Source organism: Bacillus sp. EB106-02-03-XG38 (assembly GCF_058792175.1).
In genome coordinates this window covers 411,486-469,156 of sequence record NZ_JBYTED010000001.1, presented here as the reverse complement: position 1 = coordinate 469,156, position 57,671 = coordinate 411,486, and the positions used below count along the sequence as shown (strand labels likewise).

General features: G+C 34.2%; 59 protein-coding genes (2 of these 59 cut by a window edge). 10 read left to right on the top strand and 49 right to left on the bottom strand.

What is annotated here, in order from left to right; genetic code table 11:
* The 5 genes from AC3WTI_RS02340 to AC3WTI_RS02320 form a co-directional block, all read right to left on the bottom strand.
* Window positions 1-226, bottom strand: partial view of a phosphatase PAP2 family protein gene (locus tag AC3WTI_RS02340; RefSeq protein WP_000833365.1) — the 5' end (the start) only. The gene continues 410 nt to the left of window position 1, outside the view; only the first 226 of its 636 coding nucleotides appear in the window; it begins with the start codon at window positions 224-226; the stop codon falls past the left edge of the window.
* Between the two features lie 77 nt (window positions 227-303).
* On the bottom strand, window positions 304-1,059 hold the full coding sequence (locus AC3WTI_RS02335; RefSeq protein ID WP_097841458.1) for a sporulation protein: 756 nt from the start codon (window positions 1,057-1,059) through the stop codon (window positions 304-306).
* Window positions 1,041-1,862, bottom strand: coding sequence for a serine/threonine protein kinase (locus AC3WTI_RS02330; RefSeq protein WP_097841457.1), 822 nt, complete (start codon window positions 1,860-1,862; stop codon window positions 1,041-1,043). The genes AC3WTI_RS02335 and AC3WTI_RS02330 overlap by 19 nt, the downstream gene beginning before the upstream one ends.
* On the bottom strand, window positions 1,862-2,044 hold the full coding sequence (locus AC3WTI_RS02325; RefSeq protein WP_000473370.1) for a hypothetical protein: 183 nt from the start codon (window positions 2,042-2,044) through the stop codon (window positions 1,862-1,864). The genes AC3WTI_RS02330 and AC3WTI_RS02325 overlap by 1 nt, the downstream gene beginning before the upstream one ends.
* Window positions 2,045-2,155: 111 nt before the next feature.
* Window positions 2,156-2,335 (bottom strand): YozD family protein, encoded by a 180-nt coding sequence (locus AC3WTI_RS02320; RefSeq protein WP_000658451.1) that lies wholly within the window; start codon window positions 2,333-2,335, stop codon window positions 2,156-2,158.
* Between the two features lie 150 nt (window positions 2,336-2,485).
* On the opposite strand from AC3WTI_RS02320, the gene AC3WTI_RS02315 reads away from it, so the two are divergent.
* Complete coding sequence (locus AC3WTI_RS02315; protein ID WP_087956367.1) at window positions 2,486-2,653, top strand: DUF3930 family protein; 168 nt, start codon at window positions 2,486-2,488, stop codon at window positions 2,651-2,653.
* 4 nt (window positions 2,654-2,657) lie between these two features.
* Here AC3WTI_RS02315 and yodN read toward each other — a convergent pair whose 3' ends face one another.
* From yodN to AC3WTI_RS02265, 10 genes are all read right to left on the bottom strand, one after another.
* Window positions 2,658-3,320 (bottom strand): germination protein YodN, encoded by a 663-nt coding sequence (gene yodN / locus AC3WTI_RS02310; protein WP_000101496.1) that lies wholly within the window; start codon window positions 3,318-3,320, stop codon window positions 2,658-2,660.
* A 191-nt stretch (window positions 3,321-3,511) separates the two neighbouring features.
* Entirely contained in the window at window positions 3,512-3,727 is a 216-nt protein-coding gene (locus AC3WTI_RS02305) for a YozE family protein (protein ID WP_000750725.1), read from the bottom strand.
* Window positions 3,728-3,799: 72 nt separating this feature from the next.
* Window positions 3,800-4,072: a YokU family protein gene (locus AC3WTI_RS02300; protein WP_000995761.1), complete on the bottom strand. Its 273-nt coding sequence runs from the start codon at window positions 4,070-4,072 to the stop codon at window positions 3,800-3,802.
* Window positions 4,069-5,490, bottom strand: a complete 1,422-nt coding sequence (gene kamA, locus AC3WTI_RS02295; protein ID WP_087956366.1) for a lysine 2,3-aminomutase — start codon at window positions 5,488-5,490, stop codon at window positions 4,069-4,071. Before kamA ends, AC3WTI_RS02300 begins: the two co-directional genes overlap by 4 nt.
* A gap of 210 nt (window positions 5,491-5,700) precedes the next feature.
* Window positions 5,701-7,086: an arginine utilization transcriptional regulator RocR gene (rocR, locus tag AC3WTI_RS02290; protein WP_097841456.1), complete on the bottom strand. Its 1,386-nt coding sequence runs from the start codon at window positions 7,084-7,086 to the stop codon at window positions 5,701-5,703.
* Between the two features lie 97 nt (window positions 7,087-7,183).
* The gene (ablB, locus tag AC3WTI_RS02285) at window positions 7,184-8,029 is read right to left on the bottom strand and encodes a putative beta-lysine N-acetyltransferase (protein ID WP_087956364.1); all 846 of its coding nucleotides are present in this window, start codon (window positions 8,027-8,029) and stop codon (window positions 7,184-7,186) included.
* Window positions 8,026-9,294 (bottom strand): peptidase, encoded by a 1,269-nt coding sequence (locus AC3WTI_RS02280; protein ID WP_087956363.1) that lies wholly within the window; start codon window positions 9,292-9,294, stop codon window positions 8,026-8,028. The genes ablB and AC3WTI_RS02280 overlap by 4 nt, the downstream gene beginning before the upstream one ends.
* Window positions 9,295-9,309: 15 nt before the next feature.
* Window positions 9,310-9,972, bottom strand: a complete 663-nt coding sequence (locus AC3WTI_RS02275) for a CoA transferase subunit B (RefSeq protein ID WP_087956362.1) — start codon at window positions 9,970-9,972, stop codon at window positions 9,310-9,312.
* On the bottom strand, window positions 9,957-10,655 hold the full coding sequence (gene atoD / locus AC3WTI_RS02270) for an acetate CoA-transferase subunit alpha (RefSeq protein WP_087956361.1): 699 nt from the start codon (window positions 10,653-10,655) through the stop codon (window positions 9,957-9,959). Before atoD ends, AC3WTI_RS02275 begins: the two co-directional genes overlap by 16 nt.
* Window positions 10,652-11,962 (bottom strand): aspartate aminotransferase family protein, encoded by a 1,311-nt coding sequence (locus tag AC3WTI_RS02265; RefSeq protein ID WP_253621552.1) that lies wholly within the window; start codon window positions 11,960-11,962, stop codon window positions 10,652-10,654. The genes atoD and AC3WTI_RS02265 overlap by 4 nt, the downstream gene beginning before the upstream one ends.
* A gap of 980 nt (window positions 11,963-12,942) precedes the next feature.
* Here AC3WTI_RS02265 and AC3WTI_RS02260 point away from each other — a divergent pair.
* A complete protein-coding gene (locus tag AC3WTI_RS02260; protein ID WP_087956359.1) occupies window positions 12,943-13,692 on the top strand; it encodes a DUF4397 domain-containing protein in 750 nt (249 codons plus the stop codon).
* A 33-nt stretch (window positions 13,693-13,725) separates the two neighbouring features.
* Here the strand turns inward: AC3WTI_RS02260 and AC3WTI_RS02255 are convergent, their stop codons facing one another.
* Window positions 13,726-14,859 (bottom strand): BA2291 family sporulation histidine kinase, encoded by a 1,134-nt coding sequence (locus AC3WTI_RS02255; protein ID WP_087956358.1) that lies wholly within the window; start codon window positions 14,857-14,859, stop codon window positions 13,726-13,728.
* Window positions 14,860-15,092: 233 nt separating this feature from the next.
* On the opposite strand from AC3WTI_RS02255, the gene AC3WTI_RS02250 reads away from it, so the two are divergent.
* A complete protein-coding gene (locus AC3WTI_RS02250) occupies window positions 15,093-15,485 on the top strand; it encodes a YueI family protein (protein ID WP_000247570.1) in 393 nt (130 codons plus the stop codon).
* A gap of 121 nt (window positions 15,486-15,606) precedes the next feature.
* Here the strand turns inward: AC3WTI_RS02250 and AC3WTI_RS02245 are convergent, their stop codons facing one another.
* Complete coding sequence (locus AC3WTI_RS02245) at window positions 15,607-17,031, bottom strand: aldehyde dehydrogenase family protein (protein ID WP_087956357.1); 1,425 nt, start codon at window positions 17,029-17,031, stop codon at window positions 15,607-15,609.
* 132 nt (window positions 17,032-17,163) lie between these two features.
* Entirely contained in the window at window positions 17,164-18,519 is a 1,356-nt protein-coding gene (locus AC3WTI_RS02240) for a hemolysin family protein (protein WP_087956356.1), read from the bottom strand.
* 354 nt (window positions 18,520-18,873) lie between these two features.
* Between AC3WTI_RS02240 and racA the strand changes: the two genes are divergently transcribed.
* Entirely contained in the window at window positions 18,874-19,416 is a 543-nt protein-coding gene (racA, locus tag AC3WTI_RS02235; protein WP_087956355.1) for a chromosome-anchoring protein RacA, read from the top strand.
* 97 nt (window positions 19,417-19,513) lie between these two features.
* Here the strand turns inward: racA and AC3WTI_RS02230 are convergent, their stop codons facing one another.
* From AC3WTI_RS02230 to AC3WTI_RS02175, 12 genes are all read right to left on the bottom strand, one after another.
* The gene (locus AC3WTI_RS02230) at window positions 19,514-20,110 is read right to left on the bottom strand and encodes a hypothetical protein (protein WP_087956354.1); all 597 of its coding nucleotides are present in this window, start codon (window positions 20,108-20,110) and stop codon (window positions 19,514-19,516) included.
* 275 nt (window positions 20,111-20,385) lie between these two features.
* Entirely contained in the window at window positions 20,386-22,236 is a 1,851-nt protein-coding gene (locus AC3WTI_RS02225; RefSeq protein WP_097841455.1) for a hypothetical protein, read from the bottom strand.
* The gene (locus AC3WTI_RS02220) at window positions 22,226-24,046 is read right to left on the bottom strand and encodes a DUF8727 domain-containing protein (protein ID WP_142286515.1); all 1,821 of its coding nucleotides are present in this window, start codon (window positions 24,044-24,046) and stop codon (window positions 22,226-22,228) included. Before AC3WTI_RS02220 ends, AC3WTI_RS02225 begins: the two co-directional genes overlap by 11 nt.
* Before the next feature lie 105 nt (window positions 24,047-24,151).
* A complete protein-coding gene (locus tag AC3WTI_RS02215; protein WP_048528867.1) occupies window positions 24,152-24,412 on the bottom strand; it encodes a hypothetical protein in 261 nt (86 codons plus the stop codon).
* Window positions 24,413-24,487: 75 nt separating this feature from the next.
* Window positions 24,488-25,915 (bottom strand): arginine-ornithine antiporter, encoded by a 1,428-nt coding sequence (gene arcD, locus AC3WTI_RS02210; RefSeq protein WP_097841454.1) that lies wholly within the window; start codon window positions 25,913-25,915, stop codon window positions 24,488-24,490.
* 213 nt (window positions 25,916-26,128) lie between these two features.
* Window positions 26,129-27,640: an ABC transporter permease/substrate-binding protein gene (locus tag AC3WTI_RS02205; protein WP_087956350.1), complete on the bottom strand. Its 1,512-nt coding sequence runs from the start codon at window positions 27,638-27,640 to the stop codon at window positions 26,129-26,131.
* 3 nt (window positions 27,641-27,643) lie between these two features.
* Window positions 27,644-28,591, bottom strand: coding sequence for an ABC transporter ATP-binding protein (locus tag AC3WTI_RS02200; protein WP_087956349.1), 948 nt, complete (start codon window positions 28,589-28,591; stop codon window positions 27,644-27,646).
* 102 nt (window positions 28,592-28,693) lie between these two features.
* The gene (locus AC3WTI_RS02195) at window positions 28,694-29,248 is read right to left on the bottom strand and encodes a YdcF family protein (RefSeq protein ID WP_097841453.1); all 555 of its coding nucleotides are present in this window, start codon (window positions 29,246-29,248) and stop codon (window positions 28,694-28,696) included.
* A gap of 117 nt (window positions 29,249-29,365) precedes the next feature.
* A complete protein-coding gene (locus tag AC3WTI_RS02190; RefSeq protein ID WP_253621551.1) occupies window positions 29,366-30,595 on the bottom strand; it encodes an MFS transporter in 1,230 nt (409 codons plus the stop codon).
* Between the two features lies 1 nt (window position 30,596).
* Window positions 30,597-31,133, bottom strand: coding sequence for an NADPH-dependent FMN reductase (locus AC3WTI_RS02185; RefSeq protein ID WP_087956346.1), 537 nt, complete (start codon window positions 31,131-31,133; stop codon window positions 30,597-30,599).
* A 146-nt stretch (window positions 31,134-31,279) separates the two neighbouring features.
* Window positions 31,280-32,434: a CgeB family protein gene (locus AC3WTI_RS02180; RefSeq protein ID WP_097841452.1), complete on the bottom strand. Its 1,155-nt coding sequence runs from the start codon at window positions 32,432-32,434 to the stop codon at window positions 31,280-31,282.
* A 34-nt stretch (window positions 32,435-32,468) separates the two neighbouring features.
* A complete protein-coding gene (locus AC3WTI_RS02175) occupies window positions 32,469-33,689 on the bottom strand; it encodes a tetratricopeptide repeat-containing glycosyltransferase (RefSeq protein ID WP_097841451.1) in 1,221 nt (406 codons plus the stop codon).
* Window positions 33,690-33,928: 239 nt separating this feature from the next.
* Here AC3WTI_RS02175 and AC3WTI_RS02170 point away from each other — a divergent pair, with 239 nt between their 5' ends.
* Complete coding sequence (locus AC3WTI_RS02170) at window positions 33,929-34,603, top strand: DUF2711 family protein (protein WP_253621715.1); 675 nt, start codon at window positions 33,929-33,931, stop codon at window positions 34,601-34,603.
* Window positions 34,604-34,674: 71 nt separating this feature from the next.
* Here the strand turns inward: AC3WTI_RS02170 and gnd are convergent, their stop codons facing one another.
* Genes gnd through gntK form a run of 3 tightly spaced genes read right to left on the bottom strand, consistent with a single transcriptional unit; the run spans window position 34,675 to window position 38,492 of the window.
* A complete protein-coding gene (gene gnd, locus AC3WTI_RS02165) occupies window positions 34,675-35,571 on the bottom strand; it encodes a phosphogluconate dehydrogenase (NAD(+)-dependent, decarboxylating) (protein WP_253621550.1) in 897 nt (298 codons plus the stop codon).
* Between the two features lie 18 nt (window positions 35,572-35,589).
* Entirely contained in the window at window positions 35,590-36,939 is a 1,350-nt protein-coding gene (locus AC3WTI_RS02160) for a GntP family permease (protein ID WP_087956342.1), read from the bottom strand.
* A gap of 14 nt (window positions 36,940-36,953) precedes the next feature.
* A complete protein-coding gene (gene gntK / locus AC3WTI_RS02155; protein ID WP_087956341.1) occupies window positions 36,954-38,492 on the bottom strand; it encodes a gluconokinase in 1,539 nt (512 codons plus the stop codon).
* A gap of 514 nt (window positions 38,493-39,006) precedes the next feature.
* On the opposite strand from gntK, the gene AC3WTI_RS02150 reads away from it, so the two are divergent.
* Both AC3WTI_RS02150 and AC3WTI_RS02145 read left to right on the top strand, forming a co-directional pair.
* Window positions 39,007-39,909: an ABC transporter permease subunit gene (locus AC3WTI_RS02150; RefSeq protein WP_087956340.1), complete on the top strand. Its 903-nt coding sequence runs from the start codon at window positions 39,007-39,009 to the stop codon at window positions 39,907-39,909.
* On the top strand, window positions 39,906-40,925 hold the full coding sequence (locus AC3WTI_RS02145) for an ABC transporter permease (RefSeq protein WP_142286516.1): 1,020 nt from the start codon (window positions 39,906-39,908) through the stop codon (window positions 40,923-40,925). Before AC3WTI_RS02150 ends, AC3WTI_RS02145 begins: the two co-directional genes overlap by 4 nt.
* A 127-nt stretch (window positions 40,926-41,052) precedes the next feature.
* On the opposite strand, the gene adhP is transcribed toward AC3WTI_RS02145, so the two are convergent.
* From adhP to AC3WTI_RS02120, 5 genes are all read right to left on the bottom strand, one after another.
* Window positions 41,053-42,090 carry an alcohol dehydrogenase AdhP gene (adhP, locus tag AC3WTI_RS02140; RefSeq protein WP_097841448.1) on the bottom strand — a complete coding sequence of 346 codons (1,038 nt, stop codon included), beginning with the start codon at window positions 42,088-42,090 and terminating at the stop codon, window positions 41,053-41,055.
* Between the two features lie 356 nt (window positions 42,091-42,446).
* Window positions 42,447-43,301, bottom strand: coding sequence for a MurR/RpiR family transcriptional regulator (locus tag AC3WTI_RS02135; RefSeq protein ID WP_087956337.1), 855 nt, complete (start codon window positions 43,299-43,301; stop codon window positions 42,447-42,449).
* A 191-nt stretch (window positions 43,302-43,492) separates the two neighbouring features.
* Entirely contained in the window at window positions 43,493-44,140 is a 648-nt protein-coding gene (locus tag AC3WTI_RS02130; protein WP_097841447.1) for a response regulator, read from the bottom strand.
* 14 nt (window positions 44,141-44,154) lie between these two features.
* Window positions 44,155-45,273: a two-component system sensor histidine kinase CasK gene (gene casK, locus AC3WTI_RS02125; RefSeq protein WP_087956335.1), complete on the bottom strand. Its 1,119-nt coding sequence runs from the start codon at window positions 45,271-45,273 to the stop codon at window positions 44,155-44,157.
* 129 nt (window positions 45,274-45,402) lie between these two features.
* Window positions 45,403-46,296: a mechanosensitive ion channel family protein gene (locus AC3WTI_RS02120; RefSeq protein ID WP_087956334.1), complete on the bottom strand. Its 894-nt coding sequence runs from the start codon at window positions 46,294-46,296 to the stop codon at window positions 45,403-45,405.
* A 250-nt stretch (window positions 46,297-46,546) separates the two neighbouring features.
* Between AC3WTI_RS02120 and AC3WTI_RS02115 the strand changes: the two genes are divergently transcribed.
* On the top strand, window positions 46,547-46,996 hold the full coding sequence (locus AC3WTI_RS02115; protein WP_087956333.1) for an NUDIX hydrolase: 450 nt from the start codon (window positions 46,547-46,549) through the stop codon (window positions 46,994-46,996).
* 36 nt (window positions 46,997-47,032) lie between these two features.
* Here AC3WTI_RS02115 and AC3WTI_RS02110 read toward each other — a convergent pair whose 3' ends face one another.
* The 10 genes from AC3WTI_RS02110 to asnB all read right to left on the bottom strand — a co-directional run bounded on the left by AC3WTI_RS02110 (window position 47,033) and on the right by asnB (window position 55,437).
* Window positions 47,033-47,581 carry a cysteine hydrolase family protein gene (locus AC3WTI_RS02110; RefSeq protein WP_087956332.1) on the bottom strand — a complete coding sequence of 183 codons (549 nt, stop codon included), beginning with the start codon at window positions 47,579-47,581 and terminating at the stop codon, window positions 47,033-47,035.
* Between the two features lie 114 nt (window positions 47,582-47,695).
* Entirely contained in the window at window positions 47,696-47,950 is a 255-nt protein-coding gene (locus tag AC3WTI_RS02105) for a hypothetical protein (RefSeq protein ID WP_253621549.1), read from the bottom strand.
* Between the two features lie 66 nt (window positions 47,951-48,016).
* On the bottom strand, window positions 48,017-48,505 hold the full coding sequence (locus tag AC3WTI_RS02100; protein WP_097841446.1) for a putative periplasmic lipoprotein: 489 nt from the start codon (window positions 48,503-48,505) through the stop codon (window positions 48,017-48,019).
* Window positions 48,506-48,764: 259 nt separating this feature from the next.
* Entirely contained in the window at window positions 48,765-49,412 is a 648-nt protein-coding gene (locus AC3WTI_RS02095) for a nitroreductase family protein (protein ID WP_097841445.1), read from the bottom strand.
* A gap of 98 nt (window positions 49,413-49,510) precedes the next feature.
* Window positions 49,511-50,386, bottom strand: coding sequence for a D-amino-acid transaminase (gene dat / locus AC3WTI_RS02090; RefSeq protein WP_087956328.1), 876 nt, complete (start codon window positions 50,384-50,386; stop codon window positions 49,511-49,513).
* 131 nt (window positions 50,387-50,517) lie between these two features.
* A complete protein-coding gene (locus tag AC3WTI_RS02085; RefSeq protein ID WP_087956327.1) occupies window positions 50,518-51,483 on the bottom strand; it encodes an ABC transporter substrate-binding protein in 966 nt (321 codons plus the stop codon).
* 133 nt (window positions 51,484-51,616) lie between these two features.
* Window positions 51,617-52,471 carry a phosphatase PAP2 family protein gene (locus AC3WTI_RS02080; protein WP_097841444.1) on the bottom strand — a complete coding sequence of 285 codons (855 nt, stop codon included), beginning with the start codon at window positions 52,469-52,471 and terminating at the stop codon, window positions 51,617-51,619.
* A 233-nt stretch (window positions 52,472-52,704) separates the two neighbouring features.
* Window positions 52,705-53,034: a hypothetical protein gene (locus AC3WTI_RS02075; RefSeq protein WP_087956325.1), complete on the bottom strand. Its 330-nt coding sequence runs from the start codon at window positions 53,032-53,034 to the stop codon at window positions 52,705-52,707.
* Between the two features lie 48 nt (window positions 53,035-53,082).
* Window positions 53,083-53,442 carry a GNAT family N-acetyltransferase gene (locus tag AC3WTI_RS02070; protein ID WP_087956324.1) on the bottom strand — a complete coding sequence of 120 codons (360 nt, stop codon included), beginning with the start codon at window positions 53,440-53,442 and terminating at the stop codon, window positions 53,083-53,085.
* 93 nt (window positions 53,443-53,535) lie between these two features.
* On the bottom strand, window positions 53,536-55,437 hold the full coding sequence (gene asnB, locus AC3WTI_RS02065) for an asparagine synthase (glutamine-hydrolyzing) (protein WP_087956323.1): 1,902 nt from the start codon (window positions 55,435-55,437) through the stop codon (window positions 53,536-53,538).
* A 218-nt stretch (window positions 55,438-55,655) separates the two neighbouring features.
* On the opposite strand from asnB, the gene AC3WTI_RS02060 reads away from it, so the two are divergent.
* On the top strand, window positions 55,656-56,120 hold the full coding sequence (locus AC3WTI_RS02060) for an Hsp20/alpha crystallin family protein (RefSeq protein ID WP_087956322.1): 465 nt from the start codon (window positions 55,656-55,658) through the stop codon (window positions 56,118-56,120).
* Window positions 56,121-56,159: 39 nt separating this feature from the next.
* On the opposite strand, the gene AC3WTI_RS02055 is transcribed toward AC3WTI_RS02060, so the two are convergent.
* A complete protein-coding gene (locus AC3WTI_RS02055) occupies window positions 56,160-56,747 on the bottom strand; it encodes an SCO family protein (RefSeq protein WP_087956321.1) in 588 nt (195 codons plus the stop codon).
* 334 nt (window positions 56,748-57,081) lie between these two features.
* Here AC3WTI_RS02055 and AC3WTI_RS02050 point away from each other — a divergent pair, with 334 nt between their 5' ends.
* On the top strand, window positions 57,082-57,671 hold the 5' portion of the coding sequence (locus AC3WTI_RS02050; protein WP_087956320.1) for an MBL fold metallo-hydrolase. The gene runs 385 nt beyond the window's last position; the window shows 590 of its 975 coding nt (coding positions 1-590); it begins with the start codon at window positions 57,082-57,084; its stop codon lies beyond the right edge, outside the window.

Genomic DNA, 57,671 nt, shown 5'->3' with positions numbered 1-57,671 from the left:
AATACATTACAAGAATGATGAGTAACGGAAAATATATTCTTTTGGAACCGATAAAAGACACCCAAGTAAAATAAGCTGTCAAATAATCGTTTCGAAAACTTTGAATAAAATGTGCGACTATATTGTCAAATTTCTCAATACAAGCGGTATGATACGAAAGTGATAATACGACAAAACAAATGAGTAGCGTAAAACTTAACAAGTATAAATGTCGATATCGTTTCACATACATAACCTCACTATGCAAAAAAATGGAGCGGTTGTTTTAGTTTTCCTCTCCATTTCTTTTTTATGCATAGTTTATTAAAAAATATAATTGTTAATTTTTTCTTTCATCGCTGGAATATCTTCATTCGTTACTGTAAAGCGAATCACTTTCTCATCAAGATCAAGCGCTTCTGCAAATAAACCTGCTAATCCGCGAGATTTTCTATCTACTTCCATAATAATCTCTAGGCGATCGTAAGCGCTTGGTAAGATTAATAATTCTAGTTCATCTAATTTCCCATAATACTCTCCAGAAACCGGAACAAACTCAAATTCTTGTGCGAATGGAACTTGCTTACGTAATCGATACGGTAACTCTTCACATTCTATATGACGCGCTTTAAAACCTAATTGATTTACACTCTCTAATACACTATTTAATAGTGCATTTGGCAACACTTGAATGTAATCACGATCACTCGGATCTATACTGCGTTTAATATCAAGGCCCGTATGCACCCAAACTGTTTTCATTCCAAGAGTAAGCGGCGTTTCAAACGGCATTTTAAATAAAAATGGAATTTCTCTTTTTTCATTCGGCTCAACAGAAAAAGGTTCTGTCAAACGAACTCGCTCTAAATCATATGTTGCTGTTACTTTTTTATCATCCACTTCACGTACATACGATGTTGATAACGTTAAGTAAATGCTTTCAATTTGTTGGCTAACTGAACCACCAGTTATATGAACCTTCCCGTGTATCTCTTCTCCAACAATATACTCATCTTTTTCAAGAACTGTATCTACTTTTGCATTGCCAATACCAACGCTTGCTAAAAACTTTTGAAACATGGATCCTCCATCCTTTCTAAAGCAAAAGCTACATCTTTTTTTAAATCTTGTACATTCTCATAGTACGGCGTTTTTATTTGTAACATGCGCATAAGCATTTCACGGTTACAATTTTCCAAAGTTAATTCGTCATACCATGGCTTTTCATGTTTTTCATTAGATTCATAGCCTGCATATAATAAAAATAATGAAAAATGACCGAGCGCATAAAAATCGCTACGAAAGTGAACTTCTCGCATCAAAGCTTGTTCACCTTCATAAGTTGTAGCTCGTTCATCATCCTCACCTTTCAATTTAGCCAATCCAAAATCAATAATACTAATTTCATTTTCTTTCATTAATACATTTGGAATGCGTAAATCTCGGTGAATAATACCTTCACTATGAAACACCGATACAATTTCTAATATTTCATATAAAATTTTAAACACTTCACGTTCTGTATATACATGCCCATCTAAGAAAATATAATCTTCGAAATTTTTACCAGGCATATATTCCATCACAAAAAAGCTTTTTTTCTCCCATATGAAATGATCATATAAACTAGGAATTGCACGGTGATTTAATGTTTGTAAAATCATTTTCTCTTGTTCAAATGATTTTCTCCCAGACTCATATCTTTGTTTACTTTGTCTTAATTGTTTTAAGACTTTATATCTATTTATTTGTAAGTCATTAACGACATATGTAACCCCATAACTGCCCATTCCAATTACTGATTCAATTTTATAACGTTCTGCAACGATTGTATTTTTTCGTAGTGGTCTATCAAATAAAGCGAGTATACGACGCCATTTCATCAGCTACTTGAAAAGAAGCTACGGCTTTTACGCTTTCTTTTATAATGATGATGCCCATAACCAGATGAACGTCGTTTATAATCGCTACTTGAATAAGAGCGACCTCTATGGCGATAATCACTACTAGAATACGAACGATATTTTTTCTTTCCTAATAAAGAATCAATAATTTTTTTGAACATCCCTTCACCTCTTGAGTAAAATTTTCTTTTAATTATACCAATAATTTCCGACTTCATTTGTGACAAGTTTGTAAAGAGTAAAAAAACGACGAGTTAAGCCCGTCGTTACTTTCACTCATCCTCTTCATCAAACACTTCATCAATCATACATTTCTCTAATAAATACTCGAATGTAATGTCTGCGAGATCTTCAATTTCTTCTCGTTTTGGGACGTATCCTCTTTCAATTAGTTGCTCATAAAAAAACTCCGCAATCTCTTCCGTATCAATTACGACTTCAATTTCCTTCATGAGCATCACTCCTTTATTTCTGTTTTATGAAAAAATCTCAAAAATATGTATATGAGATTAGAAAAATAGTTTTTCTTTTTTTATAGGTCATATCCTTGGGACGAGATACATACGATGGTAGTACAAGCTATCAAAAAGGGGGATTTTATTATGGAATACCAATATGAGGAAAAGCAAGAAGTAGGGCAAACAAAAGAAGAGTTCATGCATGAAGATCAATGGGCAGACTCTCTTATTAAATGGCTTTTTATTTTTTTAATAATTGTAGGCATACCTTATACTGCATATGTTGTTGTTCAATTCATTCTCTCTTTCTAGTTATCTATTTTTTCTCTGTCAATTTAACTAAATAATTATGAACAACATCCATAACAATTTTGTACTCTTCATCTTTAAATGTATCGAATAACAATTGATAATCGTTATAAATATCAAGTAATCCATCAATGATTTCTTGACGATTTGTCTTAACACTCACTTTTTTTGAGTTGTTAATTGACTTTAATTTTCCTAAATCTAATTTATTCATACCAGCTTTATCTTGTTTCATTTTCTTCAAAATAGCATTTGCCGTTTGAGCATTGGCAAGTAACGTTAAATCTGACTCATCCGCTTCTAACCATTCACCATCCGTAATTCGTGACAATTCATATATTGTATCTTCCCATGCGTCATTTTTATATCTCCATACTTCTGTACGAAAACCAACAATTCGAAACACATCTTTATCATAACCTGTTACTTGCACGAGATCACCAAAAGTGAAATTATAATTCAATTCAATCCACTCAGTTTCACCTTTTTTCATATCTTGCTCTGAAACGTGCTGCAACGTTTGCTCTACGTAAAAGCCATCGTGATTATTGACTTCGTATACATAAACTCCATCTAAAACCTTCATATTTGTGATTTTACCAACGGTTCCATATAGTGTAATCACGACTATGTCCCCTACGTTATATTTAGGTTGCTTTTTCCTTGCCATCTATATCTCTCCTTTTTTTGACGTCGTGATTTTGATAACAGTATATGCAACCTACATAAAAACGCTTATCACAGAAGCGTATATTCATAAATTTTTTCAATAAAAAATATCAACATATGAAAATTTATTTACAACGTAAAAAAAGCTAGCAAATAGACTAGCTTCTCATCAAAAATACCATCATATAGTTTTTATCTCTCTTGTATGTATAAATCCCAAGCTTCATCAAATATAGACATACTTTCTAGCATTCCGCTTAATTCTAAGTATGAACTAATTTCATCATAGTCTTCAGATTGCTTCGGAAAGCTTAAATCATCATACATTGCCTCTGCTAAATTCGAAATTTCATTACTAAATAAAGCTGCTCGATGCTTCATCATATAGTGGTAAAATGTCTTTTTCAAAAATATTCCCTACCTTTCTAACTTGGGTACATTATACAAGGCAAAAAAGAAAAAAACCAGCTTAAAAGCTGGTTAAAAGTCGAAATAATTTCTTTTTAATAGTCGTGGCCTTCCCATTAATTCTTCATATGTTAGTTGTTTTGGTAAATCTTTCGTATAAATTAGAAACAATTGGTCTTCTATTTCTTTCACTGTTTGATCTGCTTGATAGTCCATACCACATGAGGAACAAGAAATACATGGTGTTTCTTGGATTTCAATGGCTTTCGTACCATCTGGTAATTCCCAATATACAGTATTCAAGCTTTCTTTCGCTTCTGTACTGTCACACCACATACAATTCATACTGCATCACCCTCAGTTTTTTTGTCGTTTTCTTCTAATTTAGCCATTTGTGCTTGATATTTTTTATCTTTTAATTGGTCGCGTTTATCACGTTTATCTTTTAATGATGCATGCGTTTCATTATCTTCGTAGTCTTTACGACGGCTCATACGCTGTAAGTCGTCTGGAACGAGGTTAAATTTCTTATCACTCATAAGGCCTGCGATACCAACATCTGAACGTTTTTCTTCGTAGTTCGGATAGATTTCTTTAAAGTACCCTTCTGCTCTTCCAGGAATGTAGCTTTCTGGCTCTGGATACGTTGTAATAACACCTTCAAAGTTACGAAGTACAACTTTATCCGCACTTTGTGAGATTAAATAGTTTGGCTGAAGCGCAATCTTACCGCCTCCTCCTGGTGCATCAACAACGAATGTTGGTACTGCATAACCAGACGTATGGCCGCGTAAACCTTCAATAATTTCAAGACCTTTAGATACTGGTGCACGGAAGTGACCAATACCTTCAGATAAGTCACATTGATAAATGTAGTATGGACGCACACGGATTTTTACTAAGTCATGCATTAGTTTTTTCATAATTGGCACGCTGTCGTTAATACCAGCTAAAATTACTGCTTGGTTTCCGACTGGAACACCAGCATTCGCTAACATTTCACAAGCCTTTTTCGACTCTTCAGTAATTTCAATAGAAGTATTGAAATGTGTATTTAACCATACTGGATGGTACTTTTTAATAATGTTACATAAGTTTTCTGTAATACGCTGCGGGAACACTACTGGTGCTCTCGTTCCGATACGAATAATCTCAACGTGCGGAATCTCTCGTAAATTTTTTAATACATATTCTAAAATTTTATCGTTAATAAGAAGACCGTCACCACCAGAAATCAATACATCTCGTACTTGTGGTGTATCACGAATGTAAGCAATTGCATCATCTAATTGTTTCTTCGGTACACCCATTCCAATTTGTCCACTAAAACGACGGCGTGTACAGTAACGACAATACATAGAACATTGATTCGTTACTAGGAATAAGACGCGGTCAGGATAACGATGTGTTAGCCCTGGAACTGGTGAATCTTCATCTTCATGAAGCGGATCTTCTAAATCGTATTTTGTTTTATACAACTCTTCCGAAATCGGTACAGATTGCATCCGAATCGGACAGCGTGGATCATCAGGATTCATTAGCCAAGCATAGTACGGTGTAATATTTAACGGGATCGTTTTCGTTGAAATTTTAACGCCTTCTTCTTCTTCAGGTGTTAAATTAATCACTTTCTTTAAGTCATCCAAAGTTTTGATCGTATTCGTTAATTGCCAAACCCAATCATTCCATTGTTCTTCAGTAACATCCTTCCACAACTCGATATCCTTCCAGTGACGATTTGGTTTGTATACATCATGTAACATTGCTATTCCCCCTTTTTATACGCTCATCCTTTATATAAGCAATAGTTATGCCAACTTTACTTTTTTGATAAGTAAATGTACGGAGAACCCTATTACATAAGCGAAAAAATATTTTTGAGCACTGTATGAAATCCATACATACTATCATATTCATTACTTTTTATATATGTAAACGCTCTTTTATTGGTGCAAACACACAAAAACCGCCAATTATTCGGCGGTTTTGTCGTACTTACTCAGTTTATATTGCAGCGTCTGACGAGGAATGCCTAACATTTTTGCAGCTTGTAGTATATTTCCTTCCGTTTCAATTAACGCTTGATCTATTAATTCTTTTTCCGTTTGATGAAGTGCTTCTCTAAGAGGCAATATATCCCTCTTCTTCGGAAGATTCTCTTTCCGAAATGTACGTGGTAAACAATTAGCTGTTAACGTATTCCCTTCCGCAATTATGACAGCATGTTCAATCGTATGTTTTAGTTCCCGAACATTTCCAGGCCATTGGTAAGCTTGTAATCTTTCTTCCGCTTCCTTATCCATTTGAAGTACACCTTTTTTATAACTTTTATTATATTCTTTCAAAAAATAAGATGCTAATAATAATACATCCTCAGTTCTTTCACGGAGCGGCGGAATGTATAATGAAAAGACATTTAATCGATAGTATAAATCAGTGCGAATTTTATTCTCTCTTAAGCATATTTCTGGCGGCTGATTCATTGCGGTAATAACGCGAACATCTACTTTTCTCGTCTTATTATCACCAATACGACGAATAACACCATCTTCTAATACACGTAGCATTTTCGCTTGTAAATCGAGTGGCATTGAATTCAGTTCATCTAAAAACAATGTCCCTCCATCTACAAGTTCAAATAATCCCGCTCGTTCAATTGCCCCAGTATAGCTACCTTTCGTCGTTCCAAACAATAAACTTTCTAACAGAGACTCTGGCAAAGCTGCACAGTTTTGTGCAATAAACGGTTTGTTCTTCCGTTTAGATGCTTCATGAATCGCTTGTACAAATAACTCTTTCCCTGTTCCTGTTTCCCCATATATTAAAACATTCGCATCAGTTGGGGCTACCTTTTGTGCTAATTCTTTCGTCTGTTTAAACCTTGCATCATTCGTCACGATCGTCTCAAATGCAACATGCTTTTTGGTCGATTTTTTTCTAGATGACCGCTTTATTTTCGACTGCAAATCAACGATTGTATCCGTAAGCTTTTGTACTGTGGAATAATCTTTTGCAATTTCAACAGCTCCAGCAATATTTCCATCTATAAAAATAGGTAACGTCGTATTTACTGTACAAATGTCTTCTCCATTTAAATTTTGATAATGCTGTACTTGATGAACAATTGGTTTTTTTGTATCTAATACTTTCATCAATGTACTTGTTTCCCTAGATAAAGAAGGGAACGCTTCTAACAAATGTTTCCCTAACACTTTTTCAATTTTTGATCCATCGTGTTTTGCAGCTACAGTATTATAGAAAATTGTAATTCCATTTTCATCTACTGCATGTATAGCCTCATCAATACTGCCCAAAATCGCTTCAATGACTTCTTGTGTCGAAACTGCTAGCAATGTCATCCCCCCTCTTGCCGAAAATTCAGCAAATATCATGCCGAATTTTCGGCATACCTATGTGCGATTATAAGCATGACGATTCCGTTCTATTTTCACCGTTCTATTTAGACAAATCTTTCACCCATATATTCATATCTTCCAACTTATCAAAAATGTAGCAATTGTTCGCCATTCGCCCTGAATACGTATAACCTAACTGATGAAAAGCCGCATTCATTCCGAAAGAAAGCGATCGAGCAATTGTATAAGAGCAGAAAATCGATCTTTCTTGTAGTTCTTCTTCTAATTTAATTAATAAGCTTTTCATAAACCCATGTTTACGATATTCGGGTAAAGTAGCACAATTCGTTAATTCTGCATTTCCTTCTTTTATATTCATTTCTGCAGATGCTGTACTAATTATTTTCCCCTCGAATTCATACACATAGTAAATTGTATCGTCCTCTTTCATCGTTTGTTTTACATAACTCGCTTCGTTTAAAGGAGTCGGATACACTTCAAATACTTTTCCAAATACAGTTGCTAATTCTTCTGCATCCTCTTCTGTCGCTTTTCTTAATAGAAATTTCTCTGGGACTATTTTTTCTTTTACTTCTTTTGCTTTTACACCACTTAAGATGGTATCCTCCTCAGTCCAATGTATACTATTTCGTCTTTCATCATTATTAAATTTCACGAAAAAGTATGCATCGTGACCTTGGAAATAATGTGGTATCGTTGCTTCCAATAAAAAACCGAAAGAGAGCCATGTTGAAACATGCTCTCCCTTTCCTTTAACAATACATTTAGTGAAAGAATGTTTCTCTGCTAATTCATCAATTGTTTGGATAATCCTCTCAATATTTCCTGTGTAGTGGTCTACTCGAATACGTTTATTAAAATAGTCCAAAACGCCTTCTACTATATAGCCGTTCGTCTGCTCTTTAAAAGATTCATAGTATTTCATTTTTTCACCTCACACCAATCTAATAATGTACATGCAATAATTTTTGCGGCAGCTATCATTTTATCAACTTCTATATATTCGTTTGGATAATGTGCGACTTTCGTTTCTCCTGGGCCAAATACTATCGTTGGTACACCTGCGATTTGTGTAAATAAACCTCCATCAGTCCCCCATGGAGATGCTTCAATAATCGGTTTGTTCCCTTCGATTTCAACAAAGTTATGACCGAGTGTTGTTATTAACTCATGATTTTCTTCTAGTTCTCCAGGAACCCATCTCGCACCAAACCATTCTACTTCTACAGGATTTTCAACAAACCAATCGTCCACATCATTTAATTCAGCAATCCAATTCTCAAACTCTTCTTTTGCCGCCTCTATAGTCTCATTCGGCGCAATACCACATCTTCCTTCTAAAATTAACGAATCAGGAACAGAACTTGGCCAGCTCCCGCCTTCAATTTTCCCAATATTAATTGGAATTGGAATCGGGATTCCTTTAAATAACGGATCTGTAATTCGGTCATTTCTCTTCTGTTCTAACTTTCTCAAATGGTCTACAACAAACATACTTTTTTCAATTGCACTTATCCCTTCATAACGTGTTCCACCGTGTGCTGCTTTTCCTTTCACATGTAGACGAAACCACATGGACCCTTGTTGTTTCGGGAAAAACTTCATATTTGTTGGTTCTGGAATAATAACACCATCTGCTTTATATCCTCGTAATATAGTCGCTAATGTTCCGGCCCCGCCGCTTTCTTCTTCTATTACACTTTGAAAATAAATATCTCCTTTTAATTCAATACGAGATTCAATTATCGCTTCCATCGCAAGCATAAGTGCGACATTGCCGCCTTTCATATCCGTTGTTCCACGGCCATATATACGATTTCCTATTTTCTCACCACTATAAGGATGATGGTCCCACTGATTTACATCTCCTTCTGGTACAACATCAATATGCCCATTTAATATCATTGATTTTCCGTCGCCGCTTCCTTTTAAAGTTGCTACAATGTTCGGGCTATCTGAAAAACTTGTACGCGGTGATACAAAATATGGATGGTCTTTCATTTTAGAAAATGACGGTTCCCAAATATCAAGATCTAAACCTAACTCACGTAATTTTTCAATTACAATTGCCTGCGCACCACTTTCATCACCAGATACGCTCTTTTCTTGAATTAATCGTTTTAAAAATTTTACGCTTTCCTCTTCATGACTCTCAATATAATCACAAACTTGTTTTTTTAATTGCTCCATATATTACATCTCCCCTCATTCAATTACTAGTAAGTTAGAGCCAATTTCAAACTCCGCTTCTGTATGTTTTTTTATATCTTCCACTGTGTATGGACTCATTAATTCTTGTAAAATAAGTCCTCTCGGCGTCACTTCCATAACTGCCATATCCGTAATTATTAAATCTACACATTTCTTTGAAGTTAATGGTAACGTACACTCCGAAACAATTTTTGCATTTCCGTATTTATCGACATGATTCATCACAACAACGACCCGCTTTGCTTTTTGTGCCAAATCCATCGCTCCCCCAATACCAGGAACGCGTTTTCCTGGAACGATCCAGTTTGCTAAATCACCATTCTCACTCACTTGTAATGAACCAAGAATCGTAATATCAAGCAAACCTTTTCGAATCATCCCAAACGCTGTGCAGCTATCAAAATAACTCGCTCCAGTAATAAGAGAAGTCGGCAAACCTGCTGCGTTACATAAGTTTTCATCTTCATTTCCTTTGCTTGGCGTAGGTCCCATACCTACAATTCCATTTTCCGCATGAAACATAACATTTATATCGTCAGGCAAATGATTTGGTACGAGCGATGGTATACCAATACCTAAATTTACGATCATACCATTTTGTATTTCTTTCGCCGCACGTCTAGCAATTTTATCTCTCACTTCTACGCCCATACCCATTTCCAATTCACTCCTTCCGACGGTACGATATAATTTACAAATACTCCTGGGACAACAATTTCTTCTGGATCTAGACTTCCAAGTGGAACAATTTCTTCTGCTTCTACAATCGTTATATCCCCGGCCATAGCAACGTGTGGATTCATGTTACGGGCGCTCTTATCAAACACAAGGTTACCGAATGGGTCCGCTTTTTTCGCATATACAATCGCAACCTCAGCAGTTAATGCTGTTTCAACTAAATATGTCTTACCATTCATTTCAACTGTACGTTTTCCTTCTTCTACAATCGTATCAACACCTACATCAACTAATACGCCACCAAGCCCTACACCACCAGCGCGAATACGCTCTGCTAATGTTCCTTGAGGAGAAAACTCAATTTGTAACCTTCCTTCGTTTAGCTGTCTTCCTGCATTTGGATTTGAACCGATATGAGAAGTAATTAATGATTTTACTCTTTCATTCGTAACGAGACGACCGATTCCTACATCAGGAAATCCCGTATCATTCCCTATTAAATTTAAATTTGTAATTCCTTTTTCTAAAATTGCCTGTATTAAAGATGGAGGAGATCCAATCCCCCCAAATCCCCCAAACATTAATGTCATATCATCATGGAACAAAGAAATTACTTCCTCTATTTCTTTAAATTTACCGAATGTATTCGTAATAGTTGTCATGCGATACTATGCCCTCCTTTTTGCATCATTTCTTCTACACTTTTCGCAAAAATTGACAGTAATTCATCTAACTCGGAATATGTAGTTGTCATTGGCGGTGCCACAAGCAGTGCACTATCTTCTTTTCCTGCTTGCCCTGAAACAGCTTGGTATAAAAGGAGACCATTTTTAGCTGCAACTGAAATAAGTTCCGACGCCTTTGTAAACGGTTGCAATTCTACTCCGATTAGCAACCCTTTCCCGCGCACATCAGCTATGATTGTCGATTGTTGTTGAACTTTCTGTAGTCCTTTTATTAAATATTCTCCCTTTTCTGCTGTTTTTTCAGGTAGATTATGTTTCTCCATATATTCAATAACAGCTAAAGCTGTTGCTGCAGATAATGGATTTGCACTTAACGTATGCCCACTCATTACAGATCGCGATCCTCGTAAAATCGGCTCCATAACACGGTCACTTACAATCGTCGCTGCCATCGGTGTATACCCAGCTCCTAAACCTTTACCGAGAGTCATAATATCTGGTTCTACACCCCAATGCTCCATCGCAAACCATGCGCCAGTACGACCAAGTCCAGTCATTACTTCATCGGCAATAAATAAAATATCGTAATGACTACAAATATCTTTAATGACTTTATAATATTCTTTCGGCGGAACAACTGCACCTCCAGCTGCTCCAATTATCGGTTCGGCGATAAAAGCTGCAATATGTTCTGCGCCAATTCTTTCAATTGATCTTTCTAGTTCAGTTGCACAAGCCAGCTGACAAGTTGGATATACTTTTTGCACTGGACATCTAAAACAATATGGAGCTGGAATAGTTGGATAATCTTCCAAAATTGACACGAAACGTTGTCTGCGCAGTGGATGCCCAGACATTGATAAGGCCCCCATCGTAATACCGTGATAACTCATCCATCGTGACAAAATTTTATGCCTCCCTTGAATACCTCGCTCTTGAAAATGTTGAATTGCAATTTTCATAGCTGTTTCATTTGCTTCCGTACCACTATTCACAAAAAAGCTCCAATTCAAATCTCCTACACTTAAATCGCTTAATTTCTTCGCTAATTTTTCAGCAGGTTCACTCGTAAACTGTGATCTATAAACGAATGCAATCTCCTCTGCCTGCTTTTTTATAACGTCCGCAATCTCCTTTACGCCATGCCCAATACCTGCCGTAATTGCCCCTGACGAGCCATCAAAATATTTATTTCCGTTTTGATCATACAAATACACACCTTTTCCATGTGAAATCATTGGATACGGCTGACCAACAAGTGGTTTAATTAAGTAATCGCGCATAGCGCTCCCCCATTTCTCCAATTTGTATATATATATGAAGAAAATTGACGTTTCTTTCATAAAAAAGAACCCTCTGCAAAAGCAGTGAATTTATCAAAAAACTATTATAAAATATACAAATGAGTGCTAAATATTATTTTAAAAACAGAAAATTCAGAACTTAAAACGAAGACCAATCCTTATCTATACGCTCAAATAACCCTCCCTTATATAAAATTAACGCTTCATTAAATATTTTTCTAACATAATGCCAGCTTCCCTCAAATGCCGACATTGTGTAAACTTCGACGAAACTCCCTTTAAACTCCTTCCTATTCTCCTACTTTGTATTGCATATTTTCAAACAAATCTCGACAATTAATCCCACTAAATCCATAGAAATTATTTTTATAGTAATCTATATTTCACATGCATTCTCCATTGTTCAAACAATAAAAAAAGAACCGATTAACCACATTAATCAGTTCGGCACGACGCTCTTTTATCGATTAATACACTGTCACTTACCAACGTAAATAGAAAAAATAATGTTACAAATTCAATATTCATCCTACAGCCTAAAGCACAAAATCGTCCATAACTCCATTCACAAATCCTTGCGGGATATCCCCATCCCAAGATATCATTCCTTTCCTCAATTTCAAACTACCTTTCCTTTACAATTTATGTAGGACAATTATCACTTTGTATGTGTATTCGCCTATAATTTAAAAAATCCCTAGTTTTCTAAGGATTTGAGACATTTTTTTGATATTTCACTTGTTTCACTCTTACGTTTTCATTTCGAAATACAAACTTCATCAGCTCATATGGAGTAAATATTGTTGTTTCCTCAAGAAATTTATAACTCTCGTTCATTTAAACTATACTTATCCGTAAAAATACTCATTTCCAACCTTTCTCCTTTAAAAACAAATTTTTTCGCATAACCTCGTTCTTGCTAAGCATATAGTTTTAATGATGACAAAGGAGGAATGTTCATGTCTCAATCTGAGATCGAAAAATATGGACAAGAAGCTGCACGTTACGAGCAGCTCGCTCGTTACTATCAATTTCATAATCCGAAAAAATATGTAGAACTATATATGAAATACTACGATGCGCTTACGAAACTTGTACAGGCGTATGAAAAAAGAGATTCACAAGAAGCTGCTTTACCGTCACACATCAGGTTTTTTCACTCTGCTTCCAATACACCTGCTGTTGACATTTTAGTAAATGGGCAAAAGGTTATTAAAAATATTTCATTCAAACAATTTAGCCCCTATTTAACATTAGTACAAGGTAAGTACCGCATAGATATTGTTCCAGTCGAAAGTGAAACCCCCATCTTTTCAGCTTTAGTACCGATAATGGGAAATCACTCTTATACTTTTGCTGCAATAAATAGTGATCATCATCTACAATTACAACCTATGCTCGATAATACTCATTTACCAGCTGGCCAGGCAAAAATACGCTTTGCTCATTTTTCTCCAGATACCCCTGTTGTAAATGTAAATTTAAAAGGCGGAGATCATTTATTTGAAAATGTACTCTTTAAACAAATAACAGATTTTTTAGAAGTTAGCCCTGGTACAGCAGATATTGAAGTTTCACTCGCAGATAATCCAAGTGTTTTGCTGACTATACCAAATTTCAAAGTAGAACCGAATATTATTTATACCATTTCACTTTTAGGTTATTCAACGAAAGACCCTAAATTAGAAGCCGTTATACTTACGAATTAAAACAGTCTACACCATTCATTTGGTGTAGACTGTTTATTTTTGAAATGCAATTTGAAATTCTGTCCAATCTTTATCTGAACGACACATGATGGACCCATTATGTTTTTCTACAATTTGTTTACATACAAATAACCCAATACCAGTTCCTAACTTTTTAGTAGTTACAAACGGTTCAAAAATCGTTTCTACATTTTCAGCTGGAATCATTGGTCCGTTATTTTTTATTACAATGCGAATGGATTGATCTTCTTCAAATACATCAATGATAATTTTTCGTTCTTCTTTCATTGATTCAAGAGCATCAATTGAGTTCATTAATATATTTAAAAATACTTGTCTCACTTCACTGCGATAACCAGTAAGAGGAATTGGATATGACAAATTCTTTTCAATCGAAACATTTGCATTGACCAAACTCGGATATAAGAACTGTATAATATCTTGAAACAAGTCATTAAGCCAAAATCGTTCTGATTCAGTCCACATTTCTTTTTTCGATACGAGTAAAAATTGTGAAATACGAAAATTTAATTGGTCTAATTCATGCGAAATAATATCTAAATACGATAAACTAGGATGATCTGCCTTTAATAATTTGACAAACCCCATAATGGACGTAAGTGGATTTCGAAATTCATGTACAAAACTAGCTGACATTTGCCCTAAAATCGTCAGCCTTTCTTTATGTGTTTCATTAATATACTGCTGTTTTTCCTCTAAATTTCTTGAAATAATTTCCGAGTATTTTAAAACAGTGTAATAAATTAATTTATCAAAACAAGTATGTATTTGGGCCATAATTGGTTTCAATTCGCGCGCGCTAACATCTAACTCACACATCGCTTCGAAAAGCTCATTTCTTCCCACATTTGCATTATAAACAAAATCACCTATATTCGCATCTGCTCCTGCACGTTCAATAGCTATTTTCTCGCATAATGGCTGAAGATAATTTATATCTTTTTCTTCCATAGTAAGTTCAATAATAAACTCTAATAAATCCTCTCCATTTTGAACTGCTTCTAGTCTAAATGGATCTTTATCGGAAATTATCATTTTGTTTTTCCAGTTCTCAACGAATTGGTGCCTGTTGTTTTTCAAGTGCGAACAAAATACTTCTTTTATATCCTTATCGATTGGAAAAACCTCCATTCCCTCCATTTCCATGCGACGAACACCCTTTATATTTTGAATATTAACACAAAAATCACGATTCGTTAATAGATTATTGTCACATTTTGTTAATATGTGTTGATAAAATTTTTTATCACTTTATTAATTGTTTAGATTGATACATACCATTTTCCTTCCTTTTATTCAAAGTTTTTTATATTCGATGCGACTTTTTTTGCATCCTGCTTCATTCTTTCGTACAATAGAAAATGAAAGGTGTGAAAAATATGGTAAATAAAAATGTGGAAGATTATCTCCAAGAAGGCATTTACGGCCAAAAGCAGAACAAACCAGAAGAACGTAATATGTATTTAACTACATTACGTGAGCGTGTAGAAATCGCTTTAACTATCGGTCAAGTAATGCAAAGTAATGTATATTCTGAAGTAGCTAGTAGCATGCGCTCTTCTCAATCATTACAAATATTCCTAAATGGTGGCATTGCTTACCCACATTTATCTAAATACATTAAATTAGCAAATGAAAAAAATGTTCCTTTTACAATTGTTCAAAATAAAGGTATAGAAACACCAATTGGTTTAGTATTATCTCATAGCACTGCTGTCGACAAAGAACAAATTTATGTAGAAGATGCTATTTTCAAACAAGAAATGAAGTAAAAGGTACACTTGATTAAATGAAATCATTCTGAAAAACGTAAAACAAACAATAAAAAACGAGTATGGAATCGTAAACATTTTCATACTCGTTTTTTATTTCGATATTTAAGTTTTCTATACTTTATTTTTTAATGCATACTAATTTCATTTCGGTCATTTCTTCTATTGCATATTTAATTCCTTCACGCCCCGTTCCACTTTCTTTCACACCACCATAAGGCATATGATCTACTCTGAACGTTGGAATATCGTTTACCATGACACCGCCAACTTCTAGCTCATCAATTGCACGCATAGCTTTAAACAAATTATTTGTAAATATGCCTGCTTGTAGACCGTAACGTGAATGATTTACTTGCTCTATCGCCTCATCAAATTCTTTAAATGTATTTACTGTCATAAGTGGGCCAAATACTTCTTGACACTGTACAGATACATACTCTGGAACATTTGTTAATACAGTTGGTTCAAAGATTCTTGCATCCTGTTTCTTACCACCGTATAAAACAGTTGCACCTTCCTTAATAGCTTCTTGCACCCACATTTCAATTCTCTCTACATCTTTTTTCGAAATTAAAGCTGATACATCCGTTTCTTCAAGCAGTGGATCACCAACAACAACTGTTCCCATCGCTTTCTTTAGCTTTGTAAGAAATTCATCCATTCTTTTTTCCTGTACAAAAACACGTTGTACCGAAATACAAACTTGTCCATTATTAACAAATGCTCCCCATTTTACACGTTCAATTAATTCATCTGTTAATTCTACATCTTCATCAATAATAACTGCAGCATTTGACCCTAGTTCTAACGTAACTCGCTTTAACCCAGCCTTTGCCTTAATTCCAATTCCAACTCTCGGACTTCCAGTAAAAGTAATGGAAGCAACATCATCATTTGTAACTATCGCCTCTCCTACAGTTGAACCAGGACCAGAAATAATATTTAAAGCTCCTTTTGGCAATCCTGCCTCTTCAAATAGTTCAACTAAAGCGTAAGACGATAACGGTGTTTGATCAGCTGGTTTTAACACAACTGTATTTCCGGCAGCAATTGCAGGGCCGACTTTATGTGCCACTAAATTTAATGGGAAATTAAATGGTGTAATTGCCCCTATAACCCCGATTGGTTTTCGTATAGTGTATGCAATACGCCCATCTGCACCAGGTGCTGCATCAAGTGGCAGTGTCTCGCCGTATATACGCTTTGCTTCTTCCGCTGCAAACTTGTATGTCTGAACGGTACGATCTACCTCTCCTCTCGCAGCACGTATTGGTTTTGCAGCCTCTTTTGCAATAATCTGTGCAAATTCTTCTCTTCTTTCATCCATTTTTTGTGCAACCTTCTCTAAAATAGTCGCACGATCATATGCAGATAATCTATTCATTTCTTTCATTGCAATTTTTGCAGCAGTTACAGCCTCTTGTACATCTTCTTCCGTTCCTTGTGCAATTTCCGCTAATGTTTCTTCAGAATATGGTGCGTACAATGGTTTATACGTGTTTACAGACTTCCAATCTCCATTTATATATAAATGCTTTTTCATAATTCTTCCCCTTCCAAATATATGTATACAACAATACTTCACCTAGTGAAAGGTCTGACTTATGTCATTGTATCATAGCCCTTATTCTGCCAAAAACATTATGCTCAAAAAAACTCTGCCATATAGCAGAGTCTACGAACTAATTTGTTCTTGTAATGAAATTTGCTTTTCATCTTCTAATACAACAATGGATTCTACATTTTTTGTAACTTCTAGTCTCTTTATATAGTGTCCATCTAATTCTTTCACGCAAAACTTATAATTTTCAATTTCAATGAAATCCTCTTCAGCAATTTCTATATTCTTCGTTAAAATCCATCCACCTATTGTATCAACTCCATTATCATCGATCGTTAATCCTAACAACGTATTCACTTCACTTACGAGCACTTTTCCCTCTAATATCGTTTTCGTTTCACTAACTTGTTGAATTTCTGGCTGTTCATCTGTATCAAACTCATCTTGAATATCTCCAACTATTTCTTCTAAAATGTCTTCAACAGTAACAAGTCCAGACGTACCACCATATTCATCTATCAATATAGCAATATGCGTTCTTTCTTTTTGCATTTTTAAAAACAAGTCGTGTATTGGGATAGAGTCGATAACTAAAATAATCGGCCTCATATATTGCTCTACTTTCTTATTACTTACCGCCTTATGCTGCACAAAATCTGTGAAAATATCTTTAAAGTTTACAAAACCTATTACGTGATCTTTGTCGCCATCAACAACTGGGTATCTCGTATATTTTTCCCGAGACATTTTTTGCAAAGCTTCTTCAGCAGGCATTTCTTTACTAATAATATGCATCTCAGTTCGGGGTACCATTATTTCTTTTGCTATACGATCATCAAATTCAAAGATTTTATTTACATATTTATATTCAGATTGATTAATCTCTCCATTTTTGTAACTTTCTGAAACTAACAACCGTAATTCTTCTTCTGAATGAACCTCATCGTGCCCTTTCGGTGGTTTCAGCCCTAGCAACTTCGTAATCATTCGGGCTGATCCATTTAATAGCCAAATAAACGGAAACGCCATACGATAAAAGAAAATTAACGGTTTAGCAACAAATAAACTTACTTGTTCAGCTTTTTGAATCGCAAATGTCTTTGGGGCCAATTCCCCTATTACAACATGTAAAAATGTAATAAACAAAAACACTAAAATTACAGCAAAAATGTCTGCTAGTTGGGAAGAAATGTTCAAATTTACAAAAATCGTGTCAAACATTTGCTTTAACGCAGGTTTACCAAACCACCCAATTCCCAGAGCTGTAACTGTTATACCTAGCTGACAAGCAGATAAATATTCGTCTAAGTTTGTAATGACTGTTTTGACAGATGCTGCGCGATTATTTCCTTCTGCAATTAAATAGTCAATTCGTGAACTTCGCACTTTAACAATTGCAAATTCTGCTGCAACGAAAAATGCCGTTAAGGCAATTAAAACAATCACTATACTTATACTATATATGTCCAAATACTTTTCCTTACTTACATTGTAAGCAAGGAAGCCACCTCCTACTTAATTTTATTCAAGTGAAGTAAGCATTCTAATACTCTAACAAAATTCTACATTAGCAACCACCTTTTTATATATTATATGCATACATAAAAAAGATATTTATCATTATGATAATCTAATTCTTTTCCTTCAGTCAAATAATTCTAAATCTTAAGGCGAAACGTTTTTATATACACGATATATTCTTCGTAGCTTCATTTCGTGAAAAAGCACTTTCTTTGCCGATTCCACACTTCTTTTGTCACACTAGAAGGGAACTTTCTTCATAGATCGAAATCATTCAACAGGATATATATAGGAGGGATTATTTTGGAATATAAAACACCATTTATCGCAAAAAAATTAGGTGTTAGCCCGAAGGCTGTTGTCCGGATTGCACAACAATTAAATCTTACGATAGAAAAAAATAAATATGGTCATTTTATTTTTACACAAGATGATTTAGATCAAATGTTAGAATACCATCTTTCACAAATAGAACAGTGCCAAAACTCTAACCCTACTCAAGAAACAGCATCAAACGATGTTGAAGAATTAAAAACTCAAGTAAATACAATTGTTCAAAACATATCCTCTCATGATTTTGAGCAATTAGCAGCTCAATTAAACACAATTACGAGAAGGCTAGATCGAATGGAAGAACAAATGCAAGATAAGGCGAATGATGTTGTTACGTACCAACTTTTACAACATCGTCGTGAAATGGAGGAAATGTTAGAGCGAATTCAAAAGCTAGAAGCTACCCTCAAGAAAGAAGAACCAATATATATTACTCCCGATACAAAACCAACATATGAACGTGAAAAGAAACCGAAGCGCCGTAAAATGATTTTTAGTATTTTTGGATTATGATTTTTAGACCCTTATTACAATAATAAGGGTCTTTTTTTCATGAAGAAAGATTTCATTTTAAAATAGGATTCTCTTTATTATACATATTCATTTTGATTTATTTGGTTAACATAATATTCTTACTGTATTCTGCGATTAATGCTTGTGCATGAGCATTTCCTTGAATTACATCTCGAAATTCTTTTAAAGAATACAAATGTGTAGCCCCTTTTCGGGCATGAATTCGTACTGGTACACCTTGTAAAGTATCATGAAACTGAAATGGCTTATCTATCGGTTCAATTGGAAAACCGAGTGTTAATAAATACATGTACATTCTTTTTGTAACTGCTGCAATATACCATTCTGCTTTCGTTTCTAATGCATGCATAAATAAAATGGCTGTTAGTCTTTTGAAATGTCCTCTCCCACGAGACGTTTTCGCAATACTTAACTTACCTATTTCATATACATTTTTCAAATCTTTCACTAGATCATTTTTAGAAAACGGATAGAAAAACTCAGAATTCGATTGCTCTGGTACCGTATACTTAATACATTCTACTGTACCGATATGATGTTCATCTTCTATTAATAAAAATCGTGATGGATTTAAATTACGTTCTACGAACATTAAGTTTCTTTCTTCACAAAAATCTCCCCATAGTTGCTCGAACCAAAAATGTTCTTCCTTTGTTTGAACACGCTGGAACATATTTCCCCACCTTTCCCATCGCCGCTCTGTTTTTGATAACGCTTTCACTATCTATCATATAAGAACAAATCTTCGTATGCAACTAAAAATATTTATGACTTATTATATTCTGCAAAATGAATTAAATTCCATCTTAATCTTCTTTTATTACTCATGTAGCGTTCTGCTAACAACTTATTTATATTACTATCAAATTCATATCGTAAAGAGCTGTCTTCCATACTGCATATAATTCTTCTTAACCTAAAAAAATCCTTTATAAAAAAGGATTTCTTTTACTTTTTCATGCTTTTTAACCACTTCTCAAAAATTTGTACCATTCCATGTTTTCCAGCTAATTTCTCTTCCCCTTGTTTCGTTTTGTATGGATATAATTGCAAGAACACACCACATCCAGACTCAATTTTTTTACTATGCATATGACTTCCTGGATATACACAAATGACTTCATAAATAGCCCTTCGATGATAGACTCGCTTTCCCTCTTGTTCTTCTACATATTTTATAGACCAGTACTTATACATTTGCTCAGTCGCTTTCGTATTTCCAACGTGCTGAAAAATATTGTACATTGGGCTATACTTCACTTCAATAATAATAGAAGATTGATATACATATTTCTCTTCTTCCTTTACATAACAGTCTAATCGAATATCTGGCTTCTTCGTGTCCTCTCCATTATAAAAATTACTCCCTTTACTTAATGCAATAAGAGGATGTGTTTCAATTAAATCATTAAATGCGACATGTACTCTCATATCATCTCGGTGTAAAACTACTGTCGTTCCATCTTGCAATCCATCTACATAAAAATGCTCTTGTATTTGTTCACGAATGGAATTTCTAGCCTCAAAACCAATATGTTCTAACATAGAAATAACGATAAAAAAAGCGTAATATTCATACACTAAAAATGTTGGTTTATAAACAAACAATAAAGATGGAGATTGATCTGTGTATTGTGGAAGTAAATCTAAATGCTGTAGTAGTTGTTTATGTGGTATTGGTAAATTATATGAGTTCATCTTACCCGTTTCAGAAACTTCTCTCCAAAATGGAGAATGCATTAAAGTTTGAAAATATTGTACACTTTCATGTACAAAATGCGCTAATATTTTATATTCTTGTATCTTCATGGAACTTTTTCGTAAATCCGCCTCTTTTAGTAAATGTATATTTTTATATTTTTGTTTCTCTCTATCGGTCACTGATCCATTACGCTCAATTGTTTGTATAATCGTTTTTACAGCTTGAAATTCTTCTGATTTCTTCTTCTTTGCTCTTTCTAATATTTCAATTGTTTGACGCAAAAAACTTTCCGCTTCAAGTAAATAAAGATAAAATTGCATCGCTTTAAATTTAAGAAATGCATTTTCCTTACTATTTTTTTGTTCTATAAACTTACGATTATAATATTTTGCATACGGTTTTCTTTCCGCGACTACGGCTCCTTTTCTCGTTGCTTTCCGCTCTTTTTCTTCCCATTTATATTCATGTATAAACTTTGAACTTGATTCTATTTTCTTAAAAATTTGCTTTATCTTTTTCATTTTTTGTGGCAACTTTCTAAGTAACACTAAATAAGAAGAATCTTCAATATCACTTAGCACAGAGAAAGTCTTTTTATAATAACCTCTATCTAAAATCAACTCATTTAAAATTGACTTCACATAATCTTGAATCATTTCAAATTGATCATTAAAAAAATTTTTTGGAACGATTTGAAAAGCACCATAATACGTTCGATCTTCTATGTTTACCTCAAAATGATATAAACCACAACGCCATGGATAAAAGAATTCTGTTTTTCCATGTTCATATATTAATATCTTTTGTTTTTTGTCATTTATTTCATATTTTGTCTCTTTTATATTCTTCTGTCCCTCATATACTTTATTCCATACAAAAGTAATATTCATTGGATTTTCATAATGGTATTGCAATCTGATTGGTTTTAATTCTTGGACTTTATAAATACATTGAACTAATGCTGTAGTAGATGTACAAAGACGATTTAATAAAATATACTCCCCTTTTGCCTCTGTTCCAATGATTAACTTTAATACAAAAGGGAGCGTTTCTTTCGTATCAACGATTTCTGTTTCATATCGCCCTTCATTTTGCATAACCATACAACTCCAGTTCTCTACGCTTTTCTCTTATATATGCTATAGAGTGTTCAAATGTAGATACTCTGTTTGCAAGTGAAGATTGCAAAAGAGGTACTAATGTCGCTCCCCTTTTTACTTCTTCAGAAAGTAACGATCCAACCATCATTTCAGTCCCTCTTATTTTCGTCAATATACGTTGCTTAATTTGTAAATCAAATCCCTCTTCTCTACTGATCATATAAGAATGGTTATTTTGATACGGTATATTTTGCAAATAAGAAGCGATTGCGTTTGCACACCGAAATGAAATTCCCTTTGACGCATCGTGTGATGACAATACAGCATGTAACTTATCTAACAGTTCTAACTCTTCTCCAGAAAACACTTCAATCATCGTTTTATTCCTGATCCAATTTATACGAAATTCTCCTGCAGTTACTTTCAGAGGAGGTTGTAATACAACTTTCTCTTGTTCCATACACATCTCACAAAACGGAATCTTTTGTAACGTTATTAAATTTGTCCGATCTAATAATCGATCTGAGAGCTCTTTCGTTGTTTCATCAAAATTTATAGTACCTACAAATATAATATTTTCTCCAATTTCAATTGATGGTGGAATTGGATTTTCTTTTTCTTGTACACCTTCATATAAATTTAAAATACGATTTTGCTTTTCAAGTTGAAGCACAGATAGAAATGGAGTAAACCAATGCTCAATATGTGACATATTCATTTCATCAAAAACGATTATATACAGCTGATTTTGATTTTCTTTTGCCTTCATTAACGCCCTAACTAATTTTGTTTCACTTTCAATAAAAGTACCATTAGGGTGAAGATAACCAAGTAAATCATGCGGTTCTTGATACGAAGGTGAAATCGGGATCCAAACCAATTCTTCCCCGTATTGTAATCCAAGTGCTTCTGCATAAGCTTGCACAAAACGTGATTTCCCAGCGCCCGGTATACCACCAAGAATCGTCAACATATTGGTTTTTGCACTTATATGAAAATTATAAATGTCCGTTTCATCTAAATATAGCCCTTTATTACGTACAAAACTCTTTACATATTGCAAAAAGACGGCTTCACGCTCATCCCATTCCCATTCATCCTTTTGTACTTTTAGTTCCTCTATTTCTACATGCTTACCTTCTTCATTCATTCGTTTTTTTAATTGCTCATACACTTGATTGCTTACAAAATATAATTGATCTTCTACTGCTATTTCTACATACTTCACCCAGTCATTAACGTCTATATACTTACATTCCCGCTGTTGTTCAAAATATGCGATTGAACTAATTGTTGATGACTTTAAAGATATATTTCCATACAGCCTTCCATCGTGCCATAATAATTCGGGAGGCTCAAAGTCTTTCGGATATTTAGGCATTAGAAATGACAAATAACCGTTATTAAGTTTTCTTTCTAAAGACTCCCCTTTTTTATAATTGGAAACTTTAGGTACTGGAATCATTTTATAACCATTTGCGATTTCTCGCGGTTCTTCTGTACAAATTAATTCCGCGTATATATGCCCTCTTTCATAATAGAGTCGAAACATAACCAATTGTTTTTCTAATTTTCTTTTCTTTAATTCTGAAAAGATCTTTTCATTTTTTTTATTACTACATAACCCTTCAAATACATATGGTTCATCTTTTAATTGCTCTTGTAACGGGAATGGCATTGGCGATAGGCATTGTACAAAGAAATTCTCTCCATTCTTCTCTTTCTCTGCTTTTATAAACTTTCCGATAAACCTCATATAGTACATTCGTTTTATAAAACTTGGCTGAAGAGCTTTATGTAATTTCACCTTCGTCACCTTCTTTTTTCATACTATTCTTAGTGTATGAAAGAAAAGAAAAACTAGAAACAAAAAACCTGACGTTATCCGCCAGGTTCAAAATGAAAACGTATATTAATGAGATGGAAATGCATTTTTCTCTTGTAAAATGGCATTATGAGCAATTTTCATTTTAGCAAGTACATATCGTAAACGATCTTCAGCGTTTTCATCTTTATGTTGCTGTAATTCCGCTAAATTTTCTACAGCACTCGCTAAATTTTCAATCACTCCGCGTAGTTCAGGATGATGATTAAAAAAAGATTCTTGCACTAATACTTTCCTTACTTCACTCGCTAAATCAACAATTCTGGTCAACTGTTCTTTTTCTTCCATTTTCATCCCTCCTGAATATCTTATGTATTAAATATTCTCTAGGCAAAGAAAAAAGCCCTTTATTTAAAAGGACTTTTACATTTTTATATTTCCAGTCAATAACATATAGATTGATGTGATAGCTGCAATAACAATTGCCCACATTACATATCTCTCAATACCTCTAAAACAACGATTTCCTTTTTCTTTTCTTGCATACATGTAAACAATAATCCCGATTCCATATACGATTGAAACGAGTAATAAATTTTTCAAACCTGCTGCATATAGAAGCCATACAGAATAAATAGAAGCAATTAACGCTAACGATCCGTTTTTTACTTTTGCATCTTTTAGTTCGTTTGTAATAACTAATTTGAATTGGAATAACGCTGATAATAAATATGGTACTAAAATTGATGTTGACGCTATGAAATACATAATTTGATATGTTGATTCTGAAAACAGGACAATTATAAATATAACTTGGGCAACGCCATTTGAGATCCATAATGCCATATGCGGCGTTTGTTTTTTATTTGTTTTCGTAAAAACTTTCGGAAACACGCCATCTTTTCCTGCTACGTGAGAAATTTCAGAAACAAGTAAAAACCAGCCTATTAATGTACCTACAAGTGAAGCAACTAACCCGATGTTAATCGCCACTGCACCCCACGTTCCAACAACATGTTCTAATACATGTCCCATTGACGGTGTTTCTAAAACTGCTAGTTCTCCTCTTGTCATTGCTCCCATTGACAAGACAGAAATTAAAATATAAATAGACATTACTAAAATAAGTCCTAATACTGTCGCTTTACCGACGTCTCGGCTATTTTTTGCTCTTCCAGATAATACTACCGCTCCTTCAACCCCGATGAATACCCAAAGAGTTACAAGCATTGTATTTTTCACTTGACCAAGTATAGAGGAAACTGAAATAGTTCCTTCTCCCCAAAAATCATGTGTAAATGTATCCCAGCGAAACGCTGTCACCATTACAACAATAAATAATACGATTGGAACCAATTTCCCTATCGTTGCAATAACGTTCATAATAGAAGCTTCACGAATTCCAAATAAAATTAGAAAATGTAGTGTCCATAGTAAAATTGATGCACCTACGATAGATGCAACACTATTTCCGCCCTTAAAAATTGGGAAGAAATAACCTAACGTACTAAACAGTAACATAATTGTTGCAACGTTTCCTAAAATTCCTGCTAACCAGTATCCCCATGCACTGTTAAATCCAATATATTCACCAAAACCAGCACGTGCATAACTATAAATTCCGCCCTCAAGCTCTGGTTTTTTTCTTGCTAACGTTTGATATACGAGCGCGAGTGGAATCATTCCCATCGCTGTAATACACCAGCCAATTATTATAGAGCCACTATTTGCTCCTACTGCTAAATCATGCGGTAAACTAAATACACCGCCACCAACCATTGTTCCGACTACTAATGCAATTAATGGAAAAAACCCTAACTTCTTTTCTATTTGTACCACCCCATCTGTCATTCTAGGTGTTATGTTCGTTCAACTATTAAAGTCACCTTTTTCTCTAATAGACGTTTCTCTTATATTTTTTCAGGAAAACATTACTTATTCTAAAAGAAAATGAAGAAAAATGGAATACTTTTTTGAAAAAATGTATAAGTATGCACAAAAAAACCGTTCATTTTGTAATGAACGGTCATTTCATACATATAAATTTGTATATTTCTTGTAAATTTAACGAAGTAAATTCTCTTTTTGTAAAAATTGTTTCGCTACTTCTTCACTACCTTTTCCATTCACATTTACTTCATAATTCATTTTTCGCATTTCTTCATCTGTAATCTTTCCAGATAATTTATTTAATACTTTTTCAAGTTCAGGATATTTTTCTAATGTCTCTTTTCTTAATAACGGTGCACCTTGGTATGGTGGGAATAATCCTTTATCATCTTTTAGCACTTTAAGTCCGTATTGCTCAAGTTCACTATCTGTTGAATATGCATCGATTACGTTAACATCTCCTGATTGAATTGCACTATAACGTAGTTTCGGTTCCATCGTTTTCACATTTGAAAACTTATAGTTATATAATTTTTGCATTCCTTTATAACCGTCTTCACGATCCGCAAATTCTAATGTGAATCCTACTTTAGCATCTTGTGCCATTTTTCCTAATTCAGAAATTGTATTTATATTATTTTGATCTGCTATTTTTTTCGGCATAGCTAGTGCATATGTATTGTTATACTCCATCGGCTTCAACATCACCATATTATACTTCTTTTCCATTCCAACGCGAGCCTGCTCATATACTTCATCCCGATTTGTGCTTTTTGGCTCTTCTTTCACGAAAGTAGATAAAGCTGTTCCTGAAAATTCTGGGTAAATATCTACTTCCCCTGATTTCAATGCTTCAAATACAAATGCTGTTTTTCCAAGGCCTGGTTTTAATTCTACGTGTAAATCGGTATTTTGTTCAATAAGCTGCTTGTACATTTGAATTAAAATTTCAGGTTCTGACCCAAGTTTGCCAGCAATAACAAGATCTTTCTTTTGTGTGTTCCAAAGAAAAGGAGCAGCAATCATGATACAAATCATACATATCGTCAATATAACACGCTTAGAAGAGCGTTTCGGACTCTCAAGCACTCTAAGTACTACATCAAAGAATAAAGCGAGTAACGCGGCTGGTACGGCCCCTAAAATGATAAGTGCATGATCATTCCGATCAATACCAAGCAATATGAGTTTTCCAAGCCCACCAGCACCTATAAGAGCTGCTAATGTAGCCGTTCCAACAATTAATACCATCGCCGTACGAATACCTGCCATAATAATTGGTAATGCAAGAGGAAGTTCTACCTTCCACAGTCTCCTCCAGCTATTCATCCCCATAGCTCTTGCTGCTTCGATTAAAGATTCATCTAACTCCCTTATTCCCGTATATGTATTGCGTAAAATAGGTAATAGTGCATACACAACTAACGCAATTATGGCTGGAAGTTTTCCAATTCCTACTAACGGAATTAAAAGGCCGAGTAATGCAAGTGATGGCACTGTTTGCATAACTGCAGAAGTTCCTATAATAAATTCAGCCATTCGTTCTTTTCTCGTTAAAAAAATGCCAAGCGGTACCGCAATTATTACTGCAAAAAATAATGAAATAAGCGATATTTGTAAATGCTCACTTAATGCAGTTAGTAATTCTATTTTTCGTTCTTGGAACGTTTGTATAAAATCAGTCACTGTTTAGCCTCTTTCCTTCATTTGTTCAACAATATAATTGACAATATGACGGCTTGTTAAAGCTCCAACATATTGACCATTTGCTTCAACTGGAACAACTTCATCAGCTCGCACACGAACTAAAGCTTCTTGTAAAGAAGAATGTAATGATAGTGCATCCCCTTCTACCCGTATACTCTCATCAAGTGGCAATACATCTTCTATACTTTTCCCCTCATACCAAGGTCGTCCACGATTTCCAATGAACTCTTCTACAAATTCATTTTTCGGATTATGTATAATTCCTTCTGGTGTATCTAATTGAACTACTTTTCCTTCTTTCATAATACAAATACGATCTCCAAGTGATAATGCTTCTTGCATATCATGTGTTACGAATACAATTGTTTTTTGGATCTTCTTTTGCAATTGTACGATATCCTTCTGAAGTTGCTCTCTACTTAAAGGATCTAATGCACTAAATGGTTCATCCATAAGAACGATTTTCGGATTTGCGGCTAATGCCCTTACGACACCAACGCGCTGCTTTTGCCCTCCTGATAATTCATCAGGCATACGATCGCGATATACGTCTGGATCTAGCCCGACCATCTGTAGCAACTCATCGACACGAGCTTTTATTTTTTCTTTGCTCCACTTTCTCATTTCAGGAACAACGGCAATATTTTCAGCAATTGTCATATGCGGAAACAAAGCAATTTGCTGCAACACGTATCCTATATCCCAGCGTAATTCATTAATATTATATTGTTGAATATCTTTTCCATCGATTAAAATCGAGCCTTCTGTCGTTTCAATTAAACGATTAATCATCTTCATTGTCGTTGTTTTCCCGCAACCACTCGGACCAATAAGGACAAAAAATTCTCCCTTTTTAATTTCTAAATGCAATGAATCCACTGCTTTTGTGCCATCTTCATATGCTTTTGACACTTGATTAAACTGAATCACAAATACAACTCCTTTATCATTGTTTCCTTTATTTTGATGGAATATGGAATTCATTTCAAATGATACGCATTATTCTACAAAAAAAGAGCTCACATTTGAGCTCTAACGGTCTAACAATATTGTTTTCATAATAGCGGCATATTCACGTACATACATTTTTCTCTTAGAGCGCATTGGCGTTTCAGCAGCTAGTGCCTCCATCTTTATTCCTAAACGCTTTGCAATTATTTTCGTTCTATACAAATGATACGTATTACTTACAACTACCGCATGTTTCACATCATATAAATCCATACTAAACTTTAAATTCTCATACGTATTTGTAGATTGATCTTCTATTAATACACGACTCTCATCTATACCACGCGCCATTAAATAATTTCTCATACTATGAGCTTCCGGTATATCTTCATCTTCTCCTTGACCACCTGAAACAATTACTTTCACTGTAGGATGGGAAACTAAATATTCCAATGCTACATCCAAACGGTTTTGAAGAGATAAAGACAGTTTATCCCCAAATAATTTCGCGCCTAATATAAGAACGTACGGAGAGTGATAGCTCAATTTTTCACGAGCCACTTTCTTCATTCGAAAGGTCATATAAAGAACGTATAGTGGTGGTAATAAGATGATAAGCAAAATCCATTTGTTCATAAATACATTTACACTCCCTTTCTTTTTATTATATAGAAAAAGATAGGAAGGCAGAAGTACTTTTTATCCAGCTATTTGCGGGCAGCCCGATTGGTGAGGGCTGATTAGAGTTTCACTTTATACGATTGATTTATTAGAAACATTCGTCCCTACTTTACGTTGTGAAAGCACATAATATATAGCGATTCCTAATGATACGATTAATATGCAGCTTAATACGTAAAAAGGGAGCATTACCCCAGTTTTAGATACTCCAGCTGTAAACAGCATTAATAATACAATTCGTATTCCTGTACCAGTTAATCGAAATAAGCTGTCTACACGTCCCATTACTTCGTTTGGAATTTCCTCCATCATTAATACATTTCTCGCCACTCTTGTACCCGCATTTCCAATTGCATGAAAAATTGCAAGTCCATATAACAACATTACGGAAGGTTCAATAATCATTGCGGTAATTGAAATTACATATAGGAACATCGTCATGACGATTGAAATTTCTATTTTGATATATTTCATCATAATTGGAATACTTATTCCCGCAAGAACCGCTCCCACACCATACATCATACCTTCTATTGCGTATACAGAAGCACTAGCTTTTAATATATCTGAAATATATACCGGGATTAAATAATTTGCCATCATAACACCGATAAACGGCATATACGTCGCAAGTAAAAACCAAAAGAGCTTTGGACGCTTTTGCATAAAGTGAATCCCTTCGAACAATTGCTTCTTAAATGTTACTTTCTTTTTCACTTCCTTTTTCTTTACGTACGGTATACATAAGAAAAGGACGAATGCTCCTATAAAAGTTAACAGATCTACTAACAAAATCCATTTTAAAGAAATAATTTCAATAAGGAAGCTAGCAGCCGCTCCTGAAATAACTTGCGTTAACTGTCCTTGTATTTCCATTGTTCCACTTAAACTTTTATAGTGTTCTGCTTGAAATATCTCTTGGTTGAAAGCAAATATGGTAGGATAAAATAATAAATAGTAAAATGACCCTGCAATATATATGAGAATATAGTGAATAGAATGATAAGGTTGCCCAGTAAATCCCCATATTGCCATCATTCCTATAACGACTATCCCAATACCTTCATTACATAATAGTAAAGATTTTCTTGAAAAACGATCAATACTTTGCCCGATAAAAGGTGTTAACAAAAACATAATAAGGGTTGAGATGATAGATACATAACCAAACGTTGTCTCTCCCCCACTCTCTTTAATTAACAACCACGGAATCGTTATCATCACAATACCGGAACCAATAGCTGATAGACTATTGGCCCCTAGAATGAAATACAAGCGTGAATCTTTATACAGAGATGGCATATCACTCCACTCCTAGTTGTTTTTTCACCTCTTTATATACACCCATATATGCTTTTAATTCTTTAACTAAATCATGAATTAATGGTTTTGCATCTTCTCCCAGTTCACCGTCTTGTACATGAAGTCCATCCAGCACAACTTGTTTTGGGATTGCATTTGCGTATACTCCTCTAGCAACAATACGCATACTGTTTAATGCATTAATTCCACCTTTACCGCCTCCTGCAACTGCAAGTAAAGCGACAGGTTTATGAACAAATTCACTACTACTCAAGTAATCTAACGAATTTTTCAACGCTCCACTCATTGCATTATGATATTCAGGTGTACATAGTACTACACCGTCTGCAGTTTTCACTAACGCCTTTAATTTTTTTACCGCTTCTAATTCACGTTGTGATTCTTCCCCATTATATAAAGGCAGTTCCTCTGCTGCTAAATCGTATAACTCCCCTTCAAATTGATCAGCAATATATTTTGCCACTACACGAGTTCTACCGAATTTTCTTGGTGTACCATTAATAACGACTAGTTTCATAATTATTTCTCCCCTTTGTTTTCCAGTTATACTTATATATTATCAGAAATTTCTATACAAAACACAATATAAAGAGAGAACTAGCTTGATAAAATAGTATGATAGACGTAAAAAAGAACTCATACGAAAGTATGAGTTCTTCACAATTACTTTTCCTCCTCTTTATGACTCAGTATGCCTTTGCTTCCTTTTGCTTCAAAATGAGTATACGCTTTCTCTGCTAGTTTGATACGTTCTTCTGGTAAGGCTACATATTTCATAATATTTTCTATTATTTTTTCATACGGAGTAAACACAATTCCTGGCCACTCTATCTCGTCCTCTGGATTGCTATTTTCCGAAATAATAAATTTCTTATTTGCCACTGCATAAGAAACTCGAGGTGTTTCCAGAATGCCCGATAAGTAAAAGTGAATATTTAATATAATTTTAGACCTAGCAATTAACTCATTTCTGACAATTCCCCACGCATTATTTTTAAAAACAATATTTAAATGCGGGGCAATCGCTTTTAATTGATCAAAAATAGCTTGCCGCCTCGGGTTAAGAGCACCTATAAACAGTATATCAATGTCTTCAGTTATCCCATCTTCAAATGCATCCCTTTTTATTTCTAAAGTTGGAGCATAGTTCATTTCCACATGTTTTATCTCTTTTCCTACTCCTTTTTGTTTTAACCATTCTATATTTTGTTTGCTATAATCCCAAATTTCCTTATCTTTTAATAACATTAAATAAAGGGGATGCGCATAAGGACTTCCTTCATATAGCTGTTCTAAATTATAAATAATTGCATTTTTCGGAATTAGATTCGGGTTATGTGCATATGTATGCGCTCCGAAAACAATTGTATTTTTCACATTTTCTAGTATTGTTTCAGATATAATTGCTGTATTTCCCTCCTGCTCCAATCGCCATTTCAAAGATCGCGCGACATCTATAAAACTACCATACGTCTTTGGGCATATAAAAAGACAATAATCATATTCTTTATTCAAATAAGCTTCCATAAGTCTTAAATTATTTTTATATAAATCCACATCTGGATATTTAAGTAAAAGCTCACTTGCATGTTTTTTTGCTACTTTATACATTCCAGCATAATAAGCAGCAATGCACCTTCTTAATTCAATTTTTTGCCGATGCTCATCTGCTACGTCCATGTCTAAAAGAAGATTTGCGATACAATACGCTTTTAAATGATCACGATCATAATAATAATCTAGTAGTGGCATCAATTCTTCATACGTATTTCCATGCACAGATTCCCCTAGTTCTAGCGCCCATCGTATTAATTCCATTATTACTCCACTACTCCTTTAACCGAAAATGTATTTAATAAAATTTCGCATTACTTTCAACCATATTTGCTATATGCAACGGTAGCTCTTCTTTTTTCGATTCCAAAAATTTTTGTGATACTGCACCTAAATGTTTTTTATGTGGTATATAAAATGCACTTATAGAAATTTCATAGTCAAATAAGTAATCATACACATGATAATCTACAAATAGAAGATCATTATTCGGAAAAGGAATTTCCTTCCCTTGCAGGGCATACATCAAAGCAATATTATTTTGAGATTTTAATCGATACATTCTTGCCAGTTGGTATAATGGCTCAGCCCGAGTTGGTCTATATTCCCACGCTTTTTGAAAATAAAGAATAGCTAATGCTGTATATTGCTCTTCTTGCGCCTTAGCATTTTCTTTTTCCTCTGCTTCTGTTACTTCATGTTGTTTATTTGCTGCATTGTTTGCTAATTGTTCATAACAAAATCCTATTCGCAGCAACGAATAGAACACCTCTTCAACCCATCCTCCTGCCTCCACTCGTTTTTTATACCATTTAATCGAATCTTCAAATTGCCTTAAATGAAAATAAGTTTGGGCTAAATAAAATAAATATCTTATATGCAAATCTGGCGTTGTTTCTGGATCACTCAAACCTTGTAACAATAACCTCTCGTCTCTCTCAAATTTATCAGCTTTACTACCACCATCCCCAGGATCGTTAACGACAAGCGTCTCTAACCTAGCTACCCTTGTATTGTAATTCGCACCAACTTTAGAACGGTCTATATCCCAATACTCATGAGTAACACCGACAGATTTCCATGGTAAAGAAGCTTTCAAAAGGCGTGTAAGCCAATACTTAATGTGAATATCATATTGCAATGTAAGATAATGGTCTTCCGCTAAACTAGTCTTATCAAACCCCGGATCAACTTCTAATATCATATCTGCATCTAATATTAATAAATAATCTGCTTCTGGATATGTTTGTTGCGCCAATGAAACTGCTAAACTTCTGTTATAACCAAAGTTATTAAATGGTTCATGATGAACTGTTCCAGGGATATCATTTTCTTTGCACCAATTTTCAATAATTTCAGGTGTACTATCAGTTGATCCCGTATCACAAATAGAAACAAAATCTACAATTGATTTTGTAGCATTTAAACATCTTTCCATAATTCTAGACTCGTTCTTAACAATCATACAAAGACATAACTTTTTTTCTTCCCCTGCATTCTTCACTTTCTCATTTCCCATTTAACCACCTCATATTTTATTAACACGCTCTTTTCATATGTAACACCATTTCATAGCTACACTGATGACATAATCATCCTTTTACTATTTATGAAAACTTCATTTTATTTATTCTTATTTTTATATTGGGACATCTTTCATGCTTCACTATATATTTGATACAATCAGTACAAAATGAACATACAGTACTTAATATGGAAAGTCGTATAATTCATAGTTTAAGAGGGAGGGTTATTTTGTTGGATTACATTTGGCTAGATGATAAATCACCAATTTTAGAACAACTACCAAGCAAATTTAAGTCTGCTGCTATATTACTTCATCCTTTTGTCCAAATGCCTTTAGGGTGGGAAAACTCAGTAAGAAAAAAACCTTACGAGCACATATATCCAAGTGCTGAAGAAATCATTCAAAATGGGAAATCCGTTTCTTGGAAGGAAATGATGTCTTATAGTGGACTAAATTCATACACAGAACTAGCAATAGCCATGTTAACTTCCATTAATGCCTTTTCAGAAGAATATAAAAGAGATGACTTAGCTAAAAAGCTACATTCAAAATTTAAACAAGACCTTTATTATCCAACGGAAGATTATACATCTATATTTTTATTACAGAATTTACTAAAACTCCTTGGTTCGAAAGGTGCAAAAAATCTATATTTCTCTGAACCAATCTTTGATACAAACGAATCATTACAGATAAATGATACAACCCCTTTAAATATTTGGGACCTTTTCTGTAGTGAGTTCATTATTACTGATGAAAACATGGATTATGCATTCATGAGTATGTTTGATTCCTTTACAACTTTTTTATTAGCGAAAGACGAAAATATAGAACACATTGTTCAATCAATACATATTGAAGCCATCATATGCGATAAAAAAACAATGATTGATTGGTATTTATAAATTAGAAATTTCTTACACTATAAAAAAAAGAAACTTGCGCCTTTGCACAAGTTTCTTTTCAAAATTATTTCCTATTTTTTCACAACTTCATGTCCACCGAACTGATTACGAAGAGCTGAAACTACTTTTCCGTGGAATGTATCATCTTCTTGAGAACGGTAGCGCATAAATAATGACATTGCGATTACTGGTGCTGCCGCTTGAAGTTCAAGTGCGGTTTCCACAGTCCATTTCCCTTCTCCTGAAGAGTTCATTACACCTTTAATACCATCTAGTTTCGGATCATCTGCAAATGCCTTTTCAGTTAAGTCCATTAACCAACCGCGGATAACCGATCCGTTTGCCCATACTTTTGCAACATCTTCATAATTGAAGTCAAAATCACTTTTATCTAACACTTCAAATCCTTCAGCGATTGCTTGCATCATTCCGTATTCAATACCGTTATGAACCATTTTTAAGAAATGACCACTTCCGACGCGGCCTGCATAAGAATACCCATTCTCTACTGCTAAATCTTTAAATAAAGGTTCTAATTGATCGTAAATTTCTTTTTCTCCACCAACCATTAAGCAAGCACCGTATCTTGCTCCTTCTACACCGCCTGATGTACCGATATCTATGTAATGTAAACCAAAGCTTTTCGCTTCTTCAGCACGGCGTAACGTATCTTTATAGAATGAATTTCCGCCTTCAATAACGATATCGCCTTCCTCTAATAATGGATATACATCTTTTAATACTGACTCAACAACTTCCCCCGCAGGTACCATTACCCAAATTGTACGAGGAGCTTCTAGTTCAGCGATCATTTCTTTTAATGTATAACGAGCAGTATTCCCTAAAGCCCCAGCCTTTTCAACAAGCTCTTTATTTACGTCATATACAACAACTTCATGTTTGTCTTCATATAAGTGTTCCGCTAATGGGAATCCCATTTTTCCTAATCCAATTAAACCTAGTTTCATATTAATCAATCTCCCATTCTATAAAAATATATTTAATAACGAAATAAGTCCAAGTGCTACAACAGATAATATTGTCTCCATTGCCGTCCATGTTAATAATGTTTCTTTCACAGTCATCCCGAAATATTCTTTAATCATCCAAAATCCAGAATCATTTACATGTGATAAAATTAATGACCCTGCACCTGTTGCAAGTGCTAATAGTTCTACATTTACACCTGGTGTACTTGCTGCAATTGGTGCTACAATTCCAGCCGCTGTCATCATAGAAACTGTAGCAGATCCAGTCGCAATTCGGATAAGTGCCGCAATTCCCCAGGCTAATAATATTGGTGAAATATGAGATTCTTTCGCCATTTCTGCAATTGTCGTTCCAATTCCAGAATCTAATAATACTTTATTAAATGCGCCGCCTGCACCAATAACTAACAGTATGTTCGCAATAGGCCCAAGGCAATCATTTGTAAATTGTAATACTTTATCTTTTGAGAAACCTTTTCCATAACCAAGACTAAAGAAAGAGTATACCGTTGCAATTAATAAGGCGACTATTGGATCTCCAATAAAATGCAATACTTGTGCAAGTTGACTTGTTTTGTTTAGCGCTACTTCCGCAATCGATGCACCTAGCATTAGAAATACTGGAAGTAAAATTGTAAACAATGTATTTCCGAAACTAGGAAGCTCCTTCTTCTTATCTCTTTCAATAAATTGTTCCGCTATTTCTAATGGTACTTCTTTATGTATACGAGCACCAATCCATTTCCCGTAAAGCGGACCTGAAATGATTGCCGTTGGAAGTCCGACGATTAAAGCATATAAAATTGTCTTCCCTACATCTGCTTTAAAAATACCTACTGCTGCCATCGCTGCTGGATGCGGTGGAACGAGTCCGTGTACAACAGATAAACCTGCTACTAGTGGTATACCAATTGTAATAAGTGATACCCCTGTTTCTAACGCAATTGTAAATACTAATGGAATTAATAGTACAAATCCAACCTGGAAAAACACTGGAATGCCTACTAAAAATGCAACGAACATCATTGCCCAGTGAACACGTTTCTTCCCAAAACGATCAATTAATGTGTTAGCAATTCGTTCAGCACCGCCAGATTCGGCCATCATTTTCCCAAGCATTGTTCCTAATGCTAATACTATCGCTAAAAACCCTAACGTATTACCAAGCCCTAGTTTAATAGAATCAATAATCCCTGGATCTTTTGATGAAGTTCCAATCAACGGCATTCCCATTGCTAGTCCTACACCAATTGCTGTTAAAATTAACGCGACAAACGGATGCCATTTTACTATTGTAATAAGTAAAAGTAGTATGACAACTGCCGCTAGTACGATTCCAACTACCATTTCTCCCCATCCCCCTATTGTTTACGTTGGAAAGCAGCTATACAATCAAATTCTTCTTTCAAGCGATTGTAAAGTCGTTCATACATATAAAACATTTCTAAATATATAGCCGTATTTTCTTTATTCGGTACATGATGATGAACGATATCAATCCAATGCTTTACCTCTTCAAGAGAATCAATTTTTCCTACAGCATATAAAGCAACTGCTGCTGCCCCAAGCGCAGATGCTTCATGACTTTCAGGAACAAGCAATTCTTTTCCCATCATATCGGATAACATTTGTCTCCAAAATGCAGATTTCGCAAAGCCTCCTGAAACACGTATTTCAGTAAGTGGACCTGTACAATCTCTGATTGCGAGTGCAACAGAATATACGCTCATACAAACACCTTCCATGACTGCACGTATAAAATGTTCTCGTTTATGCTGAAGATTTATTCCAAAGAATGTACCACGAGCATTTGCATTCCAGTACGGTGCACGCTCTCCAGATAGAAACGGTAAAAATAGCAATCCACCCGCTCCAGCTGGTACACTTTCCGCATATTTAATTAATAAATCATACGGATCAATGCCAAGTTTCTTTGCTACTTCTTGCTCCGGGCTACCAAATTCATCACGTAACCATCTCAGTAATATTCCGCCGTTATTCGTTGGCCCACCAATCACCCAGTGCTCGTCTGTTAATGCGTAACAAAATGTTCTACCTTTTTCATCTGTATTAACACTAGATGAAATTGTTCGAACTGCACCACTTGTTCCTATCGTAATTGCAGCTGAACCAGGAGATATTGCCCCAACTCCTACATTCGCAAGAACACCATCACTTGCACCAATAACAACTGGAGTATCTTCACGAATCCCCATCTTTTGTGCTAATTCTGGTTTCATACCCGATAAAATATATGTAGTTGGCACAGGTGTTGATAACTTTTCTGATGACATATGTAACATCGTTAAAACATCTTCATCCCAGTTTAATGTTTCTAAATTAAATAACCCAGTAGCTGATGCTATTGAATAATCCACTACGTAACGTGAAAATAATTGATAAATAACATACTCTTTAATGGAAATAAATTTATATGTGCTCGCATATAATTCTGGCTCTTCCTCTTTCATCCACAATAATTTAGAAAGTGGCGACATCGGATGAATTGGTGTACCCGTTCTTCTATAAATGTCATGACCATTCATATGTTGTAATAATTTTTCTGACTGTTTCGTACTTCGATTATCTGCCCAAATAATAGAGCGCGTTAACGGCGCACCGTTTTCATCTACTGCAATTAATGCGTGCATTGCAGTACTAATACCAATTGAAGAAATATCTTCCGGTAACACGTTACCCTTTTCGATGGCAACGCTTACAGTTTTATATACAGCAGCACATATTACATCAGGATCTTGCTCAGCCCATCCGACGTTCGGCTGAATAATTGGATAATCAACTGCATGTGATGCAACGACTTTTCCTTTTTCTGTGAACACAACCGTTTTTGTACTTGTGGTACCGATATCAATCCCGATTACTCTCCCCCTTGTTTCCATGCGAATCTTCCCTTCATTTCTAGCAAAATACGATTTAGTAAACCGTTTACATGAATTAGTATATAAAATATTTTTTCTTAAATCAAGTTTTAAAAAGAAAATTTTTTTCATCGCAAAAAAATAAATCCCCTCATTCCATTTCACTACATACTAAATTTAGATTTTCTCCGCGTTAAATTTGCGTTATATTCGCTATGCAACACACTCTTTTTCTTTCATTAACAACACATAGAGAGTCCTTCCATACGTTCTATTCATTTGCATGAAAAAGGAGTTGTACAGCAACTACCTCTGCAATGGAAATTTTTTTTGCACTTTGCTCGTTTTTATTGTATTAAGTTCACTCGTCTTTTTATCTTAATAGTCTTAGAGCGTGTATCCTACTATCACTTTATTAACTTGTAAATATATGTTCCATAATATACAATCTAATAGTATTTATATTTTTCAGAAAAATAAAACAATATTATAAAATTTATTGTATAATATTGTAAAAAGATGTCGGAGGGATTTAATGTTACATAAAATATCTCAATTCACAATTAAGCTTTCATCCATTGTTTTATCACTGTTACTCTTATTAAATTTACCTTATTTATTTATTACTCAACAAGGATTTACCTTTCAACCAATTTATTTTTTTGACCAGATCGTTACTATGTTAAAACAGGTTTTCTCCCCTGAATCCTTGTTGGTTATAGGATCAGATCCAAAATATGGTCATTTAAAAACAACACCATTATTTCCAACTGTTTTAGAACCTTATCTATATTCATTTACTATATTATTTTTAGCCTTTTTGCTTGCGCTCTTTTTATCATCTAGCATGGCATTTTTTTATTTTTTAGCAAAAGATTATATAAAAAAATGGATAAACCGAATAGTGTTCATATTAGAAGCTGTCCCTGATATGATGATGATGATTTGTTTGCAAATATTTTTCATATGGGTACTTCAGAAATTCGGAGAAGCTCCTTTCACCATTATTTCCTATAATGAAAATCGAGCTTATTTACTCCCCATTTTATCTTTATCTGTTTTACCTACATTACAAATGTTTCGAATGATGGTGTTATACATAAAAGAAGAACATGGAAAACATTACGTAGAGGTTGCATATGGTAAAGGCCTTTCATCAAGTTATATACTTTGTATTCATTTATTCAAAAATATATCTATCCACTTCTTCCACCATTTAAAAACGATTTTTGTTTTCTTACTGTCTAACTTATTCATTTTAGAATTCGTTTTTAATATGCAAGGCATTATTCAATTTTTATTTAAAAAGGCGTTTATTTCACCACCAGCTGCATTTATCATACTTGTCATGATTATTTTACCGTTTTACGCCATTTTTCAAATCATCTCTTTCATGATGAATAGATGGCAAAAGCAATTGAAAGGAGCAGCTTTATGAGATCTATTTGGAAATCAAAACGCTTTTTAATCGGCTTTACTTATTTATTCATACTTGTTTCAGCTAGTTTTATTTATAGTTGGTTCTTTAAAGATACCATCCCAAAAGCTCCCCAGTTACTTTACAATGACAATAACGAATTGCTTGGAAAGGCTCCCTTTCCACCATCATTAATACCGCCTTTTGGATCGGATCGTTTTGGAGAGTCTGTTTTCTTACAAATTATAGAAGGCGCAAAGTTCACCATTTTATTAGCAGTGGTAATAAGCTTCTTTCGAATTTTATTCGGAACATGTATAGGAATACTCTTAAGTTTATACGCTTCAAAATTCAAGAGATTTTTCCAGGCATGCTCAGAAGTTTTTTACTATATTCCTACTTTATTTATCGCATTTATACTTATCACACCCGTTAATATTGTAATCGTATCAAATGCTGATAGATTAGATCCAAATATTTCATTTGCGTTTTATCAAGTACTCGTACTTATATTCGTCGCTCTGCCTACACTTTCTTTATATATATCCTCAGAGGTTGATGAATTTATGAAACAAGATTACATTTTAAGTTCTCAATTACTAGGGGCTAGCCGTTTTCATATTATCAAAAAACACTTACGAGTCTTATTACTTGATCGCTTATTTGTGTTATTCATGGAACATATTGTCCAAGCGCTCATACTCGTTATCCATTTAGCGTTGCTTGATATTATAATTGGCGGGATCCAAATGCGGGAACTCTATGATGGAGCGCTCAAACCTGTTTCTCTATCTAATGATTGGGCTGGTCTTATTGGATTAAATCGTTATGAAATGAATCTTTCGTGGTGGATTATTTTTTATTCTCTCGCTTCATTCTTTATTACGATTCTATTTATTAAGCTTATGACAATCGGGATTCAAGATGCACTGAAAGCAAGAGATTCGCAAGTTGTAGCAATTCAAACCGTTCCAGATCATAAGAAATTTGTTAAAAGTAAAGATTCTTTTTCGTTTGCAGATAAGGTGAACCTTTAATCATCTCTCATGAATCTGCATTGATAAAAAAACTGATCCCTGTTGAATGCAGGGATCAGTTTTTTTCTGCCGTCTAATTTTATTACATATCTTTAGCTAGACTCATGCTTTTTATATTTAAAGTGGATTATTTACAATCACAATTATGCTGTTTAAAATCGATTACCATACGTCCTTGAATTCTACCTTGTTCCATTCCTTCGAATACATTTTGTACTTTATCTAGAGAACATGTTTGAACGACCGGCACTACTTTTCCTTCTGCACCGAACATGAACGCCTCTTCTAAGTCTTTACGAGTACCGACTAGAGAACCAACGACTTCAATTCCATCTAGTACAAGTCGCGGGATGTTTAAATCCATCGTTTCTACTGGTAAACCTACTGCAACGACTTTACCACAAGCGCGTACTGCGTCAACTGCTGAGTTAAATGCTACTTTAGAAACAGCTGTTACTACAGCAGCATAAGCACCACCAAACTCATCTTGAACTATCTTATCAGCAGGACCTTGAGAAATTGGATTGATAGTCATATCAGCACCAACCTCTTTTGCTAAGGCTAATTTATCGTCATTAATATCTACTGCAATTACCTTTGCACCAAATACGTTTTTAGCATATTGGATAGCTAGGTTACCTAATCCACCACAACCATAAATGACGATAGGTTGACCAGGTTTAATGTCTGATACTTTTATCGCTTTATATGTAGTTACGCCCGCACATGTGATTGATGATGCTTGGGCAGGATCTAATCCTTCTGGTACTTTCACCGCATAATCTGCTGTAACAATACATTGTTCTGCCATACCACCATCTACTGAATAACCAGCATTTTTAACTTCACGGCAAAATGTTTCTCTACCAGTTACGCAATATTCACATCGCCCACAAGATTGGAACATCCATGCGATACTTACACGGTCACCTATCTTTAGTGAAGTAACATCATCCGCAAGTTTCGTAACAATACCTACACCCTCATGACCAAGAATGCGGCCATCTGTGTTTCCGAAATCATGATTTGCAACGTGTAAATCAGTATGACAAACTCCACAATACTCTACATCTACTAGCGCTTCACCTGAGTGTAACGGACGTAATTCTTTTTCAATAACTTCAATGTTCGCTTTACTATTTTTATTTACTACTACTGCTTTCATATGTGATCTCCCCTTTAGTGTTTTAGAGTTTTAATGAGTTCATCTCACAACTTCTACCTGCACTGTTTTGGCCAATTATTGCACCAAATTTAAATGTTCAATCATCATTACACGTTCATCATAACATTTAATTTTAAAAGCTTATTGTTAAATATTGAACAATATTTGAATTATTAACCAAAAATTTATTTGAAGAAAAAACTGAAATTACATCTATGTATATAGTTTATTAGAGCTCTACGCGGGAATATAAGACTCCATTAATACAGATTTTTCAAAACAGTAAACTCTATAGTCATCAAATTTTAATAACAGAATACTGACCAATATAAAAAGCCCTTCATCTGAAGGACTTTTTATATTCGTTTCATCGAAATTGTTTCACGTATACTTTGTAAATTTTGCAACGTTTCTTCTTGACGCTGTAACGATAACCCAACGTATAAAGTATCTAATAAACTTAACTGTGCTAATCTTGATGAACTGGCTTCTGTGCGGAATTCCGTCTCACGTGTTGAAGTATATAATGTAATATCAGCAAGTTGACTTAATGCAGATTTCTGATAGCTCGTAATTGCAATAATGTGAGCTCCCCTTGCTTTCGCTACTTCTAACGCTTCTAGTAACCCTTTATTGCTACCAGAATGAGAAATTGCAATAACCACTGCTTCTTTCGTAAGTAAACCCGCACCCATAATTTGAAAATGGGAATCTGTATGAGCAATACAAGAAATACCCGTTCTCATAAATTTATGATATGCATCCATCGCAATAATACCAGAACCACCATTTCCATAAAACTCAATACGGCTTGTATCTTGCAATACTTTTACAGCTTTCTCTAGTGCTGTATCGTTTAGCAAATGTAAAGTATCTTGCAGTCCTGTAATATGCGAATGAAAAACTTTTTTAGCAACAGTTATCATACTATCTTCCGCAGATACTTCTTCATGAATATTTTGCATAGGAGTATGTACAATTTCACGAGCTAATGTAATCTTTAAATCTTGAAACCCTTGAAACCCAAGGTGCTTACATAAGCGGAATATCGTAGCTTCAGAACTATGCGTAACTTCAGCTAATTCTGTAATAGATTTATGTACAACATCTTGTGGATGTTTCAATATATGTTCGGCAATACTTCGCAATTTCGGTGATAAACCGTTTAACGAAGCCTGAATCTTTCCAATCCCACTTCTTGTACCCGGCATAGCATATCTTCCCCTTCCATCGTAGCTTTATTGTACCTAATTATCGAAAGAAGAAAAACCTTTATTTGGCACTACTAAAAATTGAAGTTTTAATCAGCGAGAGTTTTGTACATCTCCCACTGATTGTTAGCCCGCAAATAGCGGGCTAACTCTATACACTTCTATATATTCTGCCATAACATGGTACACCATTATTCATACTTACGATTCCCCTCATGCTTCACCGCATATAATGCAGCTTGTGTACGATCATCTACTTCCAATTTAGCTAAAACATTTGAAACGTGTGTTTTCACAGTTTGTTCTGTAATATGAAGCTCTGCTGCAATTTCTTTATTACTTCGCCCTTTTGCAATTTCACGAAGTACTTCTTGCTCTCTTTTCGTTAAAATGGAAAAAGGATTTTCTTTTTCTTTCTTAACTGCTGACCGTCCCAAGAGTGCTGGTGTTACTTTCGGATGAAAATTCGCATTCCCTTCATGTACTGCGATAATTGAAGCTACAAGTTGCTCAGGTTGTACTTCTTTTAATTGATAACCATCCGCTCCAGCTTCCAATGCTGGTAAAACATAATCTTGCTCTGAAAAACTGCTTAGTATAAGTATCTTGATCGTTTCATCATATTTTTTTATCCGTTTTGTTGCTTCAATACCATCCATCTTCGGCATTGATAAATCCATTAATACTACATCTGGTCTTTCCGTTCGGACGAATGTTAATGCCTCTTCACCATTTTCCACTTCCCCAACTATTTCAAATTCTTCTCTCGTTTTCAAAAAGAATACAAGTCCTCTTCGGACAATATGATGATCCTCAACTAACAGTAATTTAATCTTCAAGCTTCTTCCCCCCTTCAAACTGGCAATTGAATTTCAATTTTCGTACCTTTTTTCAGCTCTGTTTTTATTTGAAATGATCCCCTCATTAACTGAATACGTTCCTTCATACTTTTTAAACCGAGCGCTGACTCTCTTACGTGATCTTGTATAAATCCTATTCCGTTATCTTCTATGTAAAAATACAACTGATTATTTTCTATTTTTAAAAGAACATTTACCTTTTCACATGAAGCGTGTTTTTTACAATTATGTATAGCTTCCTGGCTAATACGCCATAAAACTTCTTCTATTTCATCTCCAATTGAAACCATTCCATCAATTCGAACTTCCACGTGAATCCCTAACAACTTTCCGTAATTTTTAATCGCCTCTGCTAAACCTTTCTCTAATCCTTCTGGTCTTAATTGCCAAATTAAAAGTGTCATTTCTTGTAATGCTTCCTGTGATAGTTCTCCAATATAACTCAACATCTCTTGCAAGTCTCTATCTTGTGTCATGTTTAGAGTACCTTTTGCTGTTAGCATAATAGAAAATAACAATTGTTTTACTGAATCATGTAAATCACGAGCTAATCGATTTCTTTCAGCTACTACTACATATTTACGTTCTTTCTCTACTAACTGAATACGTTGTATTGTCGTTCCTATTTGAAATGCAATCGATTCTAATAATGCTAATTCTTCCTCCGAAAAATGTGTTTTTTGAGGCGAGGCCACATTTAATAGACCAAATTTCTCCAATCCAGACCTAAGAGGAATTGTCGCATGATGCGTTACATCTTCGGTCTCTCCCCAATTACATTCAATCGCATCCTCAATTCGCTTACATTCAATAATATTTGTCGCTTTTTCCAATCTGCCATTCACAAAACGCTCTACACACCAGCAGTCCCCTTCACACATTGGCTTCTTCTCTTGCCACGTAAGAGCTGGCGGTAACTTTTCATCTACAAGCATTCGGTGCTTTCCACTTTCATCAATAAAAAAGATCCACCCTGTTTGCAAATTCATAACTTGTAACAATGTATGTAACACTTTTTCTAACATGTCTTGTAAGTCTGTTGCTTCATTTAATAATTCTGCAATTGCTTTTAATGCTTCTAAACGATGCATCTCTTTTTCTTCAAAATTCATTTTCATCACCATCTACCATTATAACATTAAGAAATTTCTAAATTCTACAAATTAAAAAGAACTGAATTCCTTCAGTTCTTTCTTTATATTGATTATTTTATTATTGTTTTTCTATCCAATTATTCTACTTTAGCTGTCCGATACAGATTGTCCACCATGGTTATACTGTAAACTCTCAGTAGTAACGAACATATTTGCTGATGGCATTTGCACTTGATTCTTATGGAACATAGACATTAATTCAAATCTTACTTGTCTCGAAATTTCAAAATAATCTTCTGGCTTTATTAAGCCTGTAATACAAAATTCATATCCAACGTATTTAAGATTTGGATTTAAATCTGTAACACCAACGTATTTAAACGGTTCCACAGCTTCATCTTCTACTTTATAAAGGTTTGTTGCGAATTTTTCATTGCAGTTCACACAAACTTCTTCTAACAATTCCTTAACTCTTGTAGGATCTTCCTGATAACTTACCGTAATCCGTTCAATTACGCGCATCCATCCTTTATTAAAATTTTGTATCGTTCTAATCTCTCCGTGTGGTATCGTAAGAAGTTTTCCTGACCATTCACGAATTTGCATAAAACGAATACTAATTTCCTCAATTGTTCCTGAGTTTGTTCCGTTAAAAGTAACAAAATCGCCAACACGAAACTCTTTGTCCGCTAATCGTGCAAAGCCTAATATAACATCTTTTAACATCTGCTGTGCAGCAAAACCGATAACAACTCCCGCTATCCCTGCACCTGCAATGATACTTTTTATATCTACAAACTGGCTAATTAAATAAATGATTAGACTGATGATAATGATATATCTAAAAATAGATCGAATCACACTTTGAATCGTTTGCTCTACCTCTTCATCAAAAAAGCTTGATTTCCTAAAAAACCAATCAATAATGCGGTTAATTACAAAAGAGATAATGATTAAAACTAAAGCAAATAGTAAAAATCTTAAAAGTAAAAACTCTCTTACATAATTAAAAAATTCTTCCGTATACGTTAATACGCTCATTCATCCACACCCTTAACTAATGAAAATTTCATGAAAAACTAGTTTATTGTTTTCATTTTTGATTTCCTTAAAACTTGTTACACATTCTTCTTTAAATATACCCTTTTTCATCACCTAAAGGGAGCTGACAATTGAAATTTTATTAAATGTAGTTTTTTTATCCCAACACTCCCCGATACAAAAAGGGGAATATTAACACAACGCCGAATAGTTCATTTAAAAACATTCTGACTCTCGGAGGTTACTAATAATGGGATATATCGAAGAGCTAAGAGAAGTTATCGGATCGAGACCACTCAATCTAGCAGGAGTTGCTGTAGCTATTTTCAATGAACAAGGACAAATATTACTTCAACAAAGACGAAATGGTATTTGGGGTGTCCCTGGTGGATTCGTTGAACTCGGTGAATCAACAGAAGAAGCCGGAAGACGAGAAGTGCTTGAAGAAACAGGGATTGAAATAGGAACCTTACAATTAATAAGCGTATTTTCTGGAAAAGAATTTTTTGTGAAATTACCGAACGGAGATGAATTTTATCCTATCACAATCGCATATCTTTGCAAAGACATTACAGGCGGCAAATTAAAAGCTGATGCGTTCGAATCATTAGATGTACAATTTTTTGATTTAAATGCGTTACCAGAAAAAATAAGTCCGTTTATAAAAAAACTAATCGAACAAAATATCGTTTCTATTTAAACGTAAAAAAGAGACCTTTTTTAAAGGCCTCTTTTTTTACTTCACTTCTGCGTTTAAACAAGATTGAAAATGTCCTAGTGCATATTCATGTCCTTGCGCATTAAAAGATGCAACCGCCTTTTCAAATACTACAATTTTAAATCCTTTATTATAAGCGTCTACGGCTGTGTGAAGAACACAAATATCAGTACAAACCCCTACAAGATGTACTTCTTCTATTCCTCTTTCTCGTAACTTCATCTCTAAATCTGTTCCTGCAAATGCACTATATCGCGTTTTACCCATGTAATATACATTCTCTGCATTTTTATATGTTTCGTACACATCCTGTAATTCACCAAATAAATCTCTTCCATTTGTACCAGCTATGTTATGAGGTGGGAATAATTTTGATTCTGGATGATATATATCGTTTTCTTCATGTTTATCGATCGCAAAGACAACATAATCTCCATTTTCAATATATTCTTTCGTTATATGGACAATTTTCTTCTCAATTTCTTGTCCTGGTTTCCCGCATGTTAAAGCACCTTTTTCAGCTACAAAATCATATGTATAATCAATATTAATAAGAGCTCGTTTCATAACTACTATCTCCCCTTCTTCTGTTTCACAGTAAACAATAGAAAATTTGTTATTACGACATCATATGTACTATTCGACATTTCAAATAAAATACCTACATTTTTCATGTAAAACTTACCTTAATCCGAGTTTATCATATACTAGATAAATAATGGTAAAACAAATAGCTCCTATTAACAAGTCGTGAATTTGATAGTCAAGCGTAATTTTAGTCACCTCTTGGATCGTAAACGAAATGACTGACATCGTTAAAATAATCAAAACGATACGAAGACACCGACTCACATCATCAGCCTCTTTCTCTGTCATAGTAGAAACAATTGATTTCTTCCTACTTAATCGTATTAGAAAACGAAACAAGTTATTCACTATTACATCCGCTAGTCCAAACAAAAAAGCACACTACTTTTTGAGTAATGTGCTTTTTATCCTTACTTAAGACGCAGGTTTTGTTTCAAATGTTACTTGATTTAAACTAATAACCTTTCCTTTTGGGTCATTGTTTTCATACTGAACTGCAGTAATCGTATGAATACCAGTCTCAAGTGTCTTTTCTTTTAATTGTACTGTTGTCTGTGTTGTACTAGTTACTTGATGTTTATCTGCATACACTTGATCTACAAATATAAATGTTTCTTTATCATTTTGAAAATTAGAAAGCTCTAATTCAACATGTTGAATTAAAGTATCCTTTTTAATGAATACAGCTGGTATATTGCCATTTTCAGAAGTACCATCTGGTGTAATAACTTTTACTTTTCCTTCACCAACTGGCACTGCTCCTTTAGGAAATACAACTATATTCTCATTACTTGCGTTTACAACTCGTTCTTCCTGCTTTGATTGCGCATTCTCTTTTTCTTGTGGAGCACCGCAACCAGCTAATAACAATACAGACAATCCAGTGATTATGAATTTTTTCAAAATTCATCCCCCCTGTCATTTCATTATAATTTATTATACAAAAATAACTTTTTAATTTTAAGACTATTTTCAACACTTTCATGAACAAATAGAATATCGCTCACGATTAATGTATCATACTTTCCTTAATAGAACATTAATTTTTTTTATGAAATAAATAGTAATTCCCTCTTATCTATCATTTTAGCCCAACAAATGAATTACATACCTGTCCAAAATAAAAAGACATTGTTCATTCAATGTCTTTTTATTTTAAGCTTTAAAAAATAAATGTTGTAATCTCATCTACTTCTTTTCTTGGAAGTTTCTTTGGCTTATCTTTCGGAAAACCGAGAGAAATAACCATGTTTATTTGTTTTTCAGGCTCAATTTGTAAATATTGTCGTAGTTCATCTTGAGCTAACAATACCGGTCCTGTCATTGGACAAGTACCAAGTCCTTTGGCATGTGCAGCCAACATTAAGTTTTGTGCTGCTAAACAGCTACTCTTAATTCCTTCTTCTTCCCAAACTGAATCTGGAACAAAAGCAATTGGATCAAATATCTTTTCGCGAAATTTTGATTCATATGGTGTTGCCAAACACACGATTAGTACTGGTGCCTCTGAGAAAGCTGTTGCATATGGTCCGAAAGAACGGGTAAGTAATTTACCTGCTTTCTCTTCTCCGTTTTCAGTGGCTTTTGCCGCAAGTTTATGTAATGCATCCCAAGTCATTTGCTCAATTTCTTTAATTTTCTCTCGGTTCATAATGACTAAGAACTCCCAAGTTTGTGAGTTCGTATCACTCGGTGCATAACGAGCACAATCAATAATTTCTTTTATATCACTAATGGATACTTCTTGTTCTGTGAACTTCCTAACACTTCGTCTACCGTGAATTACTTCTTTAAAATCTTCATAATTCATACATTAAATCCCCTTTTTACAGCGTTTTCAAATCTTGTCCTATGTTTGAATTATATCATGAAAAAAAGCTGGAGGAATACCAGCTTTTTTCTCCAATATTAGTTCGTAACTTTAAACAAGCTAATACTTTCTTCATATGCAACTTGGAGTTTTTTCGTAATTGTTCCTCTTTCGCCGGTACCAAACTGTTCATCACCAATTTGAACAACTGGGAATATTTCAAGCGGTGTCGCTGTAAAGAAGCACTCATCAGCCTCATATACTTCTTGTAGTGAAAACTCTCTTTCTTCTACTTCAATATGTAACTCTTTCGCTAATGAAATAACATAGTGACGTGTAATGCCATGTAAAATGAAATTGTCAGCTGGATGTGTAATCAATTTATTATTTTTCACCATAAAGAAATTTGAATGACAGCCTTCTGTTACAATTCCATCACGTACTAATATCGCTTCTTGATATCCTTGTTCGTTTATTTTATTTTTAATCATAATATTAGGTAGCAAATTTAAAGATTTTATATGGCAAAACTTCCAACGTATATCCTCTTCTACAGTAACTTTTATTCCTCGTTCCATAGCAGCAATTGGCCTTGGAAACGAAACAATATTTGCAAAATAAGTTGGTTGCATATTTGACTCATAAACATGATTACGTGCTTGAGCACCTCTTGATATTTGCAAATATACATTCCCATCTTCTTGAAATTGATTTTTTTCAATCATTTCATGTAACTCTTCCACTAACTCTTCCTTAGTAAACGGTGGAATTAGTTGTATTTCTTCCATAGAATTAAAGAATCGTTCCAAATGTAAATCTAACAAATGTGGCTTCCCATTATATAGCCTAAATACCTCATATATACCATCACCAAATTGAAAGCCTCTCTCCTCTAATGGAATCATCGGCTGTTCTTCCTTCGTATTTACAATTCTTCCGTTAAACAAAATCCAATCTTTATGAGTAGCTTTCATTTATTCCCACTCCTTTATTCCATGATTGATTTAATTGTACAACTTATCCATGATCAAAAGAAGGAATTTTCTGTATTTTTATAAATAAAAAAGTACATCACCCATTTAAAGTGATGTACCGGGCCATTCTTCTACTTCAGAAAATATTTTTCAATATCATCTAACATAAGATTTGCAGCTACAATACCACCTGCTGTATTCCAAATCACTTCATCTACTTGGAATACTTTATTATCTTTAGAAGCTTGTAACTGTTTAAAGAGCGGATCTTCTGTCCATTCTTTTGCTAACGTGTTTCCTTCATTATTCTTATCCCCATCTTTATCAGATGTGAAATAGAATAAATAGTCCCCGTCCATATTTGGAATTTGCTCTTTTGTAATTCCTTTTATCGCAAATTCATCTTTATCTTGTAGTGGTGGTCGTTTAAACCCAATATCATTTAACACAACGCCTGAGAATGAATTTTTTTGATAAATACGAACATCACCTGGGACGAAGCGAATAATGGAAACTTTAGAGTTAACTTTATCTCCTAATTGTTCTTTTATTGATGTAATACGTTTTTTATAATCATTAAGAGCATTTTGCCCTTCTTTTTCTTTATTTACAGCTTTTGTATAAAGCGTAAAGTTTTCTTTCCAATCACCGCGCAATGTTTCAGCATATACAGTTGGCGCGATTTCTTTTAACTGCTCATATATTTTTTCGTGACGCATTTTATTTCCGATAATTAAATCTGGCTGAAGCTTCATTACTGCCTCTAAATTAATGTCACGCTCAGTTCCTACTACTTTCGTATCTTTTAACTCTTTCGCTAAATGAGGATACCATTCATCACCAGCTCTTGGTTTTGTCGTTCCAACTGGCGTTACTCCAACAGTTAAAAGTGCCTCAGCACCTTCATTTGTTAAAACGACAACTCTTTTTGGCGTACCATTTACTGTCGTTTCGCCCATTGCATGTTTTATCGTATATGAATCTTTGGCTTTAGCTGATGTACCTTTATCTTTCTTCTCTTCTTCTTTACTGCACCCTACAATTATGACCATTAGTAACATAACGCAAAGCATAAGAATATTTTTAGTGCGTGTCATAAATCCTCCTAGTTGAAAATGATTTTCAATTACATTTACAAGACTAATGTATATATCATACATTGTCAATACATATATCAGAAAACTTTTTCAATATATATAATTTAGACCTCATTTTTATTCAAACTATTACTTATTTGTTATCCATATTTTTTAACCGTAACATATGAAAAAGAAACGGACATAAGAAAGTAATTATAATTCCAGTCAGCACATAACGTAAATAATACATATCAGGTATTAATTTTTTTAGTATAAGCTGTATCATGAACAAGAAACTAAGACCTAATACCGTTTTTACCACTTGTATTTTAAAATTATTATTTTCATTCATTTTAATAAAATGATTCTCTAAAATGATACCAATCGTAGAACCTGTCAAAACTCCAAGTAATTTTAAATGATCTATTTGATCTGCCATAAAATACATAATAAGTGAAACAGCCAATACAATTTGTTGTAACAATATGAATCTCTTATCACTTAACCTCGCTGTTACTTTCGTATATAAATAAACAACGATAACACTAATTAAAACGGCACCCATTATATCACTGAGCCAATGTACACGTAAATATAAACGAGAGGTAGCAACCAATATAATAAAAACAATACCAACGATCCAAATGATTCTCTTTTTACATAAAATCATGAATGAGCTCCAAAACGTTGCAGCCAACTGGACGTGTGTACTTGGAAAAGAATAACCTGCGGCTGATTTTTCATATAAAGCTTGAACTCCATCGTATGTATACGGCCTTGGAATTTTCATACACTCCTTTACCATTATCCCTACATAGCCAGAGAAACAAAGCATAACAATCATATGAAATGCTTTTCTTTTAGAAACGCACCAATATAAAATTGAAATAATAACTAAATACAGCGTTTCATTTGCAATACTAGATACAAGTTTTAAAAATGTTGTGAGTACACTTCCCTCCAAACTTGTCATCCATTCAAGAAATAAAATATCAATATTAGACATACAAAAACGATACCTCCTAAAAAAATTCCATTCCGCTATTAGTCAGCACTTAAGATATACTTGTTGATTAGCATTTCAAATTTATACACCTACTCACTTTATAGATTAAGAATATATAGTACCACATACTAATAACAGGTAATACGTTAAATCCTCTAATCATTTTTATAAATTTTGATGAAATTTTGAGCTTTATATACAAAACCATTACAAGTACAAATAAAAAAACCGCCTTATGTAAGACGGTTTCTATCATTTTGCTTTAACCAATTTAAAATAAATATATACGATTGATAGTGAATATAACGTATGCAAAATAAAAGAAATAAAAGGGCTATTCCAGTGCTACTATACAGCAAGCCGAACTTTAAAAAAATATTTAAAAGCGGCGGAAAGTTTGTTATGTTTTGTAATGTAATAAGCATACAAAATAAAAGGAAAAACACAGGGGCATATTGTAATTCATACGGCTTTCTCTTCTTATTCATTCTTTTCCGAATGAAAATATGAATTAGCTCTGCTACTAAAAAACACCCTCCAATTAATACAAGACCAGAAGTCATCGTCATACATCCACCTGCCTTATATTTATCCCGCATAACTACTCATCGTTATATTTTCTTCACATATATTCCGTCTTCCACATTAAATCCAAAGCTCTCTATGAAAGATCTCGCTTGTTCTGTTAATTCCGTTTGTAATACTTTTATCCCTTTCACATTTCTTTCTTTCATCATCGTTTCAAATGTGAAATACGTATTTGTCCCATAACCGTAACTTTGATAATCAAAGTGAATAATTAACTGAGATAAAATCGCACTCTCCTCTTGTACACTATAGTCTATTACACCGATATATGTATCATCAACTTTCACACAATACTGTACTTGATGCTCAGTTAAACTATGTGAGCGAAACATTTCTTTAACAACGTTTTCATTTTCTACAGTTACTTTTTCAAACGTAATCATATGTTGTCCATCCTTTTACTATTATTGTATCAATAATACGTCCTATTTATGAAAAAAACCTTAAGACCATATGCGATCTTAAGGTTTTTCTTATTAAACTAAGCTATACGCACGTTTCGTTTCTTCGTGGAACTTATTCGTATCGTATTTATGCTCAACATAAATTTGATGCCATACCATAAACGCAAGTACAGTCCAAATTTTACGGCTATAATCGCCTTTATCTGCACAATGTGCTTCCAGTAAGTTTAATACATACTGTTTGTCGATTAAATGATCTGTTTTACTCTCATTTATAATATTGATAGCCCAATCATGCATTTCGTCTTTTAACCAGTGACGAATTGGTACTGGGAATCCAAGTTTTTTACGATCTAATACGTGATCTGGAACGATTCCGCGTGCTGCTTCACGTAAAATAGCTTTCGTAGTTCCGTTAGCAATCTTAAATTCGGTTGGAATTTTAGATGCAACATCGAATACTTCTTTATCTAAGAATGGTACACGAAGTTCTAATGAGTTTGCCATTGTCATTTTATCAGCTTTTAATAAAATGTCACCGCGTAACCATGTGAACATGTCAATGTACTGCATTTTACTTACATCATCATAATCTTTAATCTCGTTATACAATGGTTTCGTGATATCCATATAGTTAACACTTTCATTGTAATACTTCATTAATTCAGCTTTCTCTTCTTCACGGAAGATTTTCGCGTTTCCATAGTAACGCTCTTCAATTGGCGTACATCCACGCTCTAGGAAGCTCTTTCCTTTAAACCCTTCTTTAAGAGCACCACTTAATGCTTTTAGAACGCTCTTACCTGGGCTAGGAATGTAAGAGAACATTTTCAGTGAGTTTGGCTCACGATAAATGTTATAACCACCAAATAGCTCGTCTGCCCCTTCACCTGAAAGTACAACTGTTACATGTTTACGCGCTTCTTTTGCAACGAAGTACAATGGTACAGCTGCTGGATCTGCTAAAGGATCGTCCATATGCCAAATGATTTTTGGGAACTCATCCATAAACTCTTTCGCTGAAATGAATACGTTATGGTTTTTAACGCCTAATTTCTCAGCAGTTTCTTTTGCAACATCAACTTCACTGAAACCACGTTGCTCAAAACCAACAGAGAATGTTAAAAGATTTGGATTCATTTCTCTTGCGATAGATGCGATGATAGATGAATCGATACCACCAGATAAGAATGAACCTACTGGTACATCACTGCGCATATGCACTTTTACTGAATCATATAACACATCACGAATTGCTTGGATATGTTCTTCTTTCGTTGCACTTGAAGCATTGAAATAAGGTTTCCAGTAACGATGGATTTCCATCTCTTTACCGATTTCTTTTACGAAATAATGACCAGGTTCAATTTTATTAACGTCAATTGTTAATGTTTCTGGCTCTGGACCATATTGGTACGTAAAGTAATGTTGTAGTGACGTTGGATTAACGCCTTTATCTTCCATCACATGCATAATACTTTTCTTCTCAGATGCGAAGAATGTAGTATCACCTTGTTGTGCAATGTATAAAGGTTTAATACCGAAATGATCACGTGCACCGAAAAGTTTCTTCTCTTCACGATCCCAAATCATAAATGCAAACATACCACGAAGATAGTCTACACATTTTTCTTTCATATGTGCATACAATGCAATGATAACTTCTGTATCAGATTGCGTTGCAAACGTTGCACCTTTTTCAAGTAACATTTCACGTAATTCTACATAGTTGTAAATTTCACCATTAAAAATAATTACATATCGATCATTTTCATAAGTTAGCGGCTGATGTCCTGCCTCTAAGTCAATGATACTTAAACGGCGGAAGCCAAATTGTACATGTTCATCACGAAAATATCCTTCGTCATCTGGACCGCGGTGGAAAATCATCGTGTTCATATTTTCAAATTGATGTTTTTCTGCTTCTGAAAACTCTCTAGGGTTTTCACATAAACATCCTACAAAACCACACATACTTCTTACCCTCTTTCAGTTTTCATTCTGTCTCTATACTACTATATCAACCCTATTTATACTAGCATAATCAACTGAATATGGCGACCAAAAACTATAAAAAAATCACTCCATTTCACATTTTTAACAATTTTTTATGAAAACATGAAAATTAGGCAATCACCTTTCTCCGCTTTTGTCATATGATATTGCAAATTGATTTCTAGGAGGGAATAACCATGAGTGAAGAAAAAAAAGACTCTTCTCGCCCACCGGTTCGCAATTATTTAAAGCAAATTGATGATTTCTTCGAGCAAACACCACTTCGCAATGTAATTGCTGATTTAAATCATTTTTTCCAAAAAGGAAACCGTTTATTAACATTCCCTGTAGATTTATATGAAGTTGGTGAAGAACTCGTTGTTACAGCTGAACTACCAGGTATACAAAAAGAACAAATTCAAATTGAAATACAAAGTGAATACTTAAAAGTCTCTGTAAAAGAAGAGATACTTGAAGAGGCTGAAGAAGAAACATCTCATAACTATTATCGCCGAGAACGTTCCGTTTCAGAAGCATCCAGATTGATTAAATTACCATACTCAATTAATAAAAAAGCAGCGAAAGCTTCATATCAAAATGGCGTGTTAGAAATTCGGGCACCAAAACTACCACAACAACATGACATTTTATCCATAGACTAATGTAAAAAAAGAAGGGTGCTTTAATCTGCACCCTTCTTTTTAATCCGCTAATCGCTTCATATCACGTATAATGTCTTCATACGGCGTATTACTAATACCACTATACTTTTTCATTACTTTTCCGTTTTGATCAATTAAATAAAATGATGTGCCATGCATAACTTGACCATTCTCAGGTTTATCTACAAGTGATTGGAAATTATCTTTTGAAAACTTTGTAATATCTTCTAACGAATAACCCGTTAATAAATTCCAGTTACTAGTATCCTCTGTAAACTTTTGAATGAAAGCCTTCAGGTTCTCCGGCTTATCAAGGTCTGGATCAACACTAAACGAAACAAACTGAACGTCTAACTTCTCTTCTTTTGCCATCTTTTGCAGTTTTGCCATATTAGCAGTCATTGGTGGACAAACTGTTTGGCAATTTGTGAACATAAAATCTGCAACCCAAACTTTCCCTTTTAAATCTTTTGTACCAAATGGCTTTCCTTCTTGATTTGTAAATTGGAATGTTTCTAAATCCCAATTCAATGGTTTACGAAGCTTTGAACCTGATCCACTACATCCAGCAAGTACAAAGAGACAAAATACAACCATAAGACCAATTAATTTTTGATAATGCTTCATTAATAAACCTCTTTTCTCTATCCTAAATTTAAATAGGTTATGTTTATCATAACAAAAGTTAACACTACGAGAAAATTGTTTACTACATTTGTTCACGAAATCGTACGAATTTACGTATGTTACTTCTTTATTTCAAGCGAATTACTAGACAAAATATATTTTTTACTATTATTTCTCTAAATAGAAGTTGCAAAACTAAATTTATTGTTACTATTGTAAACCTCCCCCCCTATTTTTTAACAATTACTTAAACATTCATCCATGTTATACACTGTATTCCTTAACAACATTTCGTTACAATACAATTACAACGATTTTAAATGAGGTGATGTTCATGACAAAACGTTATGAAAATATGGATAATGTAAGCACAAAAAAATCAATTCGTTCCTTCATACGTTGGCGAAAAGAGCGAAAACAAAATAAAAAGGATTTTTCTTTTTTAGTAGAACAATCACCTGTTAAACAAAGTAAATTCCTACAGAACAACTTTGAAAAGACGACTGTAACTTGGATTGGTCATTCCACATTCCTTATCCAAACGAATGGGCTGAATATATTAACAGATCCAGTATGGGCTACTAAATTAAAATTAGTTCCAAGACTTACTGAACCCGGTCTTTCTATACAAGAACTACCTAAAATTGATATTGTCCTCATTTCGCACGGTCATTATGATCATTTAGATTTTTCAACGCTTCGCCAGCTAAATGATGATGTTTTATACCTTGTACCTATTGGACTGAAAAAATTATTTACTCGCAAAAAATTCACTCACGTAGAAGAGTATAATTGGTGGGAAAATACAACAGTTAGTGATGTTTCCATTCACTTCGTACCTGCCCAGCACTGGACGAGAAGATCCTTATTTGATATGAATACCTCTCACTGGGGCGGATGGATTATTAATAATGAAACAACGAA

What these genes read in the sequence shown, in the direction of transcription:
- yodN (WP_000101496.1), bottom strand. Translation starts at nt 3,320, where the DNA reads ATGGCAAGGAAAAAGCAACCTAAATATAACGTAGGGGACATAGTCGTG.
- AC3WTI_RS02095 (WP_097841445.1), bottom strand. Translation starts at nt 49,412, where the DNA reads ATGAATTATGAAGATTTTAAAGAAGTAATTCACGGTAGACGAAGTGTT.
- gntK (WP_087956341.1), bottom strand. Translation starts at nt 38,492, where the DNA reads ATGGAAACAAGGGGGAGAGTAATCGGGATTGATATCGGTACCACAAGT.
- AC3WTI_RS02255 (WP_087956358.1), bottom strand. Translation starts at nt 14,859, where the DNA reads ATGGAAATGGAGGGAATGGAGGTTTTTCCAATCGATAAGGATATAAAA.
- AC3WTI_RS02300 (WP_000995761.1), bottom strand. Translation starts at nt 4,072, where the DNA reads ATGAATTGTATGTGGTGTGACAGTACAGAAGCGAAAGAAAGCTTGAAT.
- atoD (WP_087956361.1), bottom strand. Translation starts at nt 10,655, where the DNA reads ATGACAACTATTACGAATACATTCGGTAAATTTAAAGAAATAGAGGAA.
- AC3WTI_RS02185 (WP_087956346.1), bottom strand. Translation starts at nt 31,133, where the DNA reads ATGAAACTAGTCGTTATTAATGGTACACCAAGAAAATTCGGTAGAACT.
- AC3WTI_RS02080 (WP_097841444.1), bottom strand. Translation starts at nt 52,471, where the DNA reads ATGTCTAATATTGATATTTTATTTCTTGAATGGATGACAAGTTTGGAG.
- AC3WTI_RS02195 (WP_097841453.1), bottom strand. Translation starts at nt 29,248, where the DNA reads ATGAACAAATGGATTTTGCTTATCATCTTATTACCACCACTATACGTT.
- AC3WTI_RS02150 (WP_087956340.1), top strand. Translation starts at nt 39,007, where the DNA reads ATGTTACATAAAATATCTCAATTCACAATTAAGCTTTCATCCATTGTT.
- AC3WTI_RS02190 (WP_253621551.1), bottom strand. Translation starts at nt 30,595, where the DNA reads ATGCCATCTCTGTATAAAGATTCACGCTTGTATTTCATTCTAGGGGCC.
- AC3WTI_RS02060 (WP_087956322.1), top strand. Translation starts at nt 55,656, where the DNA reads ATGAGTGAAGAAAAAAAAGACTCTTCTCGCCCACCGGTTCGCAATTAT.
- AC3WTI_RS02260 (WP_087956359.1), top strand. Translation starts at nt 12,943, where the DNA reads ATGTCTCAATCTGAGATCGAAAAATATGGACAAGAAGCTGCACGTTAC.
- AC3WTI_RS02070 (WP_087956324.1), bottom strand. Translation starts at nt 53,442, where the DNA reads ATGATTACGTTTGAAAAAGTAACTGTAGAAAATGAAAACGTTGTTAAA.
- adhP (WP_097841448.1), bottom strand. Translation starts at nt 42,090, where the DNA reads ATGAAAGCAGTAGTAGTAAATAAAAATAGTAAAGCGAACATTGAAGTT.
- AC3WTI_RS02325 (WP_000473370.1), bottom strand. Translation starts at nt 2,044, where the DNA reads ATGTTCAAAAAAATTATTGATTCTTTATTAGGAAAGAAAAAATATCGT.
- AC3WTI_RS02315 (WP_087956367.1), top strand. Translation starts at nt 2,486, where the DNA reads ATGGAATACCAATATGAGGAAAAGCAAGAAGTAGGGCAAACAAAAGAA.
- arcD (WP_097841454.1), bottom strand. Translation starts at nt 25,915, where the DNA reads ATGACAGATGGGGTGGTACAAATAGAAAAGAAGTTAGGGTTTTTTCCA.
- AC3WTI_RS02175 (WP_097841451.1), bottom strand. Translation starts at nt 33,689, where the DNA reads ATGGGAAATGAGAAAGTGAAGAATGCAGGGGAAGAAAAAAAGTTATGT.
- AC3WTI_RS02055 (WP_087956321.1), bottom strand. Translation starts at nt 56,747, where the DNA reads ATGAAGCATTATCAAAAATTAATTGGTCTTATGGTTGTATTTTGTCTC.
- AC3WTI_RS02335 (WP_097841458.1), bottom strand. Translation starts at nt 1,059, where the DNA reads ATGTTTCAAAAGTTTTTAGCAAGCGTTGGTATTGGCAATGCAAAAGTA.
- AC3WTI_RS02330 (WP_097841457.1), bottom strand. Translation starts at nt 1,862, where the DNA reads ATGAAATGGCGTCGTATACTCGCTTTATTTGATAGACCACTACGAAAA.
- ablB (WP_087956364.1), bottom strand. Translation starts at nt 8,029, where the DNA reads ATGAAATACTATGAATCTTTTAAAGAGCAGACGAACGGCTATATAGTA.
- AC3WTI_RS02245 (WP_087956357.1), bottom strand. Translation starts at nt 17,031, where the DNA reads ATGAAAAAGCATTTATATATAAATGGAGATTGGAAGTCTGTAAACACG.
- AC3WTI_RS02275 (WP_087956362.1), bottom strand. Translation starts at nt 9,972, where the DNA reads ATGGGTATGGGCGTAGAAGTGAGAGATAAAATTGCTAGACGTGCGGCG.
- AC3WTI_RS02145 (WP_142286516.1), top strand. Translation starts at nt 39,906, where the DNA reads ATGAGATCTATTTGGAAATCAAAACGCTTTTTAATCGGCTTTACTTAT.
- gnd (WP_253621550.1), bottom strand. Translation starts at nt 35,571, where the DNA reads ATGAAACTAGGTTTAATTGGATTAGGAAAAATGGGATTCCCATTAGCG.
- AC3WTI_RS02120 (WP_087956334.1), bottom strand. Translation starts at nt 46,296, where the DNA reads ATGAGCGTATTAACGTATACGGAAGAATTTTTTAATTATGTAAGAGAG.
- AC3WTI_RS02230 (WP_087956354.1), bottom strand. Translation starts at nt 20,110, where the DNA reads ATGTTCCAGCGTGTTCAAACAAAGGAAGAACATTTTTGGTTCGAGCAA.
- dat (WP_087956328.1), bottom strand. Translation starts at nt 50,386, where the DNA reads ATGAAAGCTACTCATAAAGATTGGATTTTGTTTAACGGAAGAATTGTA.
- AC3WTI_RS02280 (WP_087956363.1), bottom strand. Translation starts at nt 9,294, where the DNA reads ATGGAGCAATTAAAAAAACAAGTTTGTGATTATATTGAGAGTCATGAA.
- AC3WTI_RS02160 (WP_087956342.1), bottom strand. Translation starts at nt 36,939, where the DNA reads ATGGTAGTTGGAATCGTACTAGCGGCAGTTGTCATACTACTTTTACTT.
- rocR (WP_097841456.1), bottom strand. Translation starts at nt 7,086, where the DNA reads ATGACATTGCTAGCAGTTTCGACACAAGAAGTCATTGAAGCGATTTTG.
- AC3WTI_RS02085 (WP_087956327.1), bottom strand. Translation starts at nt 51,483, where the DNA reads ATGACACGCACTAAAAATATTCTTATGCTTTGCGTTATGTTACTAATG.
- AC3WTI_RS02225 (WP_097841455.1), bottom strand. Translation starts at nt 22,236, where the DNA reads ATGCAAAATGAAGGGCGATATGAAACAGAAATCGTTGATACGAAAGAA.
- asnB (WP_087956323.1), bottom strand. Translation starts at nt 55,437, where the DNA reads ATGTGTGGTTTTGTAGGATGTTTATGTGAAAACCCTAGAGAGTTTTCA.
- AC3WTI_RS02265 (WP_253621552.1), bottom strand. Translation starts at nt 11,962, where the DNA reads ATGCGCGATTACTTAATTAAACCACTTGTTGGTCAGCCGTATCCAATG.
- AC3WTI_RS02180 (WP_097841452.1), bottom strand. Translation starts at nt 32,434, where the DNA reads ATGGAATTAATACGATGGGCGCTAGAACTAGGGGAATCTGTGCATGGA.
- AC3WTI_RS02215 (WP_048528867.1), bottom strand. Translation starts at nt 24,412, where the DNA reads ATGGAAGAAAAAGAACAGTTGACCAGAATTGTTGATTTAGCGAGTGAA.
- AC3WTI_RS02320 (WP_000658451.1), bottom strand. Translation starts at nt 2,335, where the DNA reads ATGAAGGAAATTGAAGTCGTAATTGATACGGAAGAGATTGCGGAGTTT.
- AC3WTI_RS02110 (WP_087956332.1), bottom strand. Translation starts at nt 47,581, where the DNA reads ATGAAACGAGCTCTTATTAATATTGATTATACATATGATTTTGTAGCT.
- AC3WTI_RS02075 (WP_087956325.1), bottom strand. Translation starts at nt 53,034, where the DNA reads ATGACTTCTGGTCTTGTATTAATTGGAGGGTGTTTTTTAGTAGCAGAG.
- kamA (WP_087956366.1), bottom strand. Translation starts at nt 5,490, where the DNA reads ATGTTACATGATGTATACAAACCAAATCGTCACTGGAAGGATATCGAG.
- AC3WTI_RS02250 (WP_000247570.1), top strand. Translation starts at nt 15,093, where the DNA reads ATGGTAAATAAAAATGTGGAAGATTATCTCCAAGAAGGCATTTACGGC.
- AC3WTI_RS02135 (WP_087956337.1), bottom strand. Translation starts at nt 43,301, where the DNA reads ATGCCGGGTACAAGAAGTGGGATTGGAAAGATTCAGGCTTCGTTAAAC.
- casK (WP_087956335.1), bottom strand. Translation starts at nt 45,273, where the DNA reads ATGAATTTTGAAGAAAAAGAGATGCATCGTTTAGAAGCATTAAAAGCA.
- AC3WTI_RS02115 (WP_087956333.1), top strand. Translation starts at nt 46,547, where the DNA reads ATGGGATATATCGAAGAGCTAAGAGAAGTTATCGGATCGAGACCACTC.